Source organism: Citrobacter sp. wls706, from assembly GCF_005281305.1.
Lineage (GTDB): Bacteria > Pseudomonadota > Gammaproteobacteria > Enterobacterales > Enterobacteriaceae > Citrobacter > Citrobacter werkmanii.
In genome coordinates this window covers 238995-296665 of record NZ_SZXG01000040.1, presented here as the reverse complement: position 1 = coordinate 296665, position 57671 = coordinate 238995, and the positions used below count along the sequence as shown (strand labels likewise).

At 52.9% G+C, this 57671-nt stretch carries 48 protein-coding genes, 1 tRNA gene and 1 other RNA gene (1 of these 50 only partly in view); 20 read left to right on the top strand and 30 right to left on the bottom strand.

The annotated features are described in order from the left end of the window. Positions 1-549, bottom strand: partial view of an NAD(P)/FAD-dependent oxidoreductase gene (locus FDW92_RS21490; RefSeq protein ID WP_042311785.1) — the 5' portion only. It extends 648 nt beyond the left edge of the window; 549 of the gene's 1197 nt are visible here — the first part of the coding sequence; the start codon lies at positions 547-549; its stop codon lies off the left edge, out of view. A 229-nt stretch (positions 550-778) separates the two neighbouring features. On the opposite strand from FDW92_RS21490, the gene pitA reads away from it, so the two are divergent. After that, positions 779-2278 (top strand): inorganic phosphate transporter PitA, encoded by a 1500-nt coding sequence (pitA, locus tag FDW92_RS21485; protein WP_038635082.1) that lies wholly within the window; start codon positions 779-781, stop codon positions 2276-2278. Positions 2279-2343: 65 nt separating this feature from the next. Here the strand turns inward: pitA and uspB are convergent, their stop codons facing one another. Next, complete coding sequence (gene uspB / locus FDW92_RS21480) at positions 2344-2679, bottom strand: universal stress protein UspB (RefSeq protein ID WP_003023371.1); 336 nt, start codon at positions 2677-2679, stop codon at positions 2344-2346. Positions 2680-3071: 392 nt separating this feature from the next. Between uspB and uspA the strand changes: the two genes are divergently transcribed. Continuing rightward, positions 3072-3509: a universal stress protein UspA gene (gene uspA, locus FDW92_RS21475; protein ID WP_003023368.1), complete on the top strand. Its 438-nt coding sequence runs from the start codon at positions 3072-3074 to the stop codon at positions 3507-3509. A 281-nt stretch (positions 3510-3790) separates the two neighbouring features. After that, entirely contained in the window at positions 3791-5263 is a 1473-nt protein-coding gene (gene dtpB / locus FDW92_RS21470) for a dipeptide/tripeptide permease DtpB (protein ID WP_042311784.1), read from the top strand. A gap of 85 nt (positions 5264-5348) precedes the next feature. Here dtpB and FDW92_RS21465 read toward each other — a convergent pair whose 3' ends face one another. Next, positions 5349-5852 carry an Rrf2 family transcriptional regulator gene (locus FDW92_RS21465; protein WP_042311782.1) on the bottom strand — a complete coding sequence of 168 codons (504 nt, stop codon included), beginning with the start codon at positions 5850-5852 and terminating at the stop codon, positions 5349-5351. 232 nt (positions 5853-6084) lie between these two features. On the opposite strand from FDW92_RS21465, the gene FDW92_RS21460 reads away from it, so the two are divergent. Further along, a complete protein-coding gene (locus FDW92_RS21460; RefSeq protein WP_042311779.1) occupies positions 6085-7284 on the top strand; it encodes an FAD-dependent oxidoreductase in 1200 nt (399 codons plus the stop codon). Positions 7285-7375: 91 nt separating this feature from the next. On the opposite strand, the gene rsmJ is transcribed toward FDW92_RS21460, so the two are convergent. Beyond that, positions 7376-8134 (bottom strand): 16S rRNA (guanine(1516)-N(2))-methyltransferase RsmJ, encoded by a 759-nt coding sequence (rsmJ, locus tag FDW92_RS21455; RefSeq protein WP_042311775.1) that lies wholly within the window; start codon positions 8132-8134, stop codon positions 7376-7378. A gap of 8 nt (positions 8135-8142) precedes the next feature. Beyond that, a complete protein-coding gene (gene prlC, locus FDW92_RS21450; protein WP_042311774.1) occupies positions 8143-10185 on the bottom strand; it encodes an oligopeptidase A in 2043 nt (680 codons plus the stop codon). Between the two features lie 208 nt (positions 10186-10393). Between prlC and FDW92_RS21445 the strand changes: the two genes are divergently transcribed. Both FDW92_RS21445 and gorA read left to right on the top strand, forming a co-directional pair. Then, positions 10394-11236 (top strand): 23S rRNA (adenine(2030)-N(6))-methyltransferase RlmJ, encoded by an 843-nt coding sequence (locus tag FDW92_RS21445; RefSeq protein WP_038635089.1) that lies wholly within the window; start codon positions 10394-10396, stop codon positions 11234-11236. Positions 11237-11340: 104 nt separating this feature from the next. After that, positions 11341-12693 carry a glutathione-disulfide reductase gene (gene gorA, locus FDW92_RS21440; RefSeq protein ID WP_137400698.1) on the top strand — a complete coding sequence of 451 codons (1353 nt, stop codon included), beginning with the start codon at positions 11341-11343 and terminating at the stop codon, positions 12691-12693. A gap of 78 nt (positions 12694-12771) precedes the next feature. Here gorA and FDW92_RS21435 read toward each other — a convergent pair whose 3' ends face one another. Continuing rightward, complete coding sequence (locus tag FDW92_RS21435) at positions 12772-13935, bottom strand: mandelate racemase/muconate lactonizing enzyme family protein (RefSeq protein WP_042311769.1); 1164 nt, start codon at positions 13933-13935, stop codon at positions 12772-12774. Between the two features lie 183 nt (positions 13936-14118). On the opposite strand from FDW92_RS21435, the gene FDW92_RS21430 reads away from it, so the two are divergent. Further along, positions 14119-15045, top strand: a complete 927-nt coding sequence (locus tag FDW92_RS21430) for a LysR family transcriptional regulator (RefSeq protein ID WP_042311767.1) — start codon at positions 14119-14121, stop codon at positions 15043-15045. A 65-nt stretch (positions 15046-15110) separates the two neighbouring features. Here FDW92_RS21430 and FDW92_RS21425 read toward each other — a convergent pair whose 3' ends face one another. Further along, positions 15111-16505 (bottom strand): cytochrome-c peroxidase, encoded by a 1395-nt coding sequence (locus FDW92_RS21425; protein WP_042311765.1) that lies wholly within the window; start codon positions 16503-16505, stop codon positions 15111-15113. Positions 16506-16932: 427 nt separating this feature from the next. Here FDW92_RS21425 and FDW92_RS21420 point away from each other — a divergent pair, with 427 nt between their 5' ends. Beyond that, positions 16933-18582: an alpha,alpha-trehalase gene (locus tag FDW92_RS21420; RefSeq protein ID WP_042311762.1), complete on the top strand. Its 1650-nt coding sequence runs from the start codon at positions 16933-16935 to the stop codon at positions 18580-18582. A gap of 27 nt (positions 18583-18609) precedes the next feature. On the opposite strand, the gene FDW92_RS21415 is transcribed toward FDW92_RS21420, so the two are convergent. Next, complete coding sequence (locus FDW92_RS21415; protein WP_042311761.1) at positions 18610-20199, bottom strand: STY4199 family HEPN domain-containing protein; 1590 nt, start codon at positions 20197-20199, stop codon at positions 18610-18612. 410 nt (positions 20200-20609) lie between these two features. On the opposite strand from FDW92_RS21415, the gene FDW92_RS21410 reads away from it, so the two are divergent. After that, positions 20610-20960: a lysozyme gene (locus tag FDW92_RS21410; RefSeq protein ID WP_042311758.1), complete on the top strand. Its 351-nt coding sequence runs from the start codon at positions 20610-20612 to the stop codon at positions 20958-20960. An 18-nt stretch (positions 20961-20978) separates the two neighbouring features. On the opposite strand, the gene FDW92_RS21405 is transcribed toward FDW92_RS21410, so the two are convergent. Beyond that, positions 20979-21581, bottom strand: a complete 603-nt coding sequence (locus FDW92_RS21405; RefSeq protein ID WP_042311756.1) for a response regulator transcription factor — start codon at positions 21579-21581, stop codon at positions 20979-20981. Positions 21582-21945: 364 nt separating this feature from the next. Next, a complete protein-coding gene (locus FDW92_RS21400) occupies positions 21946-22704 on the bottom strand; it encodes an SDR family oxidoreductase (RefSeq protein ID WP_042311753.1) in 759 nt (252 codons plus the stop codon). Positions 22705-22823: 119 nt separating this feature from the next. On the opposite strand from FDW92_RS21400, the gene FDW92_RS21395 reads away from it, so the two are divergent. The 3 genes from FDW92_RS21395 (at position 22824) to FDW92_RS21385 (ending at position 26468) form a co-directional block, all read left to right on the top strand. After that, positions 22824-23723 carry a LysR family transcriptional regulator gene (locus FDW92_RS21395; RefSeq protein WP_042311998.1) on the top strand — a complete coding sequence of 300 codons (900 nt, stop codon included), beginning with the start codon at positions 22824-22826 and terminating at the stop codon, positions 23721-23723. 47 nt (positions 23724-23770) lie between these two features. After that, complete coding sequence (yhjD, locus tag FDW92_RS21390) at positions 23771-24796, top strand: inner membrane protein YhjD (RefSeq protein ID WP_042311750.1); 1026 nt, start codon at positions 23771-23773, stop codon at positions 24794-24796. A gap of 349 nt (positions 24797-25145) precedes the next feature. Continuing rightward, positions 25146-26468: an MFS transporter gene (locus FDW92_RS21385; RefSeq protein WP_042311748.1), complete on the top strand. Its 1323-nt coding sequence runs from the start codon at positions 25146-25148 to the stop codon at positions 26466-26468. A gap of 43 nt (positions 26469-26511) precedes the next feature. Here FDW92_RS21385 and FDW92_RS21380 read toward each other — a convergent pair whose 3' ends face one another. Both FDW92_RS21380 and pdeH read right to left on the bottom strand, forming a co-directional pair. Next, positions 26512-28572 (bottom strand): AsmA family protein, encoded by a 2061-nt coding sequence (locus FDW92_RS21380; RefSeq protein WP_042311747.1) that lies wholly within the window; start codon positions 28570-28572, stop codon positions 26512-26514. Positions 28573-28649: 77 nt separating this feature from the next. After that, on the bottom strand, positions 28650-29417 hold the full coding sequence (gene pdeH / locus FDW92_RS21375; RefSeq protein WP_042311746.1) for a cyclic-guanylate-specific phosphodiesterase: 768 nt from the start codon (positions 29415-29417) through the stop codon (positions 28650-28652). 229 nt (positions 29418-29646) lie between these two features. Between pdeH and FDW92_RS21370 the strand changes: the two genes are divergently transcribed. Next, positions 29647-30576, top strand: a complete 930-nt coding sequence (locus tag FDW92_RS21370) for a sugar kinase (protein ID WP_042311737.1) — start codon at positions 29647-29649, stop codon at positions 30574-30576. A gap of 92 nt (positions 30577-30668) precedes the next feature. Here FDW92_RS21370 and FDW92_RS21365 read toward each other — a convergent pair whose 3' ends face one another. The 5 genes from FDW92_RS21365 to FDW92_RS21345 form a co-directional block, all read right to left on the bottom strand. Further along, complete coding sequence (locus FDW92_RS21365; RefSeq protein WP_042311734.1) at positions 30669-32162, bottom strand: pitrilysin family protein; 1494 nt, start codon at positions 32160-32162, stop codon at positions 30669-30671. Between the two features lie 222 nt (positions 32163-32384). Then, a complete protein-coding gene (gene dctA, locus FDW92_RS21360) occupies positions 32385-33671 on the bottom strand; it encodes a C4-dicarboxylate transporter DctC (protein WP_006687518.1) in 1287 nt (428 codons plus the stop codon). Positions 33672-33828: 157 nt separating this feature from the next. Beyond that, the gene (gene hmsP, locus FDW92_RS21355; protein ID WP_072014793.1) at positions 33829-35835 is read right to left on the bottom strand and encodes a biofilm formation regulator HmsP; all 2007 of its coding nucleotides are present in this window, start codon (positions 35833-35835) and stop codon (positions 33829-33831) included. Positions 35836-36060: 225 nt separating this feature from the next. Beyond that, positions 36061-36168, bottom strand: coding sequence for a type I toxin-antitoxin system toxin Ldr family protein (locus tag FDW92_RS21350; RefSeq protein WP_042311730.1), 108 nt, complete (start codon positions 36166-36168; stop codon positions 36061-36063). Positions 36169-36253: 85 nt separating this feature from the next. Beyond that, complete coding sequence (locus tag FDW92_RS21345; RefSeq protein ID WP_137400697.1) at positions 36254-36487, bottom strand: hypothetical protein; 234 nt, start codon at positions 36485-36487, stop codon at positions 36254-36256. A 105-nt stretch (positions 36488-36592) separates the two neighbouring features. On the opposite strand from FDW92_RS21345, the gene megL reads away from it, so the two are divergent. After that, positions 36593-37789 carry a methionine gamma-lyase gene (gene megL, locus FDW92_RS21340; RefSeq protein WP_042311728.1) on the top strand — a complete coding sequence of 399 codons (1197 nt, stop codon included), beginning with the start codon at positions 36593-36595 and terminating at the stop codon, positions 37787-37789. Between the two features lie 117 nt (positions 37790-37906). Continuing rightward, positions 37907-39205 carry an aromatic amino acid transport family protein gene (locus tag FDW92_RS21335; protein WP_042311726.1) on the top strand — a complete coding sequence of 433 codons (1299 nt, stop codon included), beginning with the start codon at positions 37907-37909 and terminating at the stop codon, positions 39203-39205. Between the two features lie 33 nt (positions 39206-39238). Here FDW92_RS21335 and FDW92_RS21330 read toward each other — a convergent pair whose 3' ends face one another. From FDW92_RS21330 to FDW92_RS21275, 12 genes are all read right to left on the bottom strand, one after another. Further along, the gene (locus FDW92_RS21330; protein ID WP_042311720.1) at positions 39239-40441 is read right to left on the bottom strand and encodes a sigma 54-interacting transcriptional regulator; all 1203 of its coding nucleotides are present in this window, start codon (positions 40439-40441) and stop codon (positions 39239-39241) included. A gap of 176 nt (positions 40442-40617) precedes the next feature. Further along, complete coding sequence (gene dppF, locus FDW92_RS21325; protein WP_042311718.1) at positions 40618-41622, bottom strand: dipeptide ABC transporter ATP-binding subunit DppF; 1005 nt, start codon at positions 41620-41622, stop codon at positions 40618-40620. Beyond that, positions 41619-42602 (bottom strand): dipeptide ABC transporter ATP-binding protein, encoded by a 984-nt coding sequence (dppD, locus tag FDW92_RS21320; protein ID WP_042311717.1) that lies wholly within the window; start codon positions 42600-42602, stop codon positions 41619-41621. Before dppD ends, dppF begins: the two co-directional genes overlap by 4 nt. Positions 42603-42612: 10 nt before the next feature. Then, positions 42613-43515, bottom strand: a complete 903-nt coding sequence (dppC, locus tag FDW92_RS21315; protein WP_042311715.1) for a dipeptide ABC transporter permease DppC — start codon at positions 43513-43515, stop codon at positions 42613-42615. A gap of 9 nt (positions 43516-43524) precedes the next feature. Further along, complete coding sequence (gene dppB / locus FDW92_RS21310) at positions 43525-44544, bottom strand: dipeptide ABC transporter permease DppB (protein ID WP_032940634.1); 1020 nt, start codon at positions 44542-44544, stop codon at positions 43525-43527. A gap of 166 nt (positions 44545-44710) precedes the next feature. Continuing rightward, positions 44711-46318 carry a dipeptide ABC transporter periplasmic-binding protein DppA gene (gene dppA, locus FDW92_RS21300; RefSeq protein WP_038635147.1) on the bottom strand — a complete coding sequence of 536 codons (1608 nt, stop codon included), beginning with the start codon at positions 46316-46318 and terminating at the stop codon, positions 44711-44713. Next, entirely contained in the window at positions 46233-46469 is a 237-nt protein-coding gene (locus tag FDW92_RS23090) for a hypothetical protein (RefSeq protein ID WP_162267364.1), read from the bottom strand. Before FDW92_RS23090 ends, dppA begins: the two co-directional genes overlap by 86 nt. 582 nt (positions 46470-47051) lie before the next feature. Continuing rightward, positions 47052-47185, bottom strand: a non-coding RNA gene (locus FDW92_RS21295) — RtT sRNA. A 32-nt stretch (positions 47186-47217) separates the two neighbouring features. Continuing rightward, a tRNA-Pro gene (locus FDW92_RS21290) sits at positions 47218-47294 on the bottom strand. Positions 47295-47386: 92 nt separating this feature from the next. Further along, the gene (eptB, locus tag FDW92_RS21285) at positions 47387-49081 is read right to left on the bottom strand and encodes a kdo(2)-lipid A phosphoethanolamine 7''-transferase (protein ID WP_042311709.1); all 1695 of its coding nucleotides are present in this window, start codon (positions 49079-49081) and stop codon (positions 47387-47389) included. 211 nt (positions 49082-49292) lie between these two features. Further along, positions 49293-50495 (bottom strand): MFS transporter, encoded by a 1203-nt coding sequence (locus FDW92_RS21280; RefSeq protein ID WP_042311707.1) that lies wholly within the window; start codon positions 50493-50495, stop codon positions 49293-49295. Positions 50496-50746: 251 nt separating this feature from the next. Continuing rightward, positions 50747-51448: an autotransporter outer membrane beta-barrel domain-containing protein gene (locus FDW92_RS21275; protein ID WP_042311705.1), complete on the bottom strand. Its 702-nt coding sequence runs from the start codon at positions 51446-51448 to the stop codon at positions 50747-50749. Between the two features lie 159 nt (positions 51449-51607). Between FDW92_RS21275 and tag the strand changes: the two genes are divergently transcribed. Both tag and FDW92_RS21265 read left to right on the top strand, forming a co-directional pair. Continuing rightward, positions 51608-52177 (top strand): DNA-3-methyladenine glycosylase I, encoded by a 570-nt coding sequence (tag, locus tag FDW92_RS21270; protein ID WP_042311702.1) that lies wholly within the window; start codon positions 51608-51610, stop codon positions 52175-52177. Continuing rightward, positions 52167-52607 (top strand): N-acetyltransferase, encoded by a 441-nt coding sequence (locus tag FDW92_RS21265; RefSeq protein ID WP_042311700.1) that lies wholly within the window; start codon positions 52167-52169, stop codon positions 52605-52607. Before tag ends, FDW92_RS21265 begins: the two co-directional genes overlap by 11 nt. Here the strand turns inward: FDW92_RS21265 and FDW92_RS21260 are convergent. Then, positions 52576-54909: a molybdopterin guanine dinucleotide-containing S/N-oxide reductase gene (locus FDW92_RS21260; RefSeq protein ID WP_042311699.1), complete on the bottom strand. Its 2334-nt coding sequence runs from the start codon at positions 54907-54909 to the stop codon at positions 52576-52578. The genes FDW92_RS21265 and FDW92_RS21260 overlap by 32 nt on opposite strands. A gap of 159 nt (positions 54910-55068) precedes the next feature. On the opposite strand from FDW92_RS21260, the gene FDW92_RS21255 reads away from it, so the two are divergent. The 3 genes from FDW92_RS21255 to FDW92_RS21245 form a co-directional block, all read left to right on the top strand. Next, complete coding sequence (locus FDW92_RS21255; RefSeq protein WP_003827397.1) at positions 55069-55731, top strand: OmpA family lipoprotein; 663 nt, start codon at positions 55069-55071, stop codon at positions 55729-55731. A gap of 101 nt (positions 55732-55832) precedes the next feature. Beyond that, positions 55833-56849 (top strand): LacI family DNA-binding transcriptional regulator, encoded by a 1017-nt coding sequence (locus FDW92_RS21250; protein WP_042311697.1) that lies wholly within the window; start codon positions 55833-55835, stop codon positions 56847-56849. A gap of 100 nt (positions 56850-56949) precedes the next feature. Next, positions 56950-57671: sugar phosphate isomerase/epimerase (locus FDW92_RS21245; RefSeq protein WP_137400704.1), on the top strand; the 722-nt coding region annotated here is incomplete at its 3' end.

Genomic DNA, 57671 nt, shown 5'->3' with positions numbered 1-57671 from the left:
GTTCAGACCGAATTGTTCGGCAATTTTATAGCCAAACGGCGTCGCGCCCAGACCCGGCATCGAAAGACCACCAGAGGCGATAACCAGTTTTTTCGTGCCGACAGTCATCCCGTTCAGCGCCAGGATGAAATCTTCACCCTCCCGCTCAACGCTGAGGACTTCGCTCCGTAACCGCATAGTTACGTTACCTTTTTCACACTCGTCCACCAGCATATCGACAATTTGCTGGGCAGAATCGTCGCAGAACAGCTGACCCAACGTTTTTTCGTGCCAGGCGATACCGTGCTTGCCCACCAGATCGATAAAATCCCACTGCGTGTAACGCGCCAGCGCCGATTTGCAAAAATGCGGGTTTTGACTCAAATACGCGGCAGGTTCGACATAAAGGTTGGTAAAGTTGCAGCGGCCCCCGCCAGACATGAGGATCTTGCGTCCCGGCTTTTTACCATTATCAATCAGCAGCACACGACTACCTGCTTGTCCTGCCTGCGCGGCACAAAACATACCCGCTGCGCCAGCGCCTATAATAACGGTATCAAACCTTTCCACGTTGCGATCCTCTCTAAAAAGCGGAGGTGAATTGTAAAGATTCCTCAGTGGTCGCACCAGCGCCAAACTACCGATAAAGGGTATTTATCTGAAATATATAGGATAATTCTTTAGTGGTGTAAAACAAAGCAGGAGACAAATCAAAAAAACTCTATATTTCACTTTGCCCGCGCCGCCAAAGTCACTGATAATGCGCCGCGTTCATGTCCTCAAAATGGCGTAACGTCCTATGCTACATTTGTTTGCTGGCCTGGATTTACATACCGGGCTTTTACTATTGCTTGCTCTGGCTTTCGTGCTGTTCTATGAAGCAATTAACGGCTTCCATGACACAGCCAATGCTGTCGCAACCGTGATCTATACCCGTGCAATGCGTTCGCAATTGGCGGTGGTCATGGCTGCGTTGTTCAACTTCTTTGGTGTTTTGCTGGGTGGTCTCAGCGTAGCGTATGCCATCGTGCATATGCTGCCAACGGATCTGCTGCTAAATATGGGATCATCACATGGCCTCGCCATGGTGTTCTCCATGCTACTGGCGGCAATTATCTGGAACCTGGGTACCTGGTACTTTGGTTTACCTGCATCCAGCTCCCACACGCTGATTGGCGCGATTATCGGTATTGGTTTAACCAATGCGTTGATGAACGGCACCTCGGTGGTGGACGCACTTAACATCCCGAAAGTGATGGGGATTTTTGCCTCGCTTATCATCTCGCCGATTGTCGGCCTGGTGGTTGCTGGCGGTCTTATTTTCATTCTGCGTCGCTACTGGAGTGGTACGAAAAAACGTGCCCGTATCCACCTGACCCCGGCAGAACGTGAAAAGAAAGACGGCAAGAAAAAGCCGCCGTTCTGGACGCGTATTGCCCTGATCCTCTCCGCTATCGGCGTGGCGTTTTCTCACGGCGCGAACGATGGTCAGAAAGGCATTGGTCTGGTGATGCTGGTGCTGATTGGCGTAGCGCCTGCGGGCTTCGTAGTGAATATGAATGCTTCCGGTTACGAAATTACCCGTACCCGCGATGCTATCAATAACGTCGAAGTCTTCTTCCAGCAACGCCCGGACCTGCTCAAGCAGGCGACTGGCGTTGACCAGCTGATTCCGTCCCCGACGGAAACGGTCACAACGGCATCGACAGAGTTCCATTGCCACCCGGCGAATACCATCAACGCGCTGGAACGCGCGAAAGGTATGCTGGCGAATCTGGAAACTTACGACAAGTTAAGCGTTGAACAGCGTGGTCAGCTGCGCCGTATTATGCTGTGCATCTCTGATACTACCGATAAAGTGGTTAAGCTGCCTGGCGTAAGCGCTGACGATCAGCGTCTGCTGAAGAAACTGAAAGCTGACATGCTGAGCACCATTGAGTACGCGCCTATCTGGATCATTATGGCCGTCGCACTGGCGCTGGGTATTGGTACGATGATCGGCTGGCGTCGCGTAGCCACCACCATCGGCGAGAAAATCGGTAAGAAAGGCATGACCTATGCCCAGGGGATGTCGGCGCAGATGACTGCCGCAGTCTCTATCGGTCTCGCCAGCTACACCGGTATGCCCGTTTCCACCACCCACGTTCTCTCCTCTTCCGTTGCGGGAACGATGGTTGTTGATGGCGGCGGTTTGCAGCGTAAAACGGTAACCAGCATTCTGATGGCCTGGGTCTTCACCCTGCCGGCGGCGATTATTCTTTCCGGGGTGCTGTACTGGCTCTCCCTGAAGCTTATCTAAGCGGATGCACGGTAAAAAAGCGGGTCAGGAAACTGACCCGCTTTTTTTGTATCCGTTGTTGGTAATCAGTGCCAGATAATCAGCGCAACCATGCTGATAAGCACCAGTCCGCATAACGCGCTGGTAAGAATGAACTGACCGCGAACCCGCTCACAGCGGCGTATAAATTCATCATCATGATGATCGCGGTAACGCTGAGCGTAGATATACCACACCAGACGCATCTGCTTGTTGGGTTGCCCATGCGAGGTAAAAAATCCCCCACCATCGACATACTGGTAAAGTAATGGATCGCAACCACGAAGTACCACTAACAGTGCGCGTAACGAAGAAAAATAGCGCGCCATATTAACAATGCAAACGACACACAAAGCCCAGAACAACGCAATGGTGCTTATCATATCTCCTCCCCGGCGACCCGCCCACGGAACTCCTTTCCGGGACTACCGCTCCCCGATACCCTACCAATCATTCAGTGAAGAGTGCTACCGAAACCGCTCGTGTTAGTATCACGCATCCGAGCGCCTCTCTAAATAGTGTAGGAGATTAGTTAATTTTTTTGCCAGAAGGTTAATCGCTATCAATGCAATTAACTAAAAAATTTGTTTAACTGCTTGGCAAGCAAGGCGGATTGACGGATTATCCTGGTCGCTATAATGTAAGGATAGTCCTTATATGATACGTTTTTACGACTGGGCTAGCCCCGCGCATAAGGTTCGCAGGACGCGAATGACGCGGCGGCAGATAAACGCCAGCAGGCTAGTCATCGACAACTTATGGAAGGAGTAACACTATGGCTTATAAACACATTCTTATCGCGGTTGATCTTTCTCCGGAAAGCAAAGTTCTGGTTGAAAAAGCGGTCTCCATGGCGCGGCCTTACAATGCTAAAGTCTCCCTTATCCACGTTGACGTAAACTATTCCGACCTGTACACCGGGCTAATCGACGTGAATCTGGGCGACATGCAGAAACGTATTTCTGAAGAAACCCACCACGCGTTAACCGAGCTGTCCACCAACGCAGGCTACCCTATCACCGAAACCCTGAGCGGTAGCGGCGACCTGGGCCAGGTTCTGGTTGATGCCATCAAAAAATACGACATGGATCTGGTCGTTTGTGGTCACCACCAGGATTTCTGGAGCAAACTGATGTCCTCCGCACGTCAACTGATCAACACCGTCCACGTCGACATGCTGATTGTTCCGTTACGTGACGACGAAGAAGCATAAAATGCTTGCCGCCGGGAGATAACCCGGCCCGCTGCAAACAGTAAAGCCTGTAAACGCCCGCTCGCGCGGGCGTTTTTGTTTTTATCATCCGGACACAATTAGTACATCAACCCAACAAATAAATCATAATTAGTGTGATCAACTAATTGGATCGAAAATTATCTGTATAATACTCTACCCGCACGGCTAATCGCCGCAGTCTATAACAAAACAAGACTTTTTCGGCGCGTTTAAGCATACGCGTTCATACTTTTCGGGATGGCTTTGAAAGGCGATGGAATATGAATAAAACTGCACCTACGGGCTTGCTGCAGCAACCTCGTCCGTTCTTCATGATCTTCTTTGTGGAATTATGGGAACGATTTGGCTATTACGGCGTTCAGGGCATCCTGGCGGTATTTTTTGTTAAGCAACTCGGTTTTTCTCAGGAACAGGCATTCGTCACCTTTGGTGCTTTTGCCGCACTGGTCTACGGCCTGATCTCGATCGGCGGCTACGTCGGCGACCACCTGTTAGGGACCAAGCGCACGCTGGTACTCGGTGCGATTGTGCTGGCGATCGGCTACTTCATGACCGGGATGTCGCTACTCAAGCCCGATCTGATCTTTATTGCTTTGGGTACCATTGCCGTGGGTAACGGGCTGTTTAAAGCCAACCCGGCAAGCCTGCTGTCAAAATGCTATCCACCGAAAGACGCCCGACTGGATGGCGCTTTCACCCTGTTTTATATGTCGATTAACATCGGTTCGCTGCTGTCGCTGTCGCTGGCGCCGGTGATTGCCGATAAGTTTGGCTACGCGGTGACCTACAACCTGTGCGGGGCCGGGCTTATCGTCGCACTGCTGGTCTACTTTGCCTGCCGTGGGATGGTGAAGAATATCGGTTCTGAGCCAGATCATAAGCCGCTGAATTTCCGTAATCTATTCTGCGTGCTGGCCGGTACGGTAGTGACGATATTTATCTGCGCCTGGCTGATGCACAACGTGAAGATTGCCAACCTGGTGCTGATCGTTCTGTCGATTGCCGTGACGATCATTTTCTTCCGTCAGGCCTTCAAACTGGATAAAACCGGGCGCAACAAGATGTTCGTGGCCTTTATCCTGATGCTGGAAGCGGTCGTGTTCTATGTACTGTACGCACAGATGCCTACGTCACTTAACTTCTTTGCTATCAATAACGTGCACCATGAAATTCTTGGTTTCGCCATCAACCCGGTAAGCTTCCAGGCGCTGAACCCGTTCTGGGTGGTACTGGCAAGTCCGGTGCTGGCCGCAATTTATACCCGTCTGGGAAACAAAGGCAAAGACCTGACCATGCCGATGAAGTTTACACTCGGTATGTTCCTGTGTTCGCTGGGCTTCCTGACCGCTGCTGCTGCCGGAATGTGGTTTGCCGATGCGCAGGGACTGACGTCGCCGTGGTTTATCGTGTTGGTGTATCTGTTCCAGAGTCTGGGTGAACTGCTGATAAGCGCCCTGGGACTGGCGATGGTCGCCGCGCTGGTGCCGCAGCACCTGATGGGCTTTATTCTTGGGATGTGGTTCCTGACCCAGGCAGCCGCTTTCCTGATGGGGGGTTATGTCGCGACGTTCACCGCAGTACCGGAAAACATCACCGACCCGCTGCAAACGCTGCCTATCTATACCAATGTCTTCAGTAAGATAGGCCTGGTGACGCTGGCGGTAACGGTCGTAATGGCAATTATGGTGCCATGGCTGAACCGAATGATTAATACGCCAAGTACCGAACAGTAATACTCAGTGCCGGATGCGGCTTACGCCTTATCCGGCCTACATTTAACAAGCCCGATTGCCTTGCACTATCGGGCATTTTCACTCACTACCCTTTGCGCGCGTCTATCCACTCCTGCACTTCCACCACAAAGGTGTCCGGTGCTTTGCGGTACATTTTGCGCGCCAGGTCCAGAATCGTATGCTGGCCGAGCGCTTCTTCCATTCGCTGCTGGGCCATGTCCATTACCGAACGCACACCGCAAATGCCTTCACAAGCCCACTCCGGTGGATGCTCCTCAAATACCGCCAGCCGCTGACGGATCTCGCGGCACTCAAATATGCGTTTATCGCCGTCAATGGCGTTGGCAACGTCCAGCACGGTGATCTCCTCCGCCGGTTTCGCCAGCTGGAAACCGCCGCCCTTCCCTTCGCTGCTCCGTACCAGCCCGGCCTTCGACAGGCGGGTAAAGATTTTGGCCAGATAGTCATATGGTACGCGCTGCAGCTCGGCGATTTCGCGCACGCTCATATCGCGTGCGTCGCCTTTGCTGTCCACCATACACATCAGGCTATGGATGCCGTACTCAACCCCGGAACTGTAAAATGCCATGCTCTTATCTCAGCAAAAATGAATCTGAGTATATTGTAGCTTTTTCGCATCACGCATTCCAGATACCGGATAACACCTGCAAATAGATTGAAATTTAAAACTATATTTATCATAAAGATAATAACAAATCACCGGACTCGATCCACGACAGGATCCAAATCTCATTGCAATCTTTAACTACGATAAATAAAATCCGAGTCAATAAATCGGAGTCACCAGTGAGATAAGCATCATGCAAAAACAAATTCTGATCGTGGGCGCCGGCTTTGCCGGGATGTGGGCAGCGCTGAGCGCCGCGCGTTTGGCGGATAAAAACCAGCAACATATTGATATTACTGTGATTGCACCTCAGCCCGAGCTGCGCGTGCGTCCACGCTTTTATGAAAATGCCGTTCAAACGTTGGTCGCTCCGCTACAGCCGCTGTTCGACGTCACCGGCATACGCTTTTTACAAGGGCATGTAGAACAGATCCTACCGGGATCCCACGAAGTTAGCTGGCAAGACACCAACGGCGAAAACCATCTGCATCGCTATGATCGCCTGGTACTAGCCAGCGGCAGCCACGTTAACCGCGACGCCGTTTCCGGTGCCGCCGAACACGCCTTTGATCTCGACCAACTGGAGAGCGCCGCAGTGCTTGAGCAGCACATTAAAGATCTGGCCTTACAGCCGGAAAGCGAGGCGCGCAATACCGTGGTGGTTTGCGGCGGCGGCTTTACCGGAATTGAAATGGCGCTGGAATTACCCAGCCGTCTGCGCAACATTTTAGGGGCTGATGCTAAGACCAGAGTAGTCGTAGTTGAACGCAGTGCACAACCGGGCGGACGTTGGAGTCAGGCGCTGCGCGATGTGATTATCGACGCTTCCGCCGAGCTGGGCGTGGAGTGGCTGGTCAACGCGGAAGTAGAGAGCGTCGACGCGGCTGGCGTAACGCTGAAAGATGGGCAGGTTATCGCTTCACAAACGGTGATCTGGACCGTCGGCGTCCAGGCGAGCGACCTGACCGCACAGATAAACGCCCCACGCGATCGTCAGGGACGCCTGCATGTGAACAAGAACCTCCAGGTACTGGGTCATGAGGATATCTACGCCACCGGCGACGTCGCCTATGCGGCTACCGATGACAAAGGCAATCATGCGCTGATGACCTGCCAGCACGCCATTCTGCTGGGGAAATTTGCCGGTAATAATGCGGCGGCGAATCTGCTGAACGTCGCGCCGCTGCCGTATCGTCAGGAGATGTATGTCACCTGTCTGGATCTCGGCGCGTGGGGGGCGGTATACACCGAAGGATGGGATCAGCAGGTGAAATTGACGCGTGAAGAGGCGAAAAAGCTGAAGATGTCGATTGTCAGCGAGCTGATTTACCCGCCGAAAGCGGATCGTGCAGTGGCGTTTGAGATTGCGGACCCGCTGGCGCCGTTTGTTTAAGTCGTAATGCCGGATGCGGCTACCGCCTTATCTGGCCTACGAATTATTGAGAATCGTAGGCCCGATAAGCGTAGCGCCATCGGACAATCCGTTACTCCGTCAGAGGGGTTCCGGCATAAATATCAAACCGATGCCCTTTGGTCACCACCGCGTTAGGCGTGGCCACGTCAGCCAGCGGCGGCGCGTAGTCCGGGCGCTTCACCACCACACGTTTGGTTGCCAACTGACGCGCCGGTTCCAGCAAACCATCAGCATCCAGATCCGGCCCCACCAGCGACTGAAACACGCGCATCTCTTTTTTCACCAGCGCGCTTTTCTGCTTGTGCGGGAACATCGGGTCGAGATAGACCACCTGTGGGCGTGGGGTAATATCGGTTAACGCCGTCAGGCTTGAGGCGTGAATCAGCTGTAAACGTTCCTGCAACCACGGGCCAATTTCCGCATCGGCATAGCCGCGCGCCAGGCCGTCATCGAGTAACGCGGCGACCACCGGATTGCGTTCCAGCATCCGCACACGGCAGCCGACGGAGGCCAGCACAAACGCATCGCGCCCCAGCCCGGCGGTGGCATCAACCACGTCCGGCAGATAATCTCCTTTGATGCCGACGGCTTTCGCCACCGCTTCACCACGACCGCCGCCGAATTTACGTCGGTGCGCCATGGCACCGCCGACAAAATCGACGAAGATGCCGCCGAGTTTCGGTTCGTCTCGCTTGCGCAATTCCAGATGTTCCGGCGTCATCACCAGCGCCATCAGGTTGTCTTCATCATGCTCCAGCCCCCAGCGGGTGGCCAGAACAGATAAGGCGCCGTCTCCGGCGCCCGTTTCATCCAGTAAACAAATTTTCACGCGAACAATCAGCCCTTGATGCCGTAATGCGCCAGCATGGCATCAAGCTGAGGTTCACGGCCGCGGAAGCGTTTGAACAGCGTCATCGGCTCTTCCGAACCGCCACGGGTCAGGATGCTATCGAGGAATGACTGACCGGTTTCGCGGTTGAAGATGCCTTCTTCTTCGAAGCGGGAGAATGCGTCTGCCGCCAGCACGTCGGCCCACAGGTAGCTGTAGTAGCCCGCCGCATAGCCACCGGCAAAAATGTGGCTGAAGGCGTGCGGGAAGCGGCCCCAGGTTGGGCCAGGCACCACGGCGACCTGTTTCTTAATTTCGGCCAGCGTCTCAAGGACCTTCGCCCCCTGCTCCGGGTTGTACTGCGCGTGCAGGCGGAAGTCGAACAGGCCGAACTCCAGCTGACGCAGAATAAACAGCGCGGCCTGGTAGTTCTTCGCCGCCAGCATTTTATCCAGCAGTTCCTTCGGCAGCGGTTCGCCGGTCTCATAGTGACCGGAGATAAACGCCAGCGCTTCCGGCTCCCAGCACCAGTTTTCCATAAACTGACTTGGCAGTTCGACCGCATCCCACGGCACGCCGTTAATACCGGACACCCCGGCGGTTTCGATGCGGGTCAGCATATGGTGCAGGCCGTGACCGAACTCGTGGAACAGGGTGATCACTTCGTCGTGGGTAAACAGCGCCGGTTTGCCGTTCACCGGACGGTTAAAGTTACAGGTCAGATAGGCGACCGGTTTTTGCAGCGTGCCGTCGGTTTTGCGCATCTGGCCGACGCAGTCGTCCATCCACGCCCCGCCGCGTTTGTGTTCGCGGGCGTACAGGTCGAGGTAGAAGCTGCCGCGCAGTTCGTTGCTTTCATCGTACAGCTCGAAGAAACGCACTTCCGGATTCCACACGTCAACATCGGTACGCTCTTTCGCGGTGATGCCGTAAATGCGTTTTACCACTTCAAACAGGCCGTTAACGGCTTTGTTTTCCGGGAAGTACGGGCGCAGCTGCTCGTCACTGATGCTGTACAGATGCTGTTTTTGTTTCTCGCTGTAGTAAGCGATATCCCACGGCTGCAGCTCTTCAACGCCAAATTCTGCTTTGGCAAAGGCACGCAGCTGGGCCAGCTCTTTTTCACCCTGCGGACGGGCACGTTTGGCCAGATCGGTCAGGAAGTCGAGCACCTGCTGCGGGTTTTCCGCCATTTTGGTGGCCAGAGATTTAAAGGCGTAGCTTTCGAAGCCCAGCAGTTGTGCCAGTTCATGACGCAGCGCGAGGATCTCTTCCATTACCGGGGTGTTGTCCCACTTACCGGCATTCGGCCCCTGGTCAGAAGCGCGAGTGGAGTAGGCGCGATACAGCTCTTCACGCAGAGCCTGGTTGTCGCAGTAGGTCATTACCGGCAGGTAGCTTGGGATATCCAGGGTCAGCAGGTAACCTTCCTGCTCTTTGGCTTCAGCCTGGGCCTTCGCTGCCGCCAGCGCGCTTTCCGGCATTCCGGCAAGCTCCGCTTCGTCGGTCACCAGCCTGGTCCAGCCCATGGTGGCATCGAGCACGTTGTTGCTGTACTGGTTACCCAGCTCAGACAAACGGGTGGCGATTTCGCCGTAGCGCTGTTGTTTCTCTTTCGGCAGGCCGATACCGGACAGCTCGAAATCACGCAGCGCGTTATCGACCGCTTTTTTCTGTGCAGTATTCAGGGTGGCGTAATGGTCGCCGTCACGCAGGTCGCGGTACGCTTTGTACAGACCTTCATGTTGCCCAACCCAGGTGCTGTACTCGGAGAGCAGCGGCAGCGTTTGCTCGTAGGCTTCACGCAGTTCCGGGCTATTTTTCACCGAGTTCAGGTGGCTGACTGGAGAGAAAATACGCCCCAGCACATCGTCTACTTCCGCAAGCGGCTGGCAGAGATTTTCCCAGGTGTACGGCGCGCCCTGCGCAACGACTCGCTCAACGTTTTCGCGACAATCGTTCAGCGCCTTAGTAACGGCTGGCACAACATGTTCGGGCTGAATTTTAGAAAACGGCGGCAGTTCGAAGGGAGTCAGCAATGGATTGGTCATTAGCGCGGTCCTGTTGAAAAGAGTGAATGAAGCGCGTATCCGGCGCTGTGCATATTAATTTGTACAATGGGGTTAAGTGTAGAGGATTTCAATGCTCACCGTGACGGAAAGACGCCCGGTGGTGCTACGCTTACCGGGCCTACGGGTAATCTGTGCCGATCTGCTGTAAACTGTCGCAAATCGTCATTTCAGCGGAATTTCATTACCCATGCTCAGCTATCGCCACAGTTATCACGCAGGCAACCACGCCGACGTCCTTAAACACACCGTTCAGAGCCTGATCATTGAATCGCTCAAAGAGAAAGAAAAACCGTTTCTCTATCTGGACACCCATGCTGGCGCAGGCCGTTATCAGCTGAGCAGTGAGCATGCCGAACGTACCGGTGAATACCTGGAAGGTATTGCCCGTATCTGGCAGCAGGACGATTTGCCTGCTGAACTTGAACCCTATATTTCCGTGGTGCAGCATTTCAACCGTAGCGGCCAGTTGCGCTACTACCCAGGCTCCCCGTTAATTGCGCGTCAGCTGCTGCGCGAACAGGACAGCCTGCAATTAACCGAGCTGCACCCGAGTGACTTTCCTTTGCTGCGCGGCGAATTTCAAAAAGATGAACGCGCACGCGTAGCCAAAGCCGACGGTTATCAGCAGCTAAAAGCAAAATTACCGCCGGTTTCCCGCCGCGGGCTGATCCTTATCGATCCGCCATACGAAATCAAAACCGACTACCAGGCGGTAGTGACCGGCATTAACGAAGGCTACAAGCGCTTCGCGACCGGCACCTATGCGCTGTGGTATCCGGTGGTTCTGCGCCAGCAAATCAAACGTATGATCCACGATCTGGAAGACACCGGCATCCGCAAAATTCTGCAAATTGAGCTGGCGGTGCGCCCGGACAGCGATCAGCGCGGCATGACGGCGTCCGGCATGATTGTGATTAACCCGCCGTGGAAGCTGGAGCAGCAGATGAACAACGTCCTGCCGTGGCTACATAGCAAGCTGGTTCCCGCTGGAACCGGACACACTTCCGTAAGCTGGATCGTGCCGGAGTAATCGCAGCCATCGGTGGAACCTTTTAATTTCAGGTATACAATCGCGAATATTTTGGCGGATGGCGTAACGCTTCTCCGCCCTACAATGAACATGAAGGAGCGGTCATGACCAAGCACTATGATTACATCGCTATTGGCGGCGGCAGCGGCGGTATTGCCTCCATTAACCGTGCGGCAATGTACGGCCAGAAATGCGCACTGATTGAAGCCAAAGAGTTAGGTGGCACCTGCGTTAACGTTGGCTGCGTACCGAAAAAAGTGATGTGGCATGCCGCACAAATCCGTGAAGCGATTCATATGTACGGCCCGGATTACGGTTTCGATACCACCATTAATAAGTTCGACTGGGATAAACTGATCGCCAGCCGTACCGCCTATATCGATCGCATTCATACCTCGTACGACAACGTGCTGGGTAAAAATAACGTTGATGTGATTAAAGGCTTTGCCCGCTTCGTTGATGCCAAAACCATTGAAGTGAACGGTGAAACCATTACTGCCGATCATATTTTGATCGCCACCGGCGGGCGCCCGAGCCATCCGAATATTCCAGGCGTGGAATACGGTATCGACTCCGATGGTTTCTTTGAGCTGCCAGCGCTGCCAAAACGTGTAGCCGTTGTTGGCGCAGGCTACATCGCCGTTGAACTGGCAGGCGTAATTAACGGCCTGGGCGCAGAAACTCACCTGTTCGTGCGTAAACACGCGCCGCTGCGCAGCTTTGATCCGATGATCGTCGAGACGCTGGTCGAGGTGATGAACACCGAAGGTCCGACCCTGCATACTCATGCGATTCCGCAAGCGGTCATTAAAAACGCCGACGGCAATCTGACTCTGCAACTGGAAGATGGCCGTAGCGAAACGGTGGATTGCCTGATTTGGGCGATCGGTCGTGAACCAGCCACCGATAACTTTAACCTGGCCGTTACTGGCGTGAAAACCAACGAAAAAGGCTACATCGTCGTTGATAAATACCAAAACACCAGCGTACCGGGGATTTATGCCGTTGGCGATAACACCGGTGCCGTTGAGCTGACGCCGGTTGCCGTTGCCGCGGGCCGTCGTCTGTCCGAGCGTCTGTTTAACAACAAGCCGGACGAGCATCTGGACTATAACAACATCCCGACCGTGGTCTTCAGCCACCCGCCGATTGGCACCGTGGGCTTGACCGAGCAGCAGGCTCGCGAACAGCACGGCGATGACCAGGTGAAAGTGTATAAATCCTCGTTTACCGCGATGTACACTGCCGTGACTTCACACCGCCAGCCGTGCCGCATGAAGCTGGTTTGCGTGGGTCCGGAAGAGAAGATTGTTGGTATTCATGGCATCGGTTTTGGCATGGACGAAATGCTGCAAGGCTTCGCGGTGGCGCTGAAAATGGGCGCGACTAAGAAAGACTTCGATAACACCGTTGCGATTCACCCAACGGCGGCAGAAGAATTCGTCACTATGCGCTAATTGCCCACGTGTAGACGCTATTCACTTAACACGCGCCCCTCCGGCAACCAGAGGGGCGTTATCTCACCGCCGCCAGCGCTATTCGGCCAACGCGCGCATCTCTTTAATCAGGTCAGATTTACCTTCAAACCCTATGCCCGGCAGTTCTGGCATGACGATATGACCCTCTTCCACCTTAACTGAATCCGGGAAACCGCCGTACGGCTGGAACAGATCCGGATAACTTTCATTCCCACCGAGACCAAGACCCGCCGCAATGTTCAGCGACATCTGATGACCGCCATGCGGTATGCAGCGTGATGGGGACCAGCCAAACTGCGCCAGTACGTCGAGGGTACGCAGATATTCGACCAGACCGTAGGAAAGCGCACAGTCAAATTGCAGGTAGTCGCGATCCGGGCGCATGCCGCCGTAGCGCAGCAGGTTGCGCGCATCCTGATGAGAAAAGAGGTTTTCACCGGTCGCCATCGAGCCTGGGTAAAATTCTGACAGCGCGGCCTGGAGAGAATAATCCAGCGGGTCGCCAGCTTCTTCGTACCAGAACAATGGATAATCTCGTAGCATTTTGGCATAGGCAATACTGGTTTCCAGATCAAAGCGTCCATTGGCATCAACGGCAAGACGCGCTTCGTCGCCAATTTCAGTCAATACCGCTTCGATACGGCGACGGTCTTCTTCCAACGATGCACCGCCGATTTTCATTTTAACCACGTTGTACCCGCGGTTCAGGTAGCCTCGCATTTCCTGACGCAGCGCGCTCAGGTCTTTACCCGGATAATAGTATCCCCCCGCTGCGTAGACAAAGACGCGTGGATTCGCCTCAACGCCCTTCATCTCAGCCAGCAAACGGAACAACGGCTTGTTGGCAATTTTGGCAACGGCATCCCAGATAGCCATATCCAGCGTACCCACAGCCACCGAGCGCTCACCATGGCCCCCCGGCTTTTCATTACTCATCATGACGTCCCAGATTTTATGCGGATCCAGGTTATCGCCTTCGGCATTCAGCAGACTTTCCGGGTCAGCGTCCAGAATGCGGTTACGGAAGCGTTCGCGGATCAATCCCCCCTGGCCGTAACGACCATTAGAGTTAAATCCGTATCCCACTACGCGACGACCCTCTATCTCAACGTCAGTCACAACGGCCACCAGACTGGTCGTCATCTTGCTGAAATCGATATAGGCGTTACGAATAGGGGAAGCGATGGGTTTGGTAATTTCTACAACATCGAGGATACGCATGTTTTCTCCGGCGGGTTGTTAGTCAGTTATGCTCGCACTTACGCGCCTGTAAAAAGTGATAACTCATGCCGGTTTATTATTGGCATAATGCACTCAGGCAGCATTTAAGGACGCCATCGTCCTGTATTTCTCCATCTTAAGCAGTGCTTATTTACTGATCTAATGCCAAAGAGGCTGGCTGTAATGCAAAATCGGCATCACCTGGAACTCACCTGGCTTGAAGACTGCGTTGCGCTGGCGCAGTCACTCAATTTCTCCCGCGCAGCCGCTTCCCGATATGTGACGCAGCCCGCATTCAGTCGGCGCATTGTCTCGCTGGAAGAGTGGCTTGGAACGCCGATTTTTGAGCGTAACCGCCGTGGCGTCAGCCTGACCCGTGCGGGGGAGGTTTTCGTCGCTCAGGTGCCGGAGCTGATCCGGACGCTATACACCCTGAGAAATGAAACTATCGAAGCGGCGGGAAATACCCGACCGGATGTTATTTTCTCCGCAACGCATTCCCTGTCGTTCTCATTTTTTCCAGCGCTGATGCGTAATAACGAAAAAATCGCCCGTTTCGGCTCATTTCGCCTGCTGTCAGACACGCTCAGCGCCTGTGAACGGATGATTGAAAAAGGGGATGCGCAGTTCCTGCTGTGTTATTACCACCCTCACATGCACATCAACCTTGATCAGACGAAATATCTCAGCGTCCGCCTTGGGCGAGAAACGTTAATACCTTACGCCAAATGCGATCCCCGCTCTCATCAGCCGCTCTGGCAGGCTACGGGGGGCAAAAAGTTTCCGTTTCTCTCCTTCTCTGCAGAATCCGGTCTGGGGAGGATCCTCTCGAACACGTCATCGGTGAATCATGCCCGACGCGGTATGGACATCGCCTTCACCGCCGATCTGGCCGCCACGCTGCTGGCGATGGTTAAAGCCGGGGACGGCATTGCCTGGCTGCCGGAAAGTCTGGCAGCTCCGGACGTTCAGGCCGGGACGATCGCCGCAGCGGCTCCGCAGAAGAGCGGGTTATGGGTACCCATTGATATCCGACTGTTTAGACCTGCAGGCAGAATGTCCAGAGCGGTAGAAGAATTATGGGAAATATTCGTGGGCGAGCAGAGGTAAACACCCGCCAGGTAAAGGAGAATTATCCAGCCTGCAAAATGCGCCAGGCTGGATAGGGGCAATAATTATTTACCCTGCATGTACGGCGTATAAACCCCATTCAAACTTTCGAGGAACGCCACGATATCGTCGATATCTTCCTGCGGCAGTTCTTTACCCACCTGATAACGCAGCATCAATTTGACCGCGCCATCAAGCGTTGGCACATCACCGCGATGGAAATAAGGCGCAGTCAGCGCAACGTTACGTAATCCTGGAACTTTCTGACGAAGTTTGTCACGTAGTTCATTGGTCACGTTCATCCTGCCAATATCTGCGGCAGTAACTTCGCCGAAATTAAAGTCCTTTTTCAAACCTAATGGTTCAAATGAGCGTCCGCCTAAAATAATACCTCCGTGACAGGTCGCACACTTATTTTCTTTAAATAATTGATAGCCATGTTTTTGCTGGGCCGTTAACGCCTCCTCATCACCACGTAACCACTTATCAAACGGCGAATTTGGCGTAATCAGCGTTTTCTCAAACTCAGCAATCGCATCGGTAATATTATCTCCGCTGAACCCCTGTGGATAAACCGCAATAAATTCTTGCTTCAATAGCGGATCTTTATCCAGCTTCTGGATAATTTCATCCCAGGATTTAGACGCCATTTCAATTGGGTTCAACGGCGGACCACCTGCCTGCGCCTGCAATGTCGGCGCACGACCATCCCAGAACTGTTCCACGTTGAAGACTGAGTTAAACACCGTTGGCGCGTTGATCGGCCCGACCGCTCCGCCTACGCCAATTGACGTTTTCCGGCCATCCACACCACCCGCATTCAGGGCATGACAGTGCGCGCAAGAGATCGTGCTGTCGCCGGAAATACGTGGATCGTGATAAAGCGTAAAGCCCAGCGCCACCTTGCGGGCATCGGTCGGGATGCTTTCTGGTATTGGCTGTACTGGTTCATTACGATGCTGCGCGGCGGTATCATTACTGGCGTAGTACTGTTCACGCTGTTTCGCAATCCAGCCCAGAATTTCTTCGCGCTCCGCATCGCTCACTTTACCGGCCCAGTGCAGCGCGGTATAACGCGTCGGTGGCATGGTGTCGTACTGCATCACCCATTCAATTTTATTCAGGTCGCTTTGCGAAACGGGTTTATCCGCGACCAGCGCCGCACGAACGGCCTCAAGATTGAAGGATTTGTATCCCAGTTGAATGTCGTAATTCATCAACTGCTTAGCGACAGGAAAAGAAGAATAGAAAGGTAATTCAGCCGAAGGCGTGTGACAATAATCGCATCCTTTTTCGCGTAAGAATCCTAAAACTTTATTATTTGCTTCCAGCGAAGAGGCCTGAACATCAGCCTGTTTGCTCCGTTGATTATCGTGATACCACACATAACCGGATAATCCAAAATAACAAATCACGACGCCAGCTATGGCAATCGCGGTAAGACGGGTAATGATTTTCATTATTTTACCCTCACCGTTGTGAGTTATTGTGACCCAGAAAAATTAGAATAATTAATGCACAGTCTTTGTCAGACTTGACCATCATAGGAAATGAGGGGATTACTATTTTGATAAGTATCAAGCAATTACATGGAAGAGAACTATCAATAGAATAGCCTGTGCCTATTATAGCGTTAAGCCATTAGCAGGTTTCGTTCACACCTCGTTGCAATCGAATGTTCTGAAAATGGAATATCTTAAGGTCGTGTACGATTCTGAATTATTCATTATTATCATTGAGATAGTTTAATTTTTTAAATAACGCGTGACTCTAAAACGTGATCAACCGCACGCTTTACTCAGCCAATACCGAAGCGAATGTCTACGCTTAACTGACGACCGGGCAACAGCCTTACTATTTCAACGTCCATCGGAGGTCTTTCTCATTATGCTCAACCAGAAACTACCCCACGCCCCTTCTGAAGAACTGACGATCGACATCGATCTGCTTTATGAAATGGATCCGTGCGAGTTAAAGCTGGATGAAATGATTGAGGCAGAGCCTGAGCCGGAGATGATTGAAGGGCTGCCCGCCTCAGATGCCTTAACCCCGGCCGATCGTTACCTTGAGCTGTTCGAACACGTTCAGTCATCGAAACTGTTTGCCGATAGCAAAACCTTCCCCGACTGTGCGCCCAAAATGGACCCTCTGGACATTTTGATCCGCTATCGCAAGGTCAAACGCCATCGGGACTTTGACCTGAAGCGCTTTGTTGAGAACCATTTCTGGCTCCCGGAAACGCCCTCCAGTGAATACGTTTCTGACCCGGCAAATTCGCTGAAAGAGCATATCGATCAACTATGGCCAGTGCTGACGCGCGAACCGCAGGACCACATTCCCTGGTCCTCTCTGCTGCCGTTACCGCAGTCATATATTGTGCCTGGCGGACGTTTTAGCGAAACCTACTACTGGGATTCCTATTTCACCATGCTGGGTCTGGCAGAGAGCGGTCGCGAAGATCTGCTGAAATGTATGGCGGATAACTTTGCCTGGATGATCGAAAACTATGGTCACATCCCAAATGGTAATCGAACGTACTACCTGAGCCGCTCGCAGCCGCCAGTCTTTGCGCTGATGGTGGAACTGTTTGAAGAAGATGGCGTACGTGGCGCGCGCCGTTATCTTGATCATCTAAAAATGGAGTACGCGTTCTGGATGGATGGCGCCGATTCCCTGGTGCTCAACCAGGCCTACCGCCACGTGATCAGAATGTCGGACGGATCCTTGCTCAACCGCTATTGGGACGATCGTGATACGCCGCGCGATGAATCGTGGCTTGAAGACGTCGAGACCGCCAAGCATTCGGGGCGACCGCCCAATGAGGTGTATCGCGATTTGCGTGCAGGCGCGGCCTCGGGATGGGATTACTCCTCGCGCTGGCTACGCGATGCAGGTCGCCTTGCCAGCATACGCACGACACAATTCATCCCAATTGACCTAAACGCATTCCTCTACAAGCTGGAGAGCACCATCGCCAATATTTCGGCGCTGAAAGGTGATAAAGAAGCTGAATCGCTGTTTCGCCAGAAAGCCAATGACCGGCGCGACGCGGTGAATCGCTACTTATGGGATGATGAAAACGGCTGCTATCGCGATTATGACTGGCGACGTGAACAAATGGCCCTCTTCTCTGCCGCCAGTATCGTACCGCTGTATGTCGGCATGGCAACGCATGAACAAGCCGACCGGCTGGCCAATGCGGTACGCAGCCGCCTGCTAACGCCCGGGGGCATTTTAGCCACAGAACATGAAACCGGTGAGCAGTGGGATAAACCCAACGGCTGGGCACCGCTGCAATGGATGGCTATTCAAGGTTTCAAACTGTATGGCGACGACCATCTTGGCGATGAAATAGCCCGTAACTGGTTGAAAACGGTGAATCTCTTTTACCAGGAACACCACAAGCTTATCGAAAAATACCATATTGCCGACGGCATGCCGCGCGAAGGCGGCGGCGGGGAATATCCGCTGCAGGATGGCTTTGGCTGGACAAACGGCGTGGTGCGCCGACTCATCGGGCTGTATGGCGAACCTTAGCCGCTAACGGCCTGACTCCTCAGGCCGTTAGTTAATCGCATCGTAGAGTTCAGTATGAATTTTTTGCCACTTCTTATTCTCCGGGCTGGGCTCTGCACGAGCGCGCCGCTGAGCCTGTTCCAGATCATACTGCTGACGCGCGATAACCGCCGGAACCGAACAAAAACTTTGCAGGTAGCTTTTGTGCAAGGAAGTGAGTGACGCCCCATTCGACATGGCATGACTGAGCGTACTCATAAACTGTCTGCAAGGTTTGCTCTCGTTCATCTGCGCAGGATAGCGCAGCAGCAGTCTCAATACCTCGGTATTGCCCGCAGAAAATGCCTGCTCCGTCCACGCCAGCTTCCAGTCCATCCCGCCTTGCAGGAACAGTGACGTCACGCGAGTATCGTTGCGATCGATAGCCGCGCGCATGTTAAAAGCATCCCAGGTGATCCCCATTCGGGTCACAGATTCCCGTGCGGAAGGTGCATCACGCCGTGGCTCCTCCTGCACGATTTCAACGGATTGTCCGGATGACGCCTGTGGCGCTGGCGAAGTGAATAACCAGAACGCACCCAGCGAAATCACCAGCACCATCACGCCGACCGCGACCCACAACACGCCGGAAATCAGCTGTTCACGCTCCTCCGCACTGCGCTTTGCCCGCTTCTCCGGCGGATCAATACTGTCGGCAATTTCCTGTTTATCGCCGCCCGCCTGCTCATCCTTTTGCTTTGCCGTTTCCCAGAACTGGCGGACGGTCGCCTCATCAGACTCCATATACGACGCGGGATTAACACGCGTACGCCGTTCTGCAAATGCCCGTTGTACAGGGTGAGTAATCTGTCGGTACTGACACTCCAGCAGCATCAGTTGTACCGAGGTCAGCGGCTGCTGTGCAATAACGCCGTTACGGGCCAGCCGACAATCATCGAGGAACATACGCAACGTAAGACGGGGTTCGACAAACAGCGTCAGCACCGAGGTGTCGTTAAAAATCTGGGTAAAGTGGCGTACAAACAATTTCTTATCCACGACCATCAGCGCCAGCTCGCTGAACATCATGCCGTCCAGCGCATCCCGACTTTCACCCAGCTTTAACCAGCGACGCAGACGTTCACCCCCGAAGTGCTGCTTCAGGAAGCTGTTGAGTGGATGTTGATCCGGCCATACTCGTGCGATAAGCGATTTGAGCGTTAACTCTATTGCACGAAGCTGACGCTGCGCGTGGATCTGTGCTTCCGGCTCTGCACGTTCAATCTCAGTTTCATACTTCAGGATCGGCTGTTGCTGGCGCAATTGTTCCAGAGACGCCACGAAGCGCAGCGCAGAAATCAGCTGGTTTTCACTGACGTCCTGGCCATTTTCATACTGTGGCACGCTCTGCTGCAGATGACGCAGCCGCAGAGTGAACTGGCTCAACTGCGCATCATTCATCTGCAACCGTCTGGCGACAGCTCCCCAACCGCCCAGATTCAGTCTGGCCTGGTCAAGCTGCTCGAGGAACCATCGCGGCTCTTTGCCTTCTGCTACATGCACGCCTAACAGCAGCAATATTTCTACCGATGCCTGACGAATGATTGCCAGACAACGTTCAAAGGGTGTACTTGTCGCTTGTAACGCGCTATTGGTCATCATCTTCCCTAAAAGGACCCAAAACGTGCGGCCACACAATGGTATGTCGTTATTTTCTATGAAAGCAGATATGTATCGACGTAGACTAAAATACATTCATATAACAAATAAATCTGTTTTACAGTGACTTCCGCACAATCATTGAAAATTATTCAGGAGATATGCCCGCGCCTGTATTGAAAACATCACGCCCGATCTGTCGTCCACTGAGGGTGAACGAATACATTCACAAAGATACGCTGCGGGAAGCGGCTGCATCACATATGGCGCGATGACTGAATTTTCGGCCTGTTAAAACGTGAATATCGGCCGCCAATGCCATAAGGCGTTTTGCTGTAAAAACTGGCCACATGGCAACTGGCGTAACAGAGTGGATTTCTTAAAATATATCTCTTTGTTCAGAGAGTCTTATGCCGCTCCGTTCGACGCATTTCACACCCGCCTGTGTCGCATTTATTAAGCAATGGCAAGGCCTGTCGCTGGAAAAGTATCAGGATAAAAATGGGGTTTGGGTGATAGGTTACGGGCATGAAATTGCCGCAGAAGAAACCTTTGATACTCCCATTACGCTAATGCAGGCAGAATCACTTCTGCTCGCCGATCTGCATCTCTGCGAGGGGTTCATACATGAGAAAAGACCGCAAATAAAAGATCGGTTTCAACTGGAAGCATTAATTACGTGGATATTCAGCGTGGGAATAACTCGATTTAGCGCTGCAGAAATTTGGCCTGTGGCGATTTCACAGCCAGAAGTGTTCTGACTGTGAAATTTGCGGCCATTAAATGGCGTCGTTTAACATCATTGCCGCCTGGGTACGGTTTTTTACCTCCAGGCGCTGATAAAGCGATTCAAGATGGGCTTTTACCGTTCCGGTACTGATATTTAACAGTCGACCAATTTGTTTATTCGATTCGCCCGCGGCCAGCATCGTCAGAATCTCCCGCTGACGCGCACTGAGCGATTTTATATTTTGTCTGCTACTCTCAGTCGCTGTAATACAGTCTCTGGGGATAAACATCATGCCCATCGCGACACTATTGAGCGCCAGTGTGAAGGTTTCCGCGTCAGAGTCACGTGGAACAATGGCCAGCACGTTTAATTGCGTGACCTCCTGTAGCCATCTTTTACGGCAATCCGTTACTGTTACCAGCACTTTTGCCGCCGCATAGCGCTGCGCGATCTGTTGTAGCAAGCTGCGGCAGAACTCAGCATCAAGATCGCCATCCAGCATTACCAGCGCATCAGGGTTGTCTTCCAGTTTCTGCCACAGATCATCTGCCTGACTGACACCCTGAACATTCACTCCTGGAATACGTTGCTGTAAACTTACATTCATTCCATGAATAAATATTGACTGCCTGTCAAACATTATTAACTGCATTATTTATCTCCGTCTGAATAAGATATTAGCCTTAGCGCGCGGAAGGGTATAACCCATAGGGTAAAATAAGAAGTCACCATTTGGCGGAGGGCTATTCTACCGATAGTCGCAGAAGAAAGAAGCAGAAATTATGATTAGTTACAGCTCAATCAACAGAATCACACAAAGGAACAAAAACAGCGACACATATTAAGTAAATTCTTATATTCTGACGTTTATATCCATCAAATTAAAATTAATTAAACGCAGTCTATATTTGTGGCGAAAAATAAGGAATCCATACTATCAGCCAAATGTGTTACAAAATACAACATCGCATTAAATGCTTATTCAGCCAATATCTGGCTGAATAAGACACTATGGATTACAGGAACATCCCGCCGGAGACCTCAATACGCTGCGCCGTCATCCAGGCCAGCTCATCGCTGAGCAATGCGGCAATCGCGTCACCGATATCATCCGGCAAACCAACGCGCCCCAACGCAGTTTGCGATGCAATGTACGCATTCAGTTGCGCGTTATCCCGCACATTTCCACCGCTAAAATCCGTTTCTATCGCGCCGGGGGCAATAATATTGGCGGTAATTCCGCGCTCTCCCAGCTCTTTTGCCTGATAACGGGTTAACACTTCCATCGCCCCTTTCATGGCCGCGTATGCGCTGTAACCCGGCAATGCAAAGCGCGCGAGCCCGGTTGAAACATTGAGGATCCTGCCGCCTTGATTCATCAGCGGTAAAAGATTCTGCGTCAGGAAGAATGGACCTTTAAAGTGAATATTCAAAAGTTGATCAAATTGCGCTTCGGTGAACGCCGGATACGGCGCATTAATACCAACCCCGGCGTTGTTCAATAAATAATCAAAGGTGTCGCTTTGCCACTGGGCCTGTATGGTTTTCTGCACCTGTTTTATAAACTGAGGGAATGTTGAAATATCCCCGACATTCAACGGCAATGCCGCGGCTTTACCGCCTGATTGGCGAATTTCATCCACAACCTGCTGCGCTTCTTTTTCATTGCTGTTCCACGTCAGGATGATACCAATTCCTTTGCCCGCCAGCTTAAGCGCGGCGTTTTTACCGAGTCCACGACCGCCGCCGGTCACCAATGCGATACGTTGCGTCATAAGAAACCTCATTTCTTGTGTAGTGAAGATTGAGACAAAGCTTATTAGGTGGTAAAAAAACAATAAATACCGCTAACTACGCATTACTGTTTCGTACAGAACAACAATAGGGCATGGGAATGGATAAAATTCACGCAATGCAGTTGTTCATCCGCGTCGCAGAACTGGAGAGTTTTTCGCGTGCGGCGGACACCCTTGGACTACCTAAAGGTAGCGTATCGCGACAAATCCAGGCCCTGGAAAATCATCTTGGCACGCAGCTGTTGCACCGCACCACCCGACGCGTCCAGCTCACACAAGACGGCATGATCTATTATGAACGCGCGAAAGATCTGTTAAGTAATCTGGATGAACTGGATGGGCTATTTCATCACGATCCGGCCAGCATCAGCGGCAAGCTGCGCGTGGATATGCCGGTGGGCGTTGCGAGAAATCTGGTGATGCCCCGCCTGACAGCCTTCTTGCATCAATATCCGGGACTTGAACTCGAACTCAGCAGCAGCGACCGTCTGGTGGACTTGATCCGCGAAGGTTTCGACTGCGTGGTACGCGTCGGTACGCTGAAAGATTCAGGGCTGATTGCCCGTCCCCTGGGGAAACTCACGCAGATTAACTGCGCCAGCCCAAAATATCTGGCCCGCTTTGGCTACCCGGAAAGCCTGGAAGATTTAGCCTCGCATGCGGTGGTGCATTACTCAGTGAACCTGGGAACCCGTGCGCAAGGTTTCGAAGTGGCGACAGACAACGGTACTCAATGGGTTAAAACCGGCGGCATGCTGACGGTGAACAGCACGGAAACCTATCATGCCGCGTGCCTTGCCGGCCTGGGCATTATTCAGGTGCCACGCGTCGGCGTACGCGACGCCCTGCGCACCGGTACGCTGGTCGAGGTATTACCGCAGTATCGTGCCGCGCCAATGCCGGTTTCTCTGTTGTATCCGCATCGCCGCAACCTCTCCCGCCGGGTTCATCTGTTTATGGAATGGCTGACCGGCGTAATGAAAGACTATGTTGACTGACAAGCTATACTGTCCTGAGAATGAACAGAACAAGGAATACTGGCCTGATGACGCAGGAAAAAGAGATAAAACGCCCCATTCAGGAACTTGAGCACGCACCGATCCCAAAAATTGAGACCCAGGAGCGTGAAAAAACAGAAACCAACGGTACAACCAACCAGGCATTGCAAACAGCCCTGACCCTCGCCGATAAAATTCAACGTCAGCCCGTCATCGCCCATATGATTCGAGCCGCAGAGCGTTTTAATGACCGCATGGGAAACCAGTTTGGCGCCGCTATCACCTACTTCTCGTTCCTGTCGATGATCCCTATCCTGATGGTGTCATTTGCCGCCGCCGGTTTTATTCTCGCCTCGCACCCTACGCTGTTACAGGATATCTTCGGCAAGATTCTGCTTAATGTCAGCGACCCGACGCTCGCCTCCACGCTGAAAAACACCATTAACACCGCCGTTCAACAGCGAACCACCGTGGGTCTGGTCGGGCTTGGGATCGCCCTTTATTCCGGGATTAACTGGATGGGCAATCTGAGAGAAGCGATTCGTGCCCAGTCGCGAGATGTCTGGGAGCGTACACCGCAGGATCAGGAAAAAATTTGGGTAAAATACCTGCGTGATTTTGTCTCATTGATTGGTTTGCTGATTGCGCTGATTGTCACCCTGTCCATTACTTCTATCGCCGGTTCCGCCCAGCAGATGATTATCTCTGCGCTGTATCTCGACGGCATCGAATGGCTGAAGCCCGCCTGGCGCCTGATCGGCCTGACCATCTCTATTTTCGCCAACTATTTACTTTTCTTCTGGATTTTCTGGCGACTGCCGCGTCACCGGCCACGTAAGAAAGCACTTATTCGCGGTACGTTTATCGCGGCGCTGGGGTTTGAAGTTATCAAAATGATCATGACCTACACGCTGCCATCATTGGTGCAATCGCCGTCAGGCGCGGCGTTTGGTTCCGTGCTTGGACTGATGGCGTTCTTCTACTTCTTCGCTCGTCTGACGCTGTTTTGCGCCGCCTGGATTGCGACAGCGGAATACAAAGATGACCCGCGAATGCCGGGGAAAACTCAATAGCCACTGCCGGATTAGTTGTGAATTGCCGGATGGCGACGCACGCGTCTTATCCGGCCTACGGGTGAGTTTGTAGGCCGGATAAGCGCAGCGCCATCCGGCAATTATAATGCCGCCTGCTCTTACTGATTTAGTGAATAAATCCAACTCGTAACTTTTATTTAACCAAAAACCAGTTTTATCATCTAAGTTTTAAATTATGTGAAGCATTTCATGGAAGTGAAATCTCCAGCATAAATATTATTCCCTTTTTACTCATTTTTTAACCAATCACAGAATTTGTTACAGATTGAAATATCGCTTTTGCTGTGCGTAATATGGCCTTTCGTTCGGCCAAAAATAAGAAAATATTATGCAAGCAACAGCCACAACACTCGACAACGAACAGGAACACACCCCGGTCAACTCGCGCAATAAAGTCGTCGTCGCCTCACTCATTGGTACCGCCATTGAGTTCTTCGACTTCTATATCTACGCGACCGCCGCGGTGATCGTGTTCCCCCATATTTTCTTCCCGCAGGGAGATCCGACCGCGGCTACGCTGCAGTCCCTCGCCACCTTCGCTATCGCTTTTGTGGCCCGGCCAATCGGCTCCGCAGTATTCGGTCATTTCGGCGATCGCGTAGGCCGTAAAGTCACGCTGGTTGCTTCACTGCTTACCATGGGGATTTCAACGGTTGTCATTGGCCTGCTGCCGGGCTATGAAACTATCGGCATTTTCGCCCCGTTGCTGCTGGCGCTCGCTCGTTTTGGTCAGGGCTTAGGTCTGGGCGGTGAGTGGGGCGGCGCGGCGTTGCTGGCAACGGAAAACGCGCCGCCGCGTAAACGCGCACTGTACGGGTCATTCCCGCAACTGGGCGCGCCTATCGGCTTTTTCTTCGCCAACGGCACCTTCCTGATGCTTTCCTGGCTGCTGACCGATGAACAGTTTATGAGCTGGGGCTGGCGCGTACCGTTCATCTTCTCTGCGGTACTGGTGATCATCGGCCTGTACGTTCGCGTTTCATTGCATGAGTCCCCGGTCTTCGCCAAAGTGGCTGCGGCGAAAAAACAGGTGAAAATCCCGCTGGGTACCTTACTGACAAAACATGTTCGCGTAACGATCCTCGGTACGTTCATCATGCTGGCGACCTATACGCTGTTCTATATCATGACCGTCTATTCAATGACGTTCAGTACAGCCGCTGCGCCTGTAGGGCTTGGCCTGCCGCGTAATGAAGTGTTGTGGATGCTGATGATGGCGGTAATTGGCTTTGGCGTTATGGTGCCTGTAGCGGGGCTGCTGGCCGACGCATTTGGTCGCCGCAAAAGCATGCTCATCATCACCACGCTTATCATTCTGTTTGCGCTGTTTGCCTTTAAACCGCTGCTCGGCTCTGGCAATCCGGCACTGGTGTTCGCTTTCCTGCTGCTGGGTTTAAGTCTGATGGGACTGACATTTGGTCCAATGGGCGCATTGCTGCCGGAGCTGTTCCCAACCGAGGTTCGCTACACGGGCGCCTCATTCTCGTATAACGTTTCGTCGATTCTTGGCGCTTCCGTTGCCCCTTATATTGCCGCATGGCTGCAGGCGAACTACGGTCTGGCAGCGGTAGGAACGTATCTGGCGTCGATGGCGGCGTTAACATTGATCGCGCTGCTGTTAACCCATGAGACCCGTCATCAGTCATTGTGATTCTTTTGCCGGATGCGGCGTAAACACCGCATCCGGCCTGACATCACTTCTTCATTTGCGACAGTATCGTCCGGCACTGATTGGTTTCACCTTCGGAAGGGGAAATCAGCGCCAACAGTGCCGCCGCTGGGGTGACTAACGTGGCTAATGCGGCGGCAACCGCACCACGCGCAATCAATGGCCCAGCTTTTACGCCTGCCTGCGGGTTCTTGAAGGTCCCGCGAACATACAGCGGCGAACGCAGCGTAATAATACGAATACCTTTGCTCTCCGGATCGATGGTTAAATCCAGTTGCTCAGACGCAAAACTCGCGGTCCCGGTCACATTGATCACCGCATTTTCCGTATCAAAAGCAAAGATCTGCGGACGTGCCACGCCGTTAACGATATCCAGATTCGCCGCCGCGCAGTTTACGCGAACTTCGTCGTCACCAAATATCTGACCAACAAGATAGTTACCCAGATTTAACCCCACAATTTCCATCAGATTCCGGCTGATTAAGCCATCGTTCATCAGCAGCTTCAGGTTGCCATTGCTGTTCCCCAACAGCGCGGCCACCGAGTTTCCACTGCCGCTAAATTTAGCGTCACCGTTCATTTCACCGAGCGTTTTCTGCATCAGTTCTACATCCGGCATGAGCTCTTTTAGTTTCAGGCGGCGAGCCTGAATGTCCGCCTGCCCGCGCATCGGCTTTTTATCCCCTTCCAGATGGATTCTGGAAACAATGCTGCCTCCCGCCAGGCCAAATTTCAGCGGCTGCAGGCGCAGGTCGGCATTTTTCAGGATGATATGGGTGGAGAGATCGCTAATCGGTAGGCTGCTGCCGTGCTCAATGCGTCGACCTTTGAAACGTACGTCAGCATCCATAACATTCCATTTGTCAGTTTCGAAGCGGTCATACGGTAAGACTTTATCGGCAGGCTGGACGCTCTTCTCACCTTTGCGCTGTTCAGATTGTTTGGCCTTTTCCGCGCCTTTACCCGAATCCACACCAATCAGCGGTCCCAAATCAGCCAGTCTCAGCTGGCGTGATTCGACGTCCCCTTCCAGTTTCGGACGCGGCTTACCGGTCGTATAAGTTAGCGTTCCATGAATAGCGCTGTCGCCAATGCGACCATTAAAATCGCGGTAATCAAAAACAGAGGATTTTTCCGGATCGATTTTCGCCACCAGACGCCCGTCGGTTTCAAATGGCGGCGTATCCGGGAGCAGCACCCCCGTCAAATCGTACAAATCCCCTAGCGAATCACCCGAGAATTTAAGCCGCAGATCCACGCCGCCCATATTCATCGGGTCATTTACCGTACCGGTAAATGCTACCCGCGTATTGCCCGAACGGAAATCAGCCTGCACCGGGAAAGGGGTTCCTTCACCCCTCAGCGCCAGCATCCCGCCTATTTTTCCGCTACCGCTTAGCGGTTCGTCGTTATAGCGTCCTTTGGCCTGCAAACCAAATACGTAATCCTCAACGCGGGTTTGACTCTCTTTACTTTTTGCGCCCGTCACTTCGCTAAAGGGCAATGGCTTACCCAGCGGATCGACCAGAATCTCAAGTTCCGAGCGGGTCACCTTATCGTTAATAGCGATGCGTCCTTGATCGAAGAGAATATTATCCAGCCGGAAAGACCACGCGGATGGCGGCGCATTCGGATCACGGTTTTCGTCTTCTGCGAGGGTAAAGGTCCAGTTATTGTTTTTCTCCGACAGGCGGATAAGGCGCGCATCAGGCTTTACCAGCTTGACCCACGGTAGCCAGACGGTTTTTGTCAGTAATGCCAGTGGCGCGAGCGTGGCTTCCACGCGGGGAAGATGCACCATGGTGACGTCGGGAATCTCCGGCGGGTTGCCAAGGATAATATCCTCGGCATGAACGTGCGGCCACGGAACCCAGCTACGCCAGCCGGTTTCCTGCTTCTGGCGCTCCCAAACCACCCCCAGATCGCCCCGTATGGCGAAGGGCCGGTTGAGTTCTGTAGAGACTTTCTGGTTGATGGTCGGTTTGAGCCGGTTCCAGTCAAATGTCGCAATCACAATGATGAATACGACGATCAACAACAAGAAAACCCCTGATATTGATACGGTTATTTTGCCTGCTTTTGTCATAGTTAGCGTCCTCACTTCCTTCCTTGCCTGTCCTAAAGATAGTCCAGCAGGGCAAAATGAGGGACGTTACATCCGAATCAAAGCGACAGGATCACCTCTTCGAGGGTGTCCAGAGGTACTGGACGAGAAAGAAAATAGCCTTGCGCCGCGAAAGCCGGTGAGTTTTGCACATCACGCCACTCTTCAAGTGTTTCAACACCTTCAACAATCACCCCGCGGCAATAGCGGTTCATCAGCTGTAACAACAGCGTGAAGAGATTGCGGCCTTCCGGCGTCTGACGCAGCATGACAAACAGATCCCGCGCCACTTTAATATAGTCGTAACTCACTTCGCTCAGGGCCGAGAAGTTCGCCATTCCGGTACCAAAGTCATCCAGCCAGAGTGGACCAAACTCGCACATTGAGGCGAACGACGATCCCTTCGGCAGGCGGATATGCTCCACCAGCTCAAAACGCAGCCAGGGCAGGCATTCGATGATTTTCAGGATTTCAGGATCCTGGCGCATTGCAATCAGCGTTGGGCCATCGACATTCACTGAGGCCAGCAGGTTATTGGTTCTGAAAAAGTCACCTTTCAGCTCAAGCTGCAGAAGCTGCTCTTTCACGACCTCTATACGGTGTCGGACGGCCACTTCAGCAAAATAGCGATCTGGCGCAATACGTTGGGCAGGGTTAGCAGGATGGCTCACGACGGTCAACAGTTCAACGGCCATCAGCCGTCCATCAGTCTGGTAAATCGGCTGATAGGTGTAAGCACGCTCGCACTGCAGCCAATAGCGTCTCGCCTGCAAGCTTTCGATACTCGCATCGGGCGTAATGAGCTGCTGGGTAACCTGCTTTATCATCAAAGATGTCCTGTAAATAAGAGTGTGACTGACCGGACTCGTCAAAGGTTATCGGCGCTCGGGCGCAGAACTTTACGTTCCGCCGCAGGCAAAATAAAAACTAAGCGGCAAAAACAGCGCAGAACACGTGCTGGCTCAAAAAAATAATGGAACGTTGTTTTAATATAGTTGACCACTTAACACCCACAGCGCACACTAACGCTAATTTTTTTCAGAGCAGGTTACGACTATGTCCAGAAAGATTGCCGTGATTGGCGAATGCATGATTGAGCTGTCACAGAAAGGCGCTGACGTTCAGCGCGGATTCGGTGGCGACACGTTGAATACATCCGTTTATATCGCCCGCCAGGTCGATGCGGCGGCACTTTCCGTACACTATGTGACTGCACTGGGTACTGACAGTTTCAGCCAACAAATGCTCGAATCCTGGCAGAGTGAAAATGTTGACACCTCATTAACCCAGCGTATGGAAAACCGCCTGCCGGGACTCTACTACATTGAGACCGACAGCACCGGCGAGCGCACCTTCTACTACTGGCGTAATGAAGCTGCCGCAAAATTCTGGCTGGAGAGCGAACAGTCCGCCGCGATTTGCGAAGAGCTGGCGACGTTTGACTATCTGTATCTGAGCGGAATCAGCCTGGCGATTCTAAGCCCGGCCAGCCGTGACAAACTGCTGACGTTACTGCGTGAATGCCGCGCTAACGGTGGAAAAGTCATTTTTGACAATAACTACCGCCCACGCCTGTGGAGCAGCAAAGAAGAAACGCAGCAGGTTTATCAGCAGATGCTGGAATGCACCAATATCGCGTTCCTGACGCTGGATGATGAGGACGCGTTGTGGGGTGAAAGACCTGTAGCCGAGGTAATTGCCCGTACGCACGCGGCTGGTGTTCAGGAAGTCGTGGTGAAGCGCGGCGCAGATTCTTGCCTGGTTTCTATCGAGGGCGAAGCGCTGATCGACGTCCCGGCCGTTAAATTGCCGAAAGAGAAAGTGATTGATACCACCGCTGCGGGAGATTCCTTCAGCGCCGGGTATCTGGCGGTACGTCTGACCGGTGGCGATGCCGCCGATGCCGCAAAACGCGGTCACCTGACGGCAAGCACAGTGATTCAGCATCGCGGGGCGATTATCCCACGCGACGCTATGCCGCAATAACGTGTTGTTCTTGTAGGCCGGGCAAGCGAAGCGCCCCCGGCATACCCACCCAAGGCCGGATGGCGGCGTAACCGCCTTATCCGGCCTGGAGGTTACTGTACCGGCGGGATATCCGTCACTTCAGAATGTGACTCATCCGTGTCTACCGGCGTTGCCGCTGCGGTAACGGGTGCCATAATGCTATCCCACGTCGCCTGCAGTTCCTTCATATTGAATTCAGGCTCCCCCTTCGGCTGCAGCAGAATTAACGCCATATCTTGCGACAGTTGCTGGCGCAGATCCTGATTCAGCATCTCAACGTTCAGACTGTTGAGGAAGCTCTGGCGTAAACGCTGATACTGTTCAGGCGCGATATCCACCACCTGATTTTGCAGCGAGCGCAAACGCTGGCTGATCAAAATGTCGGTATCGGTACGGCCATAGGTGGCAAACAGTTTCTGCAGTTCCAGATTCTTTTGCGCCACCAGCGCATTGAACTCTTCTTCCGGCAGTCCCTTGTCACGCACTTTCGCCAACTCACGCGCAACCGTACCGAGGTTCGCGTTCAGCTTATCGTTCGGCGACTCCACGTTGATAGCGCACTGGGCACGCAGGAACAGGACCCGACAATCAAATCCAAGGCCGATATCTTTGGCATTGTTTTTGGTCAGTTCCTGCTGAATATGCCAGAACAGCGCTTCACGGGCTAAATCAGCGCGCCAGTAGCGTAATAGCGCGGCGGATTCACGGATTGGCTGCCACGGCGTGTCCCACATGATGGAAAGGCGATCCTGGCGTACCGCATCGGTCATAATGCTCACGGCTTCCGCACGCAGCGGCGAAAGCGTCGGCACCGGCGCAGGGGTTTCCCGTTTTCCTTTTAACTCGCCAAAGGTTTTATTGATTTGTTCAGCCACGCTGCGCGCATCTACGTTACCCACGATAATCAGCGTCATCGCGTCCGGGGTATACCATTTCTGGTAGAAGGACTGGATTTTCGTGGCGTCGACAGGCGTTTTCAGCGGATCGGCTGGATCGTGCCCCAACAGGGTTGAGCCCTTCAGACGGTAGCGCCACCACCCCTCTTTGGTATCGGACGGCCAGGTTGCGACCATATCTTCGCTACTCAGCGCGTGGTTGATCGTTTCAGGGGTGATGCTCAGATTGCCGGAAATATTCGCCAGGTAAGAAAGTGACTCTTTCAGCAGATCGTTACGGCTGTTAGGCAGACTGAGGTTATATAGCGTGGAATCATAGGAAACGATAACGGGCGGCATGGGACGCTTGGGATCGAACCCCTGCTGCCATAATGAACGGGCTTGCGTGGCATCGAGGCCACCGCTTTGCGTCAGCGCGATACGCGGGATCGCATGGCTGAAACCACTCTGTTGCGTACTTTCGGTGAGTGAACCGGTATTGACCAGCAGGCGAACCTCAATACGGTCGCTGGGGCGCTGGGGAGTGGCTAACACTTGCCACTGTAAACCATTTGCCAGCGTGCCCTGTTGCCACGCCGGGTCAGGCTGGAGCGCATCTGCCTGCACATAGCCGGCAGCGGCCATCATCAGCAAGCCGCCCGCTAAAAGTCGAATTTTTGTGCCCTGCATGTGAACCCCTGATCAACTATCCTGGTAATAAAAAGACAGCCCGCGAAAGGGCTCTCTGAATATGACGTTAAAAACACTTCGTGTTAGACCGCAAGAACATGAAAATGTCACGGAGGAAGTGAAAAAATCCCGACGCCGCCGAATCGACGGTTTCAGGCACAGGGGGTAATTATGCGCAAACACCCGCAGTCCTGGAAGGGACTACGGGCATAAGTGACGAGATTAAGAGGATAAATCGTGCGTTTTGCCATCCGGCGCACGATTATTCAGCGTGTCATCCAGCTTTTTGGTATCCAGTTCTTTCACCCATTTAGCCACAACGACGGTTGCAACACCGTTACCAATCAGGTTGGTAAGCGCACGGGCTTCAGACATAAAGCGGTCAATACCGAGAATCAGCGCCAGGCCAGCGACCGGTAAATGCCCCACCGCAGAGATAGTCGCGGCCAGAACAATGAAGCCACTCCCGGTCACACCCGCTGCGCCTTTCGAGGAGAGCAGGAGCACCACCAGCAGGGTTATCTGATGGAAGATATCCATGTGACTGTTGGTGGCCTGAGCGATAAACACCGCCGCCATCGTCAGATAGATTGATGTTCCATCAAGGTTAAACGAGTACCCCGTGGGTATAACCAACCCGACAACCGACTTCCGACAGCCCAGTTTCTCCATTTTATCGAGCATACGCGGCAGTGCGGATTCAGAAGAAGATGTACCCAGTACGATCAGCAACTCTTCACGGATATAGCGGATGAATTTGAAGATGCTAAAGCCAGTCGCGCGAGCAATGGAGCCCAGTACAAGAACCACAAACAGAATACAGGTGATGTAGAAGCAGATTATCAGCTGCCCCAGTTGCACCAGCGTTCCGACGCCATATTTACCGATGGTAAAGGCCATGGCACCGAAAGCACCGATCGGCGCCAGGCGCATGATCATATTGATGATGCCGAAAATAACCTGCGAGAAGCTTTCAATTACGTTGAAGATCATCTGGCCTTTGCTGCCCAGACGATGCAGAGCAAAACCAAACATTACCGCAAACAGCAATACCTGCAGGATATTACCGCTGGCAAACGCGCCAATGACGCTCGCAGGGATAATGTCCATCAGGAAACCTACGATCCCCTGGTCTTTTGCCTGTTCGGCGTAAATCGCTACCGCTTTGGCATCCAGCGTTGCCGGATCGACGTTCATCCCGGCACCGGGTTGCACCACGTTGACGATGATAAGGCCGATGATCAGCGCAATCGTACTGACAATTTCAAAATAGAGCAGTGCAACCGCACCGGTGCGGCCTACTGCTTTCATACTTTCCATACCTGCAATGCCGGTCACGACAGTACAGAAGATGACAGGTGCGATGACCATCTTGATGAGCTTAACGAAAGCATCACCAAGCGGCTTCATTTGGGCGCCTAATTCAGGGTAGTAATGGCCAAGGAGAATACCAATGGCAATTGCTGTCAGGACCTGAAAGTAAAGGCTTTTGAATATAGAGGTCTTCATAGGGTGTCCTTAAAGTAAAAACCACAGGTCTTGTAAGGTTTTGTTTAACCTGCGGCCTTAAAGTAACACCCACTCAACATGACAGAAATGCACCTGGATCATAATTGATACAAAAATGTTAAAAATTTTGAGCTGGCTCGCACAAGCGAGACCTTTTTTAACTTTTGTAATCAGCGCTTTCCGGTGCCAGGTAACGTTCTTCAAAGATATTTGCCGGAACGGGTCGGGCAAACAGGAAGCCTTGCGCCACTTCCACCCCGGCTTGTGATAACCATTCGCGTTGCGCTTCCGTTTCAACGCCTTCGGCGATCATCTGCAAATTGAGGCTGTGTGCCAACTGAATGATAGCGGAGATCATGCTGCAATCTTCGGGCACACCATCGACAAACATCTTATCGATTTTGAGTACATCCACCGGTAGCGACTTCATATGCTGTAGCTGTCGCAGACCCGCATACCCCATGCCAAAGTCGTCCAGCGCGATGCGCACGCCCGCGTTGCGCAGCGGTCGCAAAATGGTCACTGCGGCGTGGGGATCGTCAATATGCCGACTTTCAGTCACTTCCAGAATCAATGTGCCAGGCTTAATGCGATAGCGCGTCAACAACTCCAGCAGATCAGACACCATACTTGGGTGCATCAACTGGAGAGCGGATAAATTCACCGAAAGCGGCAGCATCAGACCGCGTTCTTGCCAGGCTGACAGCTGGCGGCATGTTTCTTCCAGCACCCAATAACCGACTGTCACCATCAGACCACAAGACTCAATTCTGTCGATTAACCCTTCCGGAAGCTCCCAGCTACCGTCCGGCTGCTGCATCCGCAATAATGCTTCTGCGCTCAATACCTTGCCGCTGGACATCTCTACCTGGGGCTGCATCCAGAGCGCAAATTGCTGGTTATCCATAGCGGTTAAAATATCGTTTTCCTGGGTTAAACGCTGCTGCGCCTCTTCCATTTGCAACGGATCAAAGAACTGAATTTGGTTTTTACCTTTATGACGCGACGTTAACACGGCGGACAGGGCGCGGCGGTAGAGCTGCTCTGCGGTTAAATCACCATAAAACATCGCCACCCCAATGTTGCAGTTCGGACGTAGTTGAATGCCCTGAATCGGTAACCGCTCATTAACGATAGTGAGTACTTGCTGACCTAGTGTAATAGCATGCCAGGGCTCTTTTACACCATGCGCGATGATGGCAAAGTCATAGCCGCTCACCTGGGTAAGCACCATTCTGGGAGCCAATACGGATTTCAGTTTTTCGACCAGCGTGAGCAGCAGGATTTCTCGCTGAGTTTCGGTTAACACGCCCGCGGTATCACGCAGGGTTTCACAGGTGACAATCATCAACGCCGTCGTTTGCTGACGCGTCACTACCTGCTCCAGTAATCCCATTAAAAACGACTTGTTGGGCAATTCTGAAACCGGGAAGCGCATCGAATGGTCGCTTTGCTCTTCGCTATGGCGTTTGATGAGCTGCTGATTGAGGTTGTAGCTACGCACCAGCATACCAATCTCATCATCCTGATGCAGACGTGGTAATGCCAGTTGATAGCCAATCAGGTCCTGCTGTTGAATGTCGTTCAACTCACGAGCGATTTTGCGTAATGGATGCACAATCAAACGGTTAATACACCATGAGATAGCTACCGTGAGTATTAACGATAAAAGTAAGTAAATGGTCACTAACGTTGAGAGCGTGCTCATCACAAACTTGTACATGCGGTACGAATCCGCCTGCAGCACCAGATACGCCAGCGGTTGTGGGTTCGCTGAACGCTCAAGTGAATAGACCGGCAGCGAAATTTGCACCGGCAGCTCAAACAGGCGGGTCACCGTAACGGGAACCGGGCGTTCGGGAATAAAGCTCATCCGCAGCGCCTGAAACTGATTGGGGAGCACCACATCAGCGCGGCTGACCACGCCTGCTGGCCGAATACTGCGTAGAACGGCTTCCGCTTCGGGAATATCCCCTTTCAGGATAGTGTCGGAAAGAGGTTCACGGACGGAGCGAGCGATACTTTCCAGTTGTGTAGCCGTGTTATAGCGGTTCTGCTGTACCAGATGGAACAACAAAACGGTGCAAAAAATGAAAACAAACACCATGACAACGGCCGCGACCATTGCCATCTGCTTAATTGTTAACGAGCGACTGACACGCAAACTGACTCTCCACGGATAGACGAAACTGCCGTCAGAGTATACCCGATCGTAGCGGTATTAAGAGAGACGGTATCTGAAAACTTCCCAGCGTGCATTATCGCGACAGGATAGGCACCTGACGACGAGATTTATCTGCATTTAAGCCGAAAAAGGCCGCAAGGTCACCCCTGCGGCCTGGTTCGGGCGCATGTTGCCATCACGGCAGGCAGACGCCCACTAAGAGCATTACTTCCTGTTACGCAGCCAGCTCAGAATCAGGCTGGCAATAATACCAGCGATGATCGGAGCCGCTAAATCGTGCCAGAAGGCCACGCCTAACTGTGCGAGCGTCATATAGCCGCCTGTGTTGCAATGGCAACTGTTCGCGGCTATTCTTAACTTGTCTGGAGTCAAGTTAGCCCCCGTTTTGTTGCCAGGTTTATACCGAACAACGTGCGGGGGTTTTCTCTTTCCAGCAACCGATGCCGCCGGGGATCAAGCCCCCGCAACATTGCGCCTCACCGGGAATTCCCAGCTTGCCGCTGATTCTACGGTAGCCCATTCGCCATATCACCGCGCAATATTCCGCTCTGCGTAGCGCCTCGCATTTCACCCGTTTCTCGCCAGGACGCTGGAAAGATTCTTGCCAGTTGGCAACATTCCTGCCGACCATCAATCCAGGAAAATACATAACTCATTGATATCTATTAATTCAATTTCTGGCACAGCGATTGCTATTTGAGTGTGAGCTGTTCTGTTCCGAATTAAAGGAGATATCATGTCTGACTGTCGTACTTACGGATTCAACACCCAGATCGTTCACGCGGGGCAACAACCCGACCCTTCAACTGGCGCGCTCAGTACGCCTATTTTCCAGACTTCAACGTTTGTGTTTGACAGCGCCGAACAAGGTGCCGCCCGCTTTGCGCTGGAGGAGTCCGGGTACATTTATACTCGTTTGGGTAACCCCACCACCGATGCGCTGGAGAAAAAGCTGGCGGTACTGGAAAGAGGTGAAGCCGGGCTGGCAACCGCATCCGGTATTTCTGCTATCACCACAACGCTACTCACTTTGTGCCAACAGGGCGATCATATCGTTTCCGCCAGCGCGATTTACGGTTGCACCCACGCGTTTCTGTCACACAGCATGCCGAAGTTCGGGATTAACGTCAGCTTTGTCGATGCGGCGAATCCTGAAGAAATTCGCGCCGCCATGCGCCCGGAAACCAAAGTGGTGTATATCGAAACGCCCGCCAACCCGACGCTCTCATTGGTTGATATTGAAACGGTGGCCGGTATTGCCCATCAGCAAGGCGCATTGCTGGTGGTGGATAACACTTTTATGTCGCCGTACTGTCAGCAGCCTTTGCAACTGGGCGCAGACATCGTGGTGCACAGCGTCACCAAATATATCAACGGTCACGGGGATGTGATTGGCGGCATTATCGTCGGCAAGCAGGAGTTTATCGACCAGGCGCGGTTTGTTGGGTTGAAAGATATCACCGGCGGCTGCATGAGTCCGTTCAACGCCTGGTTGACGCTGCGCGGCGTTAAAACACTGGGCATTCGAATGGAACGTCACTGCGAAAATGCGATGAAAATCGCCCGCTTCCTGGAAGGACATCCGTCCATCACCCACGTTTATTATCCCGGCCTCTCTTCACATCCGCAGTATGAGCTGGGCCAACGGCAGATGAGTCTGCCAGGAGGAATTATTAGCTTCGAAATCGCCGGCGGCCTCGAGGCTGGCAGACGGATGATCAATTCTGTAGAATTGTGCCTCCTCGCGGTCAGTCTCGGTGATACCGAAACCCTCATTCAGCACCCAGCGTCTATGACACATTCGCCCGTTGCGCCAGAGGAACGGCTTAAAGCAGGTATTACCGACGGGCTTATCCGTCTTTCTGTGGGTCTTGAAGATCCAGAAGATATTATTAACGACCTTGAACACGCCATCAGAAAGGCAACATTCTGACCACTACAGCCTGAGCCGACGCCGATCGGTTCAGGCTGTTGGGAATCAAGGCACAACAGTCTGGCTATACGCGCAATCCTTTTCCGGGGAGAGCGTGTATTTTGGGCAGGGGGTTCTATGCAGGACAACACATTACAATTAAGCAACAATACAGCAACCGCCGTACCAATCTCAAAAAAAATACCGTTCACGAAATACGATTTTGGCTGGGTATTACTCTGTATCGGCATGGCAATTGGCGCCGGAACGGTACTGATGCCGGTACAAATTGGCTTAACTGGTATTTGGGTATTTATTGTCGCCTTTATTATTGCTTATCCCGCAACCTATATTGTGCAGGACATTTATTTAAAAACATTATCAGAAAGTGAAACCTGTAATGACTATACCGATATTATAAGTCATTATTTGGGGAAAAACTGGGGCGTATTTCTTGGCGTCATTTACTTCCTGATGATTATTCACGGTATATTTATTTATTCCTTATCCGTAGTATTTGACAGTGCCTCTTATATCAAAACCTTTGGCTTGACCGAGGCCGACCTTTCGCAGTCAATAATCTACAAAGTTGCCATTTTTGCCGTGCTGGTCGCCATTGCTTCCGGGGGAGAAAAGCTGCTGTTCAAAATCTCCGGTCCGATGGTAGTAGTAAAAGTGGGGATCATCATCGTGTTTGGTTTTGCGATGGTCCCGCACTGGAACTTTAGCAATATCAGCGCATTTCCTGAAGCCTCGGTTTTCTTTCGCAACGTGCTGTTGACCATCCCGTTCTGCTTCTTCTCTGCGGTGTTTATACAGGTATTAAACCCAATGAACATCGCTTATCGCAAACGGGTGGCTGACCGGGTACTGGCGACGCGCATGGCGATACGCACGCATCGCATCAGTTACATTACGCTGATTGCGGTTATTCTGTTTTTCTCCTTCTCTTTTACCTTTTCGATTAGCCATGAAGAGGCCGTTTCGGCCTTTGAACAAAATATTTCCGCCCTAGCGTTGGCAGCGCAGGTTATTCCAGGACAAATTATTCATATCACCTCAACGGTACTGAATATCTTCGCCGTATTAACGGCGTTTTTTGGTATTTACCTGGGGTTCCATGAGGCGATTAAGGGTATTATTCTTAACGTCCTGAGTCGTGTCATTGACGTTGAGAAAATTAATCCGTTAGTGCTTACGCTGGGTATTTGCACATTTATTGTGATCACCCTGGTTATTTGGGTGTCGTTCCGCGTATCGGTACTGGTTTTCTTCCAGTTGGGTAGCCCACTGTACGGGATTGTGTCGTGTATTATTCCTTTTTTCCTGATCTATAAAGTAACGCAACTGGAGAAATTGCGCGGCGTTAAAACCTGGCTGATCCTGCTGTACGGAATTCTGCTATGCCTGTCGCCATTATTGAAGCTGATTGAATAACCCGTCTAACGCGCCGTCAGCCACTGGCGGCGCTTAACTCACACTCTCCAACTGATAGCTGCGAATTTTATTCAACACCGTCGTATGCGACACCCCCAACGCTTTAGCGATATGCCGCGACGACACATTATCTTCGACCATTTGTTCGATGAGCTGACGCTCAGCACTAAGAACCTGTTCTTTAAAAGGGCGTTCCGTTGGGGCTTGCTCAACCGCGGGTAAATTCACCATTCCCAGTTCGTCCAGGGTAATGACATCCGATTCCGCCATCAGCATCAGACGAATAATGGTATTTTCCAGTTCACGGACGTTTCCCGGCCAGGCGTGATGGTGCAAGGCCGCAAAACAGGCTTTATCCAGGATTATCCGGCGCTGAAATTCCTTCGCGTACTTCTGCACAAAGTGGCGAATAAGTAGAGTGATATCCTGCGGACGCTCCCTTAAAGGAGGAATGGTGAGTGAAAGTACGTTGATGCGATAATAGAGATCGGCACGCAGCAGACGTTGTTCCACCATCTCTTCCAGATTGGCGTTGGTCGCCACAATAATACGTACATTAACCGGTATAATTTGTGCCCCGCCAACGCGACGGATCCCACCATCCTGAAGCACACGCAGTAATTTTGCCTGCAAGCTCAGCGACATTTCACCAAACTCATCGAGAAATAGGGTGCCTTTATCAGCCATTTCAAACAGCCCTTTTTTGCCTTTACAATCTGCGCCGCTAAAGGCCCCTTTCTCATAGCCAAAGAATTCACTCTCCATCAACGACTCAGGTAATGCAGAGCAGTTGACCGGAATAAACGGATAAAACCGCCGCTGCCCGGAATTATGGATAGCCCGGGCCAGTAACTCCTTGCCGGTTCCCGTGTCACCGCGGATCAGAACGGTATATTTGCTGTCGGCAATTCTGATCGCCTTTTCGATAAGTAAGCGCATGCTCTGGCTGCTGCAAATAATGTCAGAGAAATAGCGCGGGCGTTCCGGCTCGGACGTTGACAGTTCGCTTATCTCTTCACACAGGTAAGCGACATTAATAATATCGGCGCGCTGGCTTAAACAGGATTGCACGCAGGAAATATCCTGTAACTGGCGGCACCAGGATTTAATCAGGATCCGTCCCGGCGTGACTTTCATGGAGATGATATTGATATCACAGCAGGAAAATTCCTTCAGGACATCCTCAACCATCGACAGACGATCAATTGTTTTAATATCCCAGCGTATCGTGACCACATTTGCTCCTGATCGTTAGCAACTGCGAAATCGCTATTTCTGTGACAAAAGGGAATCTGACTACATTTTAGACGCTGTGGAATAATGTTCTGCCAGAGGACTCACATTGTGGACGTAAAAACAAAATATAAAAAAACCGGAGCACAAGGCTCCGGTTATTAGGTCATAACCCACGTTTATCGCTGTTGGTTTTCATCCTGGTCAACGGCGAAACAGGCCACCAGCTGACCGCCATAGTCTTTCAACTGCGGCTGAAGCTGGGTACACGGACCAAAGCGGCGGCGGCAACGAGCATTGAACGCACAGCCCGGCGGCGGATTCAGCGGGCTCGGCAGCTCGCCGGTCAGTTTGATACGCTCGCGGCGGTCGTCCGGGTTCAGACGTGGCGTGGCAGAGAGTAGCGCCTGGGTATACGGATGACGCGGATTATTGAAGATCTGATCCTTGGTCCCTTTTTCCACGCAGCGGCCTAAATACATCACCATCACTTCATCGGCAATGTGCTCCACCACCGACAGGTCGTGCGAGATAAAAACGTAGGACAGTCCAAGATCCTGTTGTAAATCCATCATCAGATTCAGTACCTGCGCACGAACCGAAACGTCGAGCGCCGAGACCGGTTCGTCGGCAATCACCACGTCCGGGTCCAGCATCAGACCACGGGCAATCGCGATACGCTGACGCTGGCCGCCGGAGAACATATGCGGGTAACGATCGTAGTGCTCCGTTTTCAGCCCGACTTTCGCCATCATCGCCAGCGCTTTTTCACGCCGCTGCTCTTTGCTAAGCGTGGAGTTGATCAGCAACGGCTCTTCCAGAATCTGCCCCACTTTCTTACGCGGATTCAGAGAACCGTACGGGTTCTGGAACACAATCTGGATTTTCTGCCGACGCAACTTCTGCGCATGCGGGTCGTGCTTGAGCAGATCCTGCCCCTGGTAATACAGCTCACCGCCGGTCGGCACTTCAATCATCGTCAACAGGCGGCCAAGCGTGGATTTTCCACAGCCGGACTCACCTACCACCGCCAGCGTTTTACCGCGCTCGAGGGTAAAGGAGACACCGTCCAGCGCTTTTACCAGGCGTTCCGGGGCGAACATGCCCTTTTTCACCGGGTAGTGCTTTTTCAGATCGATAGCCTGCAACAGCGGCTGTTGCAAGGTGGCCTCATGCGTACTCATAGTGTGGGCCTCCCGGCATCATCAAGTGGGTAGTGGCATTTCGACTGACGACCGCCTTCCAGCAGATTCAGTTCAGGTTCTTCAGCGCGGCATTTGTCGGTTGCATACGGACAGCGCGGGTTCAGCAAACAGCCCGTCGGTCGATCATATTTACCTGGGACCACACCCGGTAACGAGGCCAGACGCGCTTTATCCTGCGCAAACTCCGGCAACGCGCGTAGTAATGCCTGGGTATACGGATGACGCGGCGCGCGGAAAATATCCTGTGCTGCTCCGGTTTCCACGACCTGCCCGGCGTACATCACGATGATTTTGTGCGCCGCTTCCGCCACCAGCGCCAGGTCGTGGGTAATCAAAACCAGCGCCATATTCTCTTTTTGCTGCAACTCCAGCAGCAGCTCGATGATCTGCGCCTGAATGGTCACGTCCAGCGCCGTCGTCGGTTCGTCGGCAATCAGCAACTTCGGACGACAGGCAATCGCCATCGCGATCATCACGCGCTGGCTCATCCCACCAGACAACTGGTGCGGATACACGTCCAGACGCGAAGCCGGATCGGGGATCCCCACCAGCGTCAGCAGGTCAATCGCCCGCTGAACGCGCGTTTTTTTATTGCCGCCCTGATGCACCTTGATGGCTTCCATAATCTGATAGCCGACGGTGTAGCACGGGTTAAGGCTGGTCATCGGATCCTGGAAAATCATCGCCACTTCCGCGCCCACAAGCTGGCGACGCTCTTTCTCAGAGATGCGCTTCAGGTCACGACCGTTAAACTCCAGATTTTCGGCCATCACACGGCCTGGGTAGTCAATCAACCCCATAATCGCCAGCGAACTGACAGACTTACCAGAGCCGGACTCTCCCACAATGCCAACCACTTCACCCTGGTTCACACTGTAGCTAATGCGGTCTACGGCGCGGAATTCGGAGCCTACGTCGCCGAAGTGCACCGATAATTTATCTACATTTAATAACGCCATCTCGAACCTCTTACTGCTTCAGTTTGGGATCGAGCGCGTCACGCAGACCGTCACCCATCAGGTTAAATGCCAGCACCGTCAGCAGGATCGCCAGCCCCGGGAAGGTCACGACCCACCAGGCGCTTTGGGCAAACTGCAGAACGTCAGAGAGCATGGTGCCCCATTCCGGCGTAGGCGGCTGTGCGCCCATCCCCAGAAAGCCGAGGGCAGCCATATCGAGAATAGCGTTAGAGAAACCAAGCGATGCCTGAACAATCAGCGGCGCAAGACAGTTAGGCAGAATATTGACGAACATTTGGCGCATCGCACCGGCTCCCGCCACGCGCGAAGCGGTAACGTAGTCGCGGTTGACTTCCACCAGTACGGCGGCGCGTGTAAGGCGCACATAGTGCGGTAACGCCACGAACGTCAGCGCCAACGCGGCGTTGCCAATCGAAGGACCAAATACCGCCACCAGCACCAGCGCCAGTAACAGGCTCGGCAGCGCCAGCATGATATCGACCACGCGCATGATAACGTTATCGATAATCCCGCCAAAGTAGCCGGCGATCAGCCCGAGAATGACCCCCATCAGCAGGGAGAGAACCACGACCAGACAGCCGACCAGCAGCGACAGACGCGCGCCGTACATCAGACGAGAGAGCACATCGCGGCCCACATCGTCAGTACCAAACAGGTGCGCCATCGTGCCGCCTTCCTGCCACGCAGGCGGTGCCAGCAGCGCATCACGGAACTGCTCAGCCGGATTATACGGGGCGAGAACATTCGCAAAGACCGCAATCAGAATCATGATGACAACATAAACCAGCCCGACAACCGCGCCTTTATTGCGCTTGAAATAGTGCCAGAACTCCTGCATCGGGGTCATCGGCACCGGTGCGGCAATAACTTTATTTTCAGTAACCTGTGACATGATGGCCCCTTACTTCTTATGACGAATACGCGGGTTCACCACGCCGTACAGCAGGTCTACCAGCAGGTTGACGAGAATAATCATCGTCGCGACCAGTAGCACCCCGCCCTGTACCACCGGATAATCGCGGCGCTGTAACGCATCGATCAACCAGCGTCCCAGCCCAGGCCATGAGAAAATAGTCTCGGTCAGGATCGCCCCGGCCAGCAACGTACCAACCTGTAGGCCGATAACGGTGACAACGGGCAGCATGGCGTTACGCAAAGCGTGAATGATGATGACGCGCATACGGGTCAGGCCTTTGGCACGGGCGGTACGAATGTAATCTTCACCCAGTACTTCCAGCATTGATGAACGAGTCATACGCACAATTACCGCCAGAGGAATGGTACCCAGCACCATCGCGGGCAGGATCATATGCGCCAGCGCATCAATAAAGTTACCCTCTTCACCCCAGATAGCGGTGTCAATCAGCATAAAACCGGTCAGCGGGTTGGAATCATCAAGGAATACCATGTCGCTCACCCGGCCGGAAACCGGCGTCAGGTTCAACTGCACGGAAACCAGCATGATCAGCATCATGCCCCACCAGAAAATCGGCATCGAGTAACCGGTCAGCGCCAGTCCAACGGCGGTGTGATCGAAAATGGAACCGCGCTTAACGGCGGCAAGCACACCCACCGGAATACCCACTGCGACGGCGAAAATCATCGCGCAGACACCAAGTTCCAGCGTGGCTTTAAAACGAGGCACGAACTCATCCCACACAGGTAAACGACTTTTCAGCGAGATACCTAAATCACCATGCATAACCCCCCAGATATAATGGAGGTACTGCTGCCACATCGGTTTATCCAAACCAAGTTCGGCCAGCAGTTGAGCATGACGCTCAGGGGAGATCCCACGCTCACCCGCCATGATCATTACCGGATCGCCGGGGATCATATGGACGAAGGCAAAAGTGAGAAGAGTGATACCGATAAACGTGGGGATGACGAGTCCCAAACGTCGGAGAATGAACTGCAACATAACCCGGATTCTCTCTAATGACGCACGGCCTGGAACCGTGAGTCTGTATTGCTCACAAATCTTATCCCACGCAAACTGCATCGCGGGTAAAGCATTACGCCGGATGGCGCTGCGCTTATCCGGCCTACACAACACCGGGGCGCAGCGCTTCCTTGATTGCTTTTAATTATTCGACAGAGACGTTTTCGAAGTGATGTTTGCCTAATGGATCAACCACATAGCCTTTGACTTCTTTACGCACTGGCTCGTACACGGTGGAGTGAGCAACAATCAGAGCCGGAGCCTGATCGTGCATAACAACCTGAGCTTGTTTGTACAGTTCGATACGCTTGTTGTGATCGTCGGTGGCACGCGCTGGCTGGATCAAGTCTTCAAATGGCTTGTAGCACCAGCGAGAGTAGTTTGAACCGTCTTTCGCTGCCGCACAGCTGAACAGGGTGGCGAAGAAGTTATCCGGATCCCCGTTGTCACCGGTCCAGCCCATCATAACGGCCTGATGCTCACCCGCTTTGGCGCGTTTCAGATACTCGCCCCACTCGTAGGTCACAATCTTGGCCTGAACGCCAATTTTCGCCCAGTCAGCCTGAACCATCTCCGCCATACGGCGCGCGTTCGGGTTGTACGGACGCTGTACCGGCATTGCCCACAGTTCAACGGTAAAGCCCTTGTCCTGACCGGCTTCTTTCAGCAGCGCTTTCGCTTTCTCAGGATCGTAACTGTAGTCTTTAATGTCATCGTTATAACCCCACATGGTCGGCGGGATCAGGTTCTTCGCAGCTACGCCAGCGCCCTGGTAAACGGCTTTGATGATCGCTTCTTTGTTTACCGCATAAGTCAGCGCCTGACGAACTTTAACGTCATCAAACGGTTTCTTCTCGGTGTTGTAAGAGAGGTAGCCCACGTTCAGACCAGCCTGCTCCATCAGGTTGATGTTTTTATCCTGCTTCATGCGCGCGATGTCTGCCGGGTTCGGATACGGCATCACCTGGCACTCATTCTTCTGCAGTTTGGCGTAACGCACGGAAGCATCAGGCGTAATAGAGAAGACCAGACGGTCGATCTGCGGCTTAGTACCCCAGTAGCCAGGGAAAGCTTTATACAGAATACGGGAGTCTTTCTGGTATTGCTGCAGCTGGAACGGACCGGTACCAATTGGGTTGAGGTCTACTTTCTCCGGGGAACCGGCTTTCAGCATGTTGTCCGCGTATTCTTTAGAAAGAATAGAAGCGAAGTCCATCGCCAGATCGGCCAGGAACGGTGCTTCCGGACGCGTCAGTACGAACTGAACGGTTTTATCATCCACTTTTTTCACTTCGGAGATCAGATCTGGCAGACCCATCCCTTCGAAGTATTCATAACTGCCGCCAGAGACTTTGTGGTACGGGTTCTGGGCATTTTTCTGACGATCGAACGAGAACACCACGTCATCGGCGTTAAAATCGCGCGTCGGTTTGAAATCTTTGTTGTCCTGCCACTTCACGCCCTGGCGCAGGTGGAAGGTGTAGGTTTTACCGTCTTCGCTGATTTCCCACTTCTCAGCAAGGCCCGGGATCACTTCGGTGGTACCGATTTTGAATTCAACCAGGCGGTTATAGATCGGTACGGAGCTGGCATCATAGGTGGTGCCAGAGGTGAAAAGCTGTGGGTTAAAGCCTTCAGGAGATCCTTCTGAACAATAAACCAGAGTTTTAGCCTGTACGCTTGCTGCGACGGTCATGGCCACCAGGCTCAGACCAAGCTTCAGCATCCCTGACTTCTTCAAGGAAATACTCATTCTTCTGCTCCAAATGTGATGTTTGTTGTTTTACCCTTTGCAGTGGGTTTGCACCGCCTGGCCTTTTTTGTTTTTTACCCGGCCGGGTCGGCGTTAAGAGGATGGGGATTCCGTTCACATAAGCGACTGAGTTGCAGTGCGGATTCTCCATGAAATGCCCCTCATGCCCTACAATCTGTCAACAGAATGTGAAAATGTCAATACAGGTAACCGTGATTTACACCAACGGTGAGAATTGACAAACAAAGATTAAAAAAAGTGCAGACGGCTATTTTCAGCAGGGAAATTTGTGCTACGCGCTCTGTGCCAGAATAAACTTCTTAATATTTCGCAACATTTGGTGATTAACATTTATGCAAATTCTTAAAACTTTCTAAATTAATGCTGCATATCTGAGCGATTAATACCATGAACGTTAAAACGCACAGCGGAAAATGCCAGGTTCAGCCATAAGTAGCGCAAAAAAAGTTTCATGCAAATATAAAAAAAGGCAATGGAATATGTCACAGAATCGTTAACAGTCAGTGGGAAGTGGCGCACAATTTTTGTAGGCAAAATGAAGGTCAAAGGTGGGTTTGGAATAACACCATACACGCCGGGATGAAACTAAGCCTGTAGGCCGGATAAGGCACCTGCGACGCCATCCGGCGATGCCTCCCGAATTGCCTGATGGCGCTGCGCTTATCAGGCCTACAAATGCAAAAACCCTGCTCGTTGAGCAGGGTTTTGAATTTGGTCGGTGATAGAGGATTACTCGCCACTGCGTGGCTCGCCCTGCGGGCCGTTGCTGACGCAACGTTCTCTCGCTACGCTCGAGTCGAACCTCTTGCCCCCGGAGGTTCTCATCCTCGTCAATTCCGGAAAGCAAAAAGCCAGCCCGAAGGCTGGCTTTTCTAATTTGGTCGGTGATAGAGGATTCGAACCTCCGACCCCTTCGTCCCGAACGAAGTGCGCTACCAGGCTGCGCCAATCACCGAATGCGGGGCGCATCTTACTGCTCAGCAGCGCGCCCGTCAATCCCTTAGCATCAAAATGCCATTTGATCGGCGAGAAAGTCAGCAGCCTTCGTTACTGGGCTGCAACCTTCTTCGCGTCCGGAATACGGCACCAGTTGTTATTTTCGTTAATACCGCCATTTGGCGAGGTATAACCGAGGCAACCTAAAATAGTGTCGTATAGCTCCACATGACGACGCGGCACCTTCATATCAGCTTCTTGCTTCAGATGTGCGAACGCCTTCGCATGGTCGGGATCTTCCAGATACTTGTCAGACATCCACACCAGCATAGGAACGCGGAACTGTTCTGGCGGCGCCATTTTACGCGGCGTCCCGTGCAGGTGCTCACGCTCGTTAATCGACTCACCGTGATCGGCGGCGTAGAACACTATCGCTTTCTTATCGCGCAGCTGATCAAACACTTGCGTAATAAAGTGATCCACATAGGTTACCGAGTTATCGAATGAGTTGATCATCTCAGCTTTTGAGCAGCCGCTATCAACATTGACACATTCCGGCTTCCACTGTGCATATTCACGGGTGTAGCGCTGCGTATAGTTAAAATGCGAGCCTTTGGTATGCAGAATAATCAGGTGCTTACTACCGTCATCGTTCTGCTGCAGAGACTGCTGCATCTCGGGAATCAACAGCATGTCATCAACGTTTTTGCCACGGTTACGCGGCTCAGCGCCGATCTGCTCACGGTAGGAGATGTTCTCCGCCATGGTATTACTGTAAAACCACATCTCGCTTTGCATTGCGTAAAGGTCTGTCTTGAACCCTAACTGAGTAAGCACGGCAAAAACGTTTTGTTCTTTGAGGGTTCGCTGCGGATTTTCTTCCGCCCCACCTTCACGGACAAACATGCAGCGCAGAGAAAGTTTGGTTGCCGTATCACAGGAATATCCCCGGAACGCGGCCAGATTTTTCTCCTGGGCGAGCCTTGGCGTGGTATTTCGCTCGTAGCCAAAAATCCCCATATGATCCCAGCGGGTGGTTTCGCCGATGATAAACACCACATAGGTGTCGTCGAGGTTCTTCGGCGCAACATAGGTAAACTTTTTGGCCGGGTTCATTAGCGATTTGTTATCTGAAGACTCATCCACCTGCGCCCAGGCGTACAGACCCAACGCCGAGAGCCAGTTTGACGGTAAATAAGAGTTCGCCACAACCCCGCCATAGCTGGGTAGATCGATGCCGGTTTCCCGTTCAACGCTTCTCTGTTGCATACTCAACAGGCGAATCGGCACCCACACCATCAGACCTGCCAGTAACACCACCGCCACGCTACGCCATCTCATGCCCGGCGTACGAATCTGTCTCATCAGGGTATAGCGGCAGCGGTTACTCCAGATCAACACCAATGGGATAATACTGACCGAAACCAGCCACACGATGAAATGCCAGCCAACCACTTCTTTCGATAAATCAATATCCGTGGTCATGACGGAGGCAATAATACCGTAGCCAATAACCACGTTCAGGAAGGTCATATAATAGCTGGCGCCGGCAGAACACAGCACCACAAAGGTGGCCAGCACACGCCAGGCCCGTCGACCGAATAAAGAGAGAAGCCGTAATAAAAAGAAGGTCACCAGCACAGTGCCGGCTAATTCAACAACCGCAGAGAGTCCTTTCCAGACGGTGAATTCGTGCGCATATCCGCTAAAACGACGGAAAAATACAGCACAGTTCATAAACAAACCGATATAGATTGCCAGCAAGAAACTGAGTTTCTGCTGCGTCATCGACTTAATGTATCTCATGCAAACAAACCCTGGGGATCGGGATAAAAACTCCCTGCGCAGCGGCCAAACAGACTTTACAGGGGAAAAATGCGACAACAGCAGAGGTGAAATATCTACGGGCGCGGGTAAGTAGACCACAGGAGGGAAGAAAAGTGCTTATAGAGAATGCAAATGGCGCATATATTTTTGTAAATATATGCGCCAGGTATTAATCAGACCACTAATAGATTTAGGCGTGCGCCTCGGTATATACGCTACGTTGTGGCTGGCGAATAGTGGTAGAAAGTGCCAGCGAGATGATTAACAGCGCAAAGATAACGCAGAAGGTCACATAGAATCCGCCAAACAGCGAGGCGATAATGGAACCACAAATACTGCCGATACCGAAGCCCAGGTAAATAACCCCGTAGTTTTTAGCCAGGTTATTGAGGCCAAAAAACTCACTCACCAGTGACGGGAACACGGTGATGGTGCCGCCAAAGTTAAATGCCACACAAGCAATTGCCGCAAAGAAAGTAACGTCATTGAGCGGGGCGAAGAGCAGCGCCGCCATACCGACCAGCGAAACTACCTGACCAATGGTGATAACACGAATACGAGAGATTTTGTCGGACAGAATACCCAGAACCAGACGGCCTGACAGGTTAGCGATGGAGATGACGGTCACCGCATTTGCCGCCGTGGCAACATCCATATGCGCCAGGCTCTGCGCAATATCTTTCGCCACGCCAATTACATACAGCCCGCTCATACACGCAGTGAGGAACATCACGGCCAGCATCCAGTACTGTGGTTTACGCATGGACTGCGCCAGGCTGTAGTCGTTCTCGACCACACCATTTTTCGCCTTCACTTCCTGATTCGGCGCATCTTTCATCAGCATGGAGCCAAAGACGATCATCACCAGCACAATTGCGCCCCAGATCATAAAGGTTTTTTCCAGACCCACGGTGCTAAGCAGTTGGCTGTCGATAAATTTAAAACCGAGGCTACCCAGGCCATAAGAGCCGATGGCAAAGGCGGAAATCAGCCCCTTACGCTCAGGGAACCATTTTACGCAGTTGGAAAGGGTTAACAGGTATCCGGCGCCATCCGCCAGACCGACCAGTACACCGGCACTCAGCCACAGCATAATCAGGCTGTCAGAGTGGGCGGTTAAGAAGAAGCCGACGCCCAGTAAGATACCGGAGGCCATGGTGACGCGCTTCACGCCAAAACGTTCTTGCAGCTTCCCGGCGACGGAAGAAGAAATCGCCAGCCCCAGGCTCAGTAAACCAAAGGAAAACGCAACCTGGCTCACCGGTGCGTCAAGTTTAGAAGAGAGCGCGCCGTTAAACAGGCTCCAGGTATAAACAGAACCTAAGGCAAATTGGGTAATGATGGTGCCGATCAGTGTCAGCCAACGGGTACGCTGATAATCAGTAGTTTTCATGGCAGTCTTCCTGCATAAGCAAAATGGGAAATTCTCTGCCAACAACCATACCGAAGCGCCATTTATACCAGGAAAAAACGGCATGAAATGCCGTCAGAACGGAATGAAATGCCTGGAATGCGGAATGAATGACGAGACAAAAAGTTGGGATACTGAACTTTACCGCATGTGTTAGTACACGCTATCGCTGGAAAGCGTGTGATTGTTGATCTCAATATGTAACTGAGATGTATAAACGATGATTGCTTTCGTTAAAATTTGGCACTTACCCCCATGGTGTACATATAGTCGCTGTTGTTGGTACTGTTTTCTGCCTGAGAAAGTGCGGCGTAAGCCGCCATATGTGGATTCAACAGCATATCTGCGCCGACGGTGACATCCAGCCAGTTACCGTCCTGTCCTGCTGTCGTCATGCGGCTGAGACCCGACTGCGTCTTCCAGATATTCTCGCCAAACTGTTGGTTATAGCTGATTTGCGCCCATGGTCGCACATCACCGAACTGCGAATTGACTCGCCAGCCTAACGTGCTGACGCTGGCATGCCACATCGGATCGGTCGGTGTTATTGAGGTTGCGCTATCACCAAACTCGTTGTAGGTAGACGTGGTCGAGCCGTCATAATGTAAGGCGGCGACCGGTCCGGTTGTTACCTGCCTGGAAAGAGGAAAGTTCCAGCCCATACTCATGCCGCTGGTCGTATCCATCAGCGTCTGATCGGCCAGATTCACCACCGGACCCGCCACGTTCTGCGTAGAACGAATACGTTCCTCCAGAATGTCGTTATAACGTGGTTGGTGATCGCTGTCCCATGTATAACGTTCAGCCGTATGCCCTGACATCGCATCAACGATATATTCTTGTTGCCAGCCATATGCTGTATTGATGGACAGCGCACAAACTACGACGCTCGCCAGAGTTAACCTTTGGCGACCACTACTGTTTCTTATAATCATCAACGCGACTCCAGAAAAGAGCCGAATTCGGCGATATTATTGTCATTGTGTGTAGGAAATCGGGGCCATCAGGCCCTGTATTAAATATTGTCTTTTTAGCTGGCGCGTCAAGGCGGGCCGAATGAAATTTTTACGCCAGTAAAAACAGCGAGGAAGAATATGCAGCGTTGCGGATGGGTCAGCCAGGAACCACTTTACATTGCCTATCACGACAAGGAATGGGGCGTCCCCGAAACCGATGGCAAGAAGCTGTTCGAAATGATCTGCCTGGAAGGCCAGCAGGCGGGATTATCATGGATCACCGTACTGAAGAAACGGGAAAATTATCGCCACGCCTTCCACCATTTTGATCCGGAAAAAGTGGCAGCCATGACCGAAGAGGATGTGGAAAGGCTGGTACAGGATGCCGGCATTATTCGCCATCGCGGAAAAATTCAGGCCATTATCGGTAACGCTCGCGCATTTCTGGCCATGGCGCAAAACGGTGAATCGTTTAGCGAGTTCGTCTGGTCATTTGTTGATAACCAACCGCAAGTGACCCGCGCCGCCAACCTGAGCGATATCCCCACCTCAACGCCTGCGTCAGATGCGCTGTCTAAGGCGTTAAAAAAACGCGGGTTTAAGTTTGTCGGCACCACCATCTGCTACTCCTTTATGCAGGCCTGTGGTCTGGTCAACGACCATATCACCAGTTGCATCTGTTACCCAGGGGCACAACATGATTCGTGAATCTAAAGCTGACGATCTGCCGTCAATTCTGGCGCTGTGGATGGAAAGCACGATCCATGCCCATCCGTTTATCGACGAACGCTACTGGCGCGAAAGTGAACCCATCGTGCGTGATGTATACCTGCCCGCCGCGCAAACCTGGGTGTGGGAAGAAGAAGGTGTACTCAAAGGCTTTGTCAGCGTGATTGACGAACGCTTCCTTGGCGCGTTGTTTGTCGCGCCAGCGGCCATCAGAAGCGGAATTGGTACAGCGCTGGTGCAGCATGTGCAGCAGCGCTTTTCTCTACTCAGCCTGGAGGTCTACCAGAAGAATCAGTCAGCGGTAAACTTCTACCATGCGCTGGGTTTTCGCATTGAAGACGGCGCATGGCAGGAAGAAACTCACCACCCCACGTGGATTATGGGCTGGCAGGCGGATCAAACGCCGTAAGCGTCAGGGCGGGTCCATTGTACTTTTCGATCCACGCCAGGGCAGTGTTGCCCGCGCAGCCATTCCCCAGCTTCGAGCTGGGGAGATCTTTGGTCAGCACGTTGACGGCACCATTTTTACAAATACCACCGGCAGTGAGATCCAAATCAGGCCAGGCGCCTTCATGAATGCAAATGACGCCAGGTTTGATCCCTGTCGTCACGACAGCACCCGCCAGAACGTGCCCACGCGCGTTCCACACCCTCACCGTGTCGCCATCCTTAATACCACGTGCGTTGGCGTCCTGCGGATGGATCGTAACGGGCTCACGATCCGCCACCGCATACTGCTCACGCAACGCACTGTAATTCAACTGGCTGTGCAAACGGTGCGCCGGATGGGCGGAAAGCAGCTGTAACTGACCCGGCTCGGCGTTACCAAACCACTCATCAGGTTCCAGCCACATCGGGTGTCCAGCACAATCCGCATAGCCGTAACCAGCAATCTTCGCGGAGTAGATTTCAATTTTTCCGCTGTCCGTTTTCAGCGGATGCGCCTGTGGATCGCGGCGAAAATCCGCAAACCGAATAAAGTGCGCGCTGGCGGGGTTTTCCGGCATTTCGATCAGCGCGTTGCGCTGCCAAAACTCGGTGAAGGACGGCAGTGTGACCTGCTGGCTGGCCCCGCGCTGCCCGGCGATATTGTAAAAGGTCTCCAGCCACGCCAGCTCGCTTTTACCTTCGGTGAATCGTTCATAGCCGCCCCTTTCCCAGCGCTCGCTCAGCTCGGCAAAGACATCAAAATCATTGCGCGCCTCATGCTGCGGCGGCACAACCTGCTTCATCGGCACCAGGTGCTGGTTGCTGTAATCACCCGTCATGGTGAGATCGTTGCGCTCAAACGAGGTGGTCGCCGGTAATACGATATCGGCATGCTTCGCGGCGGCGGTCCAGAAACATTCCGAGATAACCACCAGCTCCGGTTTTTGCCAGGCGCGAATCAGACGGTTGGTGTCCTGGTGATGAGTAAAATTGGCCCCGCCGGCCCACCACAACATGCGGATGTCCGGGAAATGTCGGTCCATTCCGTTGTGCTGGTAAAAGCCTCCGGGGTTCTCCAGCGCTTCGACAATTCGCGCCACCGGGATTTTATCCACCGCATCGGTACCGCCTTTCACGCTGCCCTGCATCGAAGCCAATACTGCGGCGCGACGCGTTGGATTCCCACCGTTGGCAAAATGATACGACAGCCCAAAGCCTCCGCCTGGCGTGCCGATTTGCCCGAGCATGGCGGCCAGGGTGACAATCATCCAGTGTTTTTGTTCGCCATACTGCTGGCGCTGCATGCCCCATCCGGCCATCAGCATGGTGGTATTTTGGTGAAATATCGCCGCCAGTTCGCGTATTTTTGCCGCAGTTATCCCACAAATTTCAGCAGCCCACTCTGCCGTTTTTGCGACATTGTCAGTTTTACCCAGCAGATAGTCGGCAAACCGCTCATAACCAGTGGTACAACGGGCGAGAAAGTCCGCGTCATGCCAGCCGTTTTCCACCAGCGTATACGCGATGCCCAGCATCAGCGCCACGTCGGTACCCATATGCGGGGCGATCCATTCCATCTTATCGCCAAAGAAATCCACGCTTTCCGATCGCATCGGATCGATACAGATCAAACGCTTGCCGCTATCACGCAATGCCGCAAAGTAAGCGAGACCCTGTTCGTCGGAAGCATTCCAGGCAATCTTCAGGGTATTCAGCGGATTGGCGCTCCATAACACCACCACATCGCTGTGTTCCAACACGACGGGCCAGCTGGTCTGCTGCTGGTAAACTTCGTTGCCGCCCACCACGTACGGCATGATGGCCTGCGCGGCGCCCGTGGAGTAATCCCCCAGATGCCCGGTATAACCGCCCGCCAGTGCCATATAACGTTGTAACAGGGTCGCGGCTTTGTGTAACACGCCGTTGGAGCGCCAGCCGTAAGACCCGGCAAAAATCGAGGCCGGGCCATAGCTGTCACGGATGCGTTTATGCTGCGTATGGATAAGCATCAGCGCGTCATCCCAACTGACGCGAACAAACTCATCCTGCCCGCGCACGCCCTGTGGGCTTTCCGGCGAGGCGAGGAAGCCTTTACGTACCATCGGAAAACGTACCCGCGTTTTACTGTGTACCTGGTCACGCACCACGGTTTGCAAAGAGTTGGGATGAGTGGTGGGCAACGCGCCACGGGAGGAGAAAACGGTCTCGCCATCGGTTTCGACGAGAATAGGTCCCCAGTGGGCAGCGGTTAACACCGAGTAGTGTGCGGGTGAATTAGCCAAGATGGCGCTCCTGAATACGATGTAGCGGCTTATTTATTCTGCCGTTCAATGTTACTTACAAATTTCAGAGTCTTCCCTGGAATTTTCTTCATGTTCACACGTCATAATCAACCGCCACCGTCGCTGTGGCAAAGAAGAATAAGTCATTAAGGAATTGAGATGAAGAAACGTGTTTTTGTTATTGCTGCCATCGTGAGCGGCGCCCTGGCGGTTTCTGGCTGCACAACAAACCCTTACACCGGCGAGCGCGAAGCGGGTAAATCCGGTATTGGCGCAGGCATTGGCTCTCTGGTCGGCGCGGGTATTGGCGCACTCTCTTCTTCGAAGAAAGATCGTGGCAAGGGCGCACTGATTGGCGCAGCAGCTGGCGCGGCTGTTGGCGGTGGTATCGGCTATTACATGGACGTGCAGGAAGCAAAACTGCGCGAAAAAATGCAGGGAACTGGCGTCAGCGTGACGCGTAGTGGCGATAACATCATTCTGAACATGCCAAACAACGTCACCTTCGACAGCAGCAGTGCCAACCTGAAACCTGCCGGGGCTAACACACTGACCGGCGTGGCCATGGTTCTGAAAGAGTACAATAAAACCGCGGTTAACGTGCTGGGCTTCACCGACAGCACCGGCAGCCAGGATCTGAATATGCGCCTGTCACAGCAGCGCGCGGATTCCGTCGCCAGCGCCTTGATCACTCAAGGCGTCGCCGCTAACCGTATCCGCACTCAGGGTATGGGTCCGGCAAATCCAATCGCCAGCAATAGCACGGCGGAAGGTAAAGCGCAGAACCGCCGCGTAGAGATTACCTTAAGCCCGATCCAGTAACGTTTTGAGCCGGAGACAGGCTGCGCCCGATCCGGCATGAAGCACTTGCCATCGTTGATTTTCGCGTTAAGGTGTTGTCACCAAATTCAGGGAAATCAGCGATGAGCAAATCAACACGGGCAACCATCAGCGATGTGGCGAAGGCCGCAAAAACCGGCAAGACCAGCATTTCACGTTACCTCAACGGTGAAAAGCACCTGCTATCCGACGCGCTGCTGGCCCGCATTGAACAAGCCATTGCCGCTCTCGACTACCGACCCAGCCTGATGGCACGCGGCCTGAAACACGGTCGCACCCGCCTGATTGGCCTGATCATCGCAGATATTACCAACCCCTACTCCGTCAACGTATTAAGCGGAATTGAAGCCGCCTGTCGCGATAAAGGCTTTACCCCGCTGGTATGTAACACCAACAACGAAGTGGATCAGGAGTTGCACTATCTTGACCTTTTGCGCAGTTACCAGGTCGAAGGGATTGTAGTCAACGCCGTTGGGATGCGCGAAGAGGGGCTGAATCGCCTGCAACAGTCTGCGCTGCCGATGGTACTGATTGATCGTAAAATTCCTGATTTCGCCTGCGATATGGTCGGGCTGGATAACACCCAGGCCGCAACGGTTGCCACGGAACACCTGCTTGAACAAGGCTTTGAAGCCATTCTGTTTCTCAGCGAACCACTCGGCATGGTGAATACCCGCCGCGAACGTCTGAGCGCCTTTCGCGCCACGCTCGCACGCTATCCCGGCGTTATCGCGCAAAATGCCGAAGTTCCGCTAACGGACAATGCGCAACTGGATGACACGCTGCGCCAGTTCCACCAGCAGCATCGAGGCATGCGCAAAGCCGTTATCTCCGCCAACGGTGCCCTTACGCTACAGGTTGCCCGCGCCCTGAAGCGCATTGGCCTCAACTGGGGCAGCGATATCGGGCTACTTGGTTTTGACGAGCTGGAATGGGCCGAGCTGGCGGGTGTCGGTATTACCACGCTGAAACAACCCACATGGCAGATTGGCTACACCGCTGTGGAACAGGTTGTACGCCGGATCGATGGCGGCTCTGACGCCATTCAGGAACAGGTTTTCTCTGGTGAACTGATCGTGCGCGGCTCTACCGCCCGCTAAATTTCCTTCGTGATGGTGATCATAAATTCGACATCATAGGCTTTTCTTTGGAACCGGTTCCATCTAGCGTTATAGCAAGAACGCTGGTTATGGAGTTTCCATGAAAAGAAAAATTATGGTGGTCACCGCCGCCTACGGCTATGAGCAGGTCCGCGCTGCGGGTGGACAAACCGCCATGCTGCCCATCATTGCTGAAGCCGGTGCTGACGGCGTCGAAATTCGCCGCGAGATGCTAACTGACGCCGAACTCACCACGCTGTCAACGATGGCCTCAGCGATCGAAATCTTCGGCCTGCTGGCCTGTTATTCAGCGCCTGAGCCGCTGTTCCTTGAGGACGGTAACCTCAACCCCCGTCTTCCGGCGCTATTTGCGGAAGCGCAGACCCTGCAAGCGCTGTGGTTAAAAGTCTCCCTTGGTCATTTTTCCCATACCGAACAGTTCGACGTTTTACGCGAATGGCTGGATAACAGCGGGATGGAGCTGGTTGTCGAAAACGATCAGACCGCCTGCGGACGCCTGCAGCTAATGCAGCACTTTAACGAAGCCTGCCAAATGCAAAACCTGCCGATCTCGCTGACCTTTGATATGGGCAACTGGCTGTGGGTTGGCGACTCCCCGGAAGAGGCGGCGAAAAACCTGGCGCCAACCGTGGGATACATCCATGTCAAAGCCGCAGTTACACATCGCGACAGCTACCGTGCAGTGCCGCCTGATGCAGCCGATCCGCGCTGGCTGGCGCTGTTAAAAACGCTGCCTGACGATGTTCCGCGCGGCATCGAGTTTCCCCTGGAAGGACAGGATTTAACGGCGGTTACCCGCCA

Coding starts and splice junctions, on each gene's coding strand:
- FDW92_RS21370 (WP_042311737.1), top strand. CDS start 29,647: ATGTCCAGAAAGATTGCCGTGATTGGCGAATGCATGATTGAGCTGTCA.
- FDW92_RS21465 (WP_042311782.1), bottom strand. CDS start 5,852: ATGGCATTTTACAGTTCCGGGGTTGAGTACGGCATCCATAGCCTGATG.
- FDW92_RS21430 (WP_042311767.1), top strand. CDS start 14,119: ATGCAAAATCGGCATCACCTGGAACTCACCTGGCTTGAAGACTGCGTT.
- FDW92_RS21425 (WP_042311765.1), bottom strand. CDS start 16,505: ATGAAAATCATTACCCGTCTTACCGCGATTGCCATAGCTGGCGTCGTG.
- FDW92_RS21400 (WP_042311753.1), bottom strand. CDS start 22,704: ATGACGCAACGTATCGCATTGGTGACCGGCGGCGGTCGTGGACTCGGT.
- FDW92_RS21255 (WP_003827397.1), top strand. CDS start 55,069: ATGAAGAAACGTGTTTTTGTTATTGCTGCCATCGTGAGCGGCGCCCTG.
- dtpB (WP_042311784.1), top strand. CDS start 3,791: ATGAATAAAACTGCACCTACGGGCTTGCTGCAGCAACCTCGTCCGTTC.
- FDW92_RS21365 (WP_042311734.1), bottom strand. CDS start 32,162: ATGCAGGGCACAAAAATTCGACTTTTAGCGGGCGGCTTGCTGATGATG.
- FDW92_RS21395 (WP_042311998.1), top strand. CDS start 22,824: ATGGATAAAATTCACGCAATGCAGTTGTTCATCCGCGTCGCAGAACTG.
- FDW92_RS21380 (WP_042311747.1), bottom strand. CDS start 28,572: ATGACAAAAGCAGGCAAAATAACCGTATCAATATCAGGGGTTTTCTTG.
- tag (WP_042311702.1), top strand. CDS start 51,608: ATGCAGCGTTGCGGATGGGTCAGCCAGGAACCACTTTACATTGCCTAT.
- FDW92_RS21415 (WP_042311761.1), bottom strand. CDS start 20,199: ATGACCAATAGCGCGTTACAAGCGACAAGTACACCCTTTGAACGTTGT.
- dppC (WP_042311715.1), bottom strand. CDS start 43,515: ATGTCACAGGTTACTGAAAATAAAGTTATTGCCGCACCGGTGCCGATG.
- FDW92_RS23090 (WP_162267364.1), bottom strand. CDS start 46,469: ATGGAGAATCCGCACTGCAACTCAGTCGCTTATGTGAACGGAATCCCC.
- FDW92_RS21335 (WP_042311726.1), top strand. CDS start 37,907: ATGCAGGACAACACATTACAATTAAGCAACAATACAGCAACCGCCGTA.
- FDW92_RS21460 (WP_042311779.1), top strand. CDS start 6,085: ATGCAAAAACAAATTCTGATCGTGGGCGCCGGCTTTGCCGGGATGTGG.
- dppB (WP_032940634.1), bottom strand. CDS start 44,544: ATGTTGCAGTTCATTCTCCGACGTTTGGGACTCGTCATCCCCACGTTT.
- FDW92_RS21420 (WP_042311762.1), top strand. CDS start 16,933: ATGCTCAACCAGAAACTACCCCACGCCCCTTCTGAAGAACTGACGATC.
- megL (WP_042311728.1), top strand. CDS start 36,593: ATGTCTGACTGTCGTACTTACGGATTCAACACCCAGATCGTTCACGCG.
- uspA (WP_003023368.1), top strand. CDS start 3,072: ATGGCTTATAAACACATTCTTATCGCGGTTGATCTTTCTCCGGAAAGC.
- FDW92_RS21385 (WP_042311748.1), top strand. CDS start 25,146: ATGCAAGCAACAGCCACAACACTCGACAACGAACAGGAACACACCCCG.
- dctA (WP_006687518.1), bottom strand. CDS start 33,671: ATGAAGACCTCTATATTCAAAAGCCTTTACTTTCAGGTCCTGACAGCA.
- yhjD (WP_042311750.1), top strand. CDS start 23,771: ATGACGCAGGAAAAAGAGATAAAACGCCCCATTCAGGAACTTGAGCAC.
- FDW92_RS21405 (WP_042311756.1), bottom strand. CDS start 21,581: ATGCAGTTAATAATGTTTGACAGGCAGTCAATATTTATTCATGGAATG.
- FDW92_RS21445 (WP_038635089.1), top strand. CDS start 10,394: ATGCTCAGCTATCGCCACAGTTATCACGCAGGCAACCACGCCGACGTC.
- gorA (WP_137400698.1), top strand. CDS start 11,341: ATGACCAAGCACTATGATTACATCGCTATTGGCGGCGGCAGCGGCGGT.
- FDW92_RS21350 (WP_042311730.1), bottom strand. CDS start 36,168: ATGACGCTCGCACAGTTAGGCGTGGCCTTCTGGCACGATTTAGCGGCT.
- FDW92_RS21250 (WP_042311697.1), top strand. CDS start 55,833: ATGAGCAAATCAACACGGGCAACCATCAGCGATGTGGCGAAGGCCGCA.
- uspB (WP_003023371.1), bottom strand. CDS start 2,679: ATGATAAGCACCATTGCGTTGTTCTGGGCTTTGTGTGTCGTTTGCATT.
- FDW92_RS21435 (WP_042311769.1), bottom strand. CDS start 13,935: ATGCGTATCCTCGATGTTGTAGAAATTACCAAACCCATCGCTTCCCCT.
- dppA (WP_038635147.1), bottom strand. CDS start 46,318: ATGAGTATTTCCTTGAAGAAGTCAGGGATGCTGAAGCTTGGTCTGAGC.
- FDW92_RS21280 (WP_042311707.1), bottom strand. CDS start 50,495: ATGAAAACTACTGATTATCAGCGTACCCGTTGGCTGACACTGATCGGC.
- eptB (WP_042311709.1), bottom strand. CDS start 49,081: ATGAGATACATTAAGTCGATGACGCAGCAGAAACTCAGTTTCTTGCTG.
- FDW92_RS21410 (WP_042311758.1), top strand. CDS start 20,610: ATGCCGCTCCGTTCGACGCATTTCACACCCGCCTGTGTCGCATTTATT.
- FDW92_RS21265 (WP_042311700.1), top strand. CDS start 52,167: ATGATTCGTGAATCTAAAGCTGACGATCTGCCGTCAATTCTGGCGCTG.
- prlC (WP_042311774.1), bottom strand. CDS start 10,185: ATGACCAATCCATTGCTGACTCCCTTCGAACTGCCGCCGTTTTCTAAA.
- dppD (WP_042311717.1), bottom strand. CDS start 42,602: ATGGCGTTATTAAATGTAGATAAATTATCGGTGCACTTCGGCGACGTA.
- dppF (WP_042311718.1), bottom strand. CDS start 41,622: ATGAGTACGCATGAGGCCACCTTGCAACAGCCGCTGTTGCAGGCTATC.
- FDW92_RS21345 (WP_137400697.1), bottom strand. CDS start 36,487: ATGGTCGGCAGGAATGTTGCCAACTGGCAAGAATCTTTCCAGCGTCCT.
- pdeH (WP_042311746.1), bottom strand. CDS start 29,417: ATGATAAAGCAGGTTACCCAGCAGCTCATTACGCCCGATGCGAGTATC.
- FDW92_RS21275 (WP_042311705.1), bottom strand. CDS start 51,448: ATGATTATAAGAAACAGTAGTGGTCGCCAAAGGTTAACTCTGGCGAGC.
- pitA (WP_038635082.1), top strand. CDS start 779: ATGCTACATTTGTTTGCTGGCCTGGATTTACATACCGGGCTTTTACTA.